56 protein-coding genes and 2 tRNA genes (1 of these 58 cut by a window edge) are annotated in these 55,969 nt (G+C 62.9%); 31 read left to right on the plus strand and 27 right to left on the minus strand.

Translation table 11 applies throughout. The features are described 5' to 3' along the window. Positions 1 to 244: 244 nt before the first annotated feature. The 8 genes from LGQ03_RS03570 to tgt form a co-directional block, all read right to left on the minus strand. Positions 245 to 1,837 carry an AMP-binding protein gene (locus LGQ03_RS03570; protein ID WP_226747277.1) on the minus strand — a complete coding sequence of 531 codons (1,593 nt, stop codon included), beginning with the start codon at positions 1,835 to 1,837 and terminating at the stop codon, positions 245 to 247. A 61-nt stretch (positions 1,838 to 1,898) separates the two neighbouring features. After that, a tRNA-Val gene (locus tag LGQ03_RS03575) sits at positions 1,899 to 1,974 on the minus strand. Then, a complete protein-coding gene (locus LGQ03_RS03580; RefSeq protein ID WP_226747278.1) occupies positions 1,965 to 2,570 on the minus strand; it encodes a histidine phosphatase family protein in 606 nt (201 codons plus the stop codon). Before LGQ03_RS03580 ends, LGQ03_RS03575 begins: the two co-directional genes overlap by 10 nt. A 70-nt stretch (positions 2,571 to 2,640) precedes the next feature. Then, positions 2,641 to 2,715 (minus strand) — tRNA-Val (locus tag LGQ03_RS03585). A gap of 12 nt (positions 2,716 to 2,727) precedes the next feature. Continuing rightward, positions 2,728 to 3,171, minus strand: a complete 444-nt coding sequence (locus LGQ03_RS03590) for an HU family DNA-binding protein (protein WP_226747279.1) — start codon at positions 3,169 to 3,171, stop codon at positions 2,728 to 2,730. Between the two features lie 156 nt (positions 3,172 to 3,327). Next, positions 3,328 to 5,736 (minus strand): endopeptidase La, encoded by a 2,409-nt coding sequence (gene lon / locus LGQ03_RS03595; protein WP_226747280.1) that lies wholly within the window; start codon positions 5,734 to 5,736, stop codon positions 3,328 to 3,330. A 266-nt stretch (positions 5,737 to 6,002) separates the two neighbouring features. Next, positions 6,003 to 6,563, minus strand: coding sequence for a hypothetical protein (locus LGQ03_RS03600; RefSeq protein ID WP_226747281.1), 561 nt, complete (start codon positions 6,561 to 6,563; stop codon positions 6,003 to 6,005). Between the two features lie 16 nt (positions 6,564 to 6,579). After that, positions 6,580 to 7,710, minus strand: coding sequence for a tRNA guanosine(34) transglycosylase Tgt (gene tgt, locus LGQ03_RS03605; protein ID WP_226747737.1), 1,131 nt, complete (start codon positions 7,708 to 7,710; stop codon positions 6,580 to 6,582). Between the two features lie 171 nt (positions 7,711 to 7,881). Here tgt and LGQ03_RS03610 point away from each other — a divergent pair, with 171 nt between their 5' ends. The 3 genes from LGQ03_RS03610 to LGQ03_RS03620 all read left to right on the plus strand — a co-directional run bounded on the left by LGQ03_RS03610 (position 7,882) and on the right by LGQ03_RS03620 (position 10,096). After that, complete coding sequence (locus LGQ03_RS03610; RefSeq protein ID WP_226747282.1) at positions 7,882 to 9,120, plus strand: glycerophosphodiester phosphodiesterase family protein; 1,239 nt, start codon at positions 7,882 to 7,884, stop codon at positions 9,118 to 9,120. 80 nt (positions 9,121 to 9,200) lie between these two features. Continuing rightward, on the plus strand, positions 9,201 to 9,560 hold the full coding sequence (locus LGQ03_RS03615) for an SUF system Fe-S cluster assembly protein (protein ID WP_056033526.1): 360 nt from the start codon (positions 9,201 to 9,203) through the stop codon (positions 9,558 to 9,560). A gap of 173 nt (positions 9,561 to 9,733) precedes the next feature. Further along, a complete protein-coding gene (locus LGQ03_RS03620) occupies positions 9,734 to 10,096 on the plus strand; it encodes a HesB/IscA family protein (RefSeq protein ID WP_056033529.1) in 363 nt (120 codons plus the stop codon). On the opposite strand, the gene LGQ03_RS03625 is transcribed toward LGQ03_RS03620, so the two are convergent. Then, positions 10,093 to 11,013 carry an isopenicillin N synthase family dioxygenase gene (locus LGQ03_RS03625; RefSeq protein WP_226747283.1) on the minus strand — a complete coding sequence of 307 codons (921 nt, stop codon included), beginning with the start codon at positions 11,011 to 11,013 and terminating at the stop codon, positions 10,093 to 10,095. The two genes, LGQ03_RS03620 and LGQ03_RS03625, sit on opposite strands and share 4 nt — an antisense overlap. A gap of 67 nt (positions 11,014 to 11,080) precedes the next feature. Here LGQ03_RS03625 and tpiA point away from each other — a divergent pair, with 67 nt between their 5' ends. After that, positions 11,081 to 11,824 (plus strand): triose-phosphate isomerase, encoded by a 744-nt coding sequence (gene tpiA / locus LGQ03_RS03630; protein ID WP_226747284.1) that lies wholly within the window; start codon positions 11,081 to 11,083, stop codon positions 11,822 to 11,824. Positions 11,825 to 11,826: 2 nt separating this feature from the next. Here the strand turns inward: tpiA and LGQ03_RS16700 are convergent, their stop codons facing one another. Next, positions 11,827 to 12,609 (minus strand): cobalamin B12-binding domain-containing protein, encoded by a 783-nt coding sequence (locus LGQ03_RS16700; RefSeq protein WP_226747285.1) that lies wholly within the window; start codon positions 12,607 to 12,609, stop codon positions 11,827 to 11,829. A 160-nt stretch (positions 12,610 to 12,769) separates the two neighbouring features. Between LGQ03_RS16700 and LGQ03_RS03640 the strand changes: the two genes are divergently transcribed. Beyond that, positions 12,770 to 13,945 carry a cytochrome P450 gene (locus tag LGQ03_RS03640; RefSeq protein WP_226747286.1) on the plus strand — a complete coding sequence of 392 codons (1,176 nt, stop codon included), beginning with the start codon at positions 12,770 to 12,772 and terminating at the stop codon, positions 13,943 to 13,945. A gap of 15 nt (positions 13,946 to 13,960) precedes the next feature. Here LGQ03_RS03640 and LGQ03_RS03645 read toward each other — a convergent pair whose 3' ends face one another. Continuing rightward, entirely contained in the window at positions 13,961 to 14,422 is a 462-nt protein-coding gene (locus LGQ03_RS03645; RefSeq protein WP_226747287.1) for an Lrp/AsnC family transcriptional regulator, read from the minus strand. Between the two features lie 136 nt (positions 14,423 to 14,558). Between LGQ03_RS03645 and cysG the strand changes: the two genes are divergently transcribed. From cysG to LGQ03_RS03675, 6 genes are all read left to right on the plus strand, one after another. After that, positions 14,559 to 15,956 carry a siroheme synthase CysG gene (gene cysG / locus LGQ03_RS03650; protein ID WP_226747288.1) on the plus strand — a complete coding sequence of 466 codons (1,398 nt, stop codon included), beginning with the start codon at positions 14,559 to 14,561 and terminating at the stop codon, positions 15,954 to 15,956. Then, positions 15,956 to 16,255, plus strand: a complete 300-nt coding sequence (locus LGQ03_RS03655; protein WP_226747289.1) for a DUF2849 domain-containing protein — start codon at positions 15,956 to 15,958, stop codon at positions 16,253 to 16,255. The genes cysG and LGQ03_RS03655 overlap by 1 nt, the downstream gene beginning before the upstream one ends. Positions 16,256 to 16,258: 3 nt before the next feature. After that, the gene (locus tag LGQ03_RS03660) at positions 16,259 to 17,932 is read left to right on the plus strand and encodes a nitrite/sulfite reductase (protein ID WP_226747290.1); all 1,674 of its coding nucleotides are present in this window, start codon (positions 16,259 to 16,261) and stop codon (positions 17,930 to 17,932) included. Continuing rightward, positions 17,922 to 18,656 (plus strand): phosphoadenylyl-sulfate reductase, encoded by a 735-nt coding sequence (locus tag LGQ03_RS03665; protein ID WP_226747291.1) that lies wholly within the window; start codon positions 17,922 to 17,924, stop codon positions 18,654 to 18,656. The genes LGQ03_RS03660 and LGQ03_RS03665 overlap by 11 nt, the downstream gene beginning before the upstream one ends. Positions 18,657 to 18,699: 43 nt before the next feature. Then, a complete protein-coding gene (locus LGQ03_RS03670) occupies positions 18,700 to 19,095 on the plus strand; it encodes a DUF934 domain-containing protein (RefSeq protein ID WP_226747292.1) in 396 nt (131 codons plus the stop codon). 62 nt (positions 19,096 to 19,157) lie between these two features. Beyond that, a complete protein-coding gene (locus LGQ03_RS03675; protein ID WP_226747293.1) occupies positions 19,158 to 20,006 on the plus strand; it encodes a ferredoxin--NADP reductase in 849 nt (282 codons plus the stop codon). A gap of 77 nt (positions 20,007 to 20,083) precedes the next feature. Here LGQ03_RS03675 and LGQ03_RS03680 read toward each other — a convergent pair whose 3' ends face one another. Further along, positions 20,084 to 21,013 carry a translation initiation factor 3 gene (locus tag LGQ03_RS03680; RefSeq protein WP_226747294.1) on the minus strand — a complete coding sequence of 310 codons (930 nt, stop codon included), beginning with the start codon at positions 21,011 to 21,013 and terminating at the stop codon, positions 20,084 to 20,086. A 117-nt stretch (positions 21,014 to 21,130) separates the two neighbouring features. Here LGQ03_RS03680 and infC point away from each other — a divergent pair, with 117 nt between their 5' ends. Next, a complete protein-coding gene (gene infC, locus LGQ03_RS03685; protein WP_226747295.1) occupies positions 21,131 to 21,733 on the plus strand; it encodes a translation initiation factor IF-3 in 603 nt (200 codons plus the stop codon). Between the two features lie 114 nt (positions 21,734 to 21,847). Here the strand turns inward: infC and LGQ03_RS03690 are convergent, their stop codons facing one another. The 8 genes from LGQ03_RS03690 to LGQ03_RS03725 all read right to left on the minus strand — a co-directional run bounded on the left by LGQ03_RS03690 (position 21,848) and on the right by LGQ03_RS03725 (position 32,120). Continuing rightward, positions 21,848 to 23,791, minus strand: coding sequence for an OmpA family protein (locus LGQ03_RS03690; RefSeq protein WP_226747296.1), 1,944 nt, complete (start codon positions 23,789 to 23,791; stop codon positions 21,848 to 21,850). Positions 23,792 to 23,899: 108 nt separating this feature from the next. Next, positions 23,900 to 24,688, minus strand: a complete 789-nt coding sequence (locus LGQ03_RS03695) for an FAD binding domain-containing protein (protein ID WP_226747297.1) — start codon at positions 24,686 to 24,688, stop codon at positions 23,900 to 23,902. 95 nt (positions 24,689 to 24,783) lie between these two features. Next, positions 24,784 to 27,165: a xanthine dehydrogenase family protein molybdopterin-binding subunit gene (locus LGQ03_RS03700; protein ID WP_226747298.1), complete on the minus strand. Its 2,382-nt coding sequence runs from the start codon at positions 27,163 to 27,165 to the stop codon at positions 24,784 to 24,786. 105 nt (positions 27,166 to 27,270) lie between these two features. Beyond that, entirely contained in the window at positions 27,271 to 27,753 is a 483-nt protein-coding gene (locus LGQ03_RS03705; RefSeq protein ID WP_056033572.1) for a (2Fe-2S)-binding protein, read from the minus strand. Between the two features lie 106 nt (positions 27,754 to 27,859). Further along, complete coding sequence (locus tag LGQ03_RS03710; protein ID WP_226747300.1) at positions 27,860 to 28,864, minus strand: molybdopterin-binding protein; 1,005 nt, start codon at positions 28,862 to 28,864, stop codon at positions 27,860 to 27,862. Further along, the gene (locus tag LGQ03_RS03715; RefSeq protein WP_226747301.1) at positions 28,861 to 29,826 is read right to left on the minus strand and encodes an XdhC family protein; all 966 of its coding nucleotides are present in this window, start codon (positions 29,824 to 29,826) and stop codon (positions 28,861 to 28,863) included. The genes LGQ03_RS03710 and LGQ03_RS03715 overlap by 4 nt, the downstream gene beginning before the upstream one ends. A gap of 7 nt (positions 29,827 to 29,833) precedes the next feature. Next, on the minus strand, positions 29,834 to 31,153 hold the full coding sequence (locus LGQ03_RS03720) for a vWA domain-containing protein (RefSeq protein ID WP_226747302.1): 1,320 nt from the start codon (positions 31,151 to 31,153) through the stop codon (positions 29,834 to 29,836). 64 nt (positions 31,154 to 31,217) lie between these two features. Next, complete coding sequence (locus LGQ03_RS03725; protein ID WP_226747303.1) at positions 31,218 to 32,120, minus strand: AAA family ATPase; 903 nt, start codon at positions 32,118 to 32,120, stop codon at positions 31,218 to 31,220. A 194-nt stretch (positions 32,121 to 32,314) separates the two neighbouring features. Between LGQ03_RS03725 and LGQ03_RS03730 the strand changes: the two genes are divergently transcribed. From LGQ03_RS03730 to LGQ03_RS03780, 11 genes are all read left to right on the plus strand, one after another. After that, the gene (locus LGQ03_RS03730; RefSeq protein WP_226747304.1) at positions 32,315 to 33,268 is read left to right on the plus strand and encodes a hypothetical protein; all 954 of its coding nucleotides are present in this window, start codon (positions 32,315 to 32,317) and stop codon (positions 33,266 to 33,268) included. A 50-nt stretch (positions 33,269 to 33,318) separates the two neighbouring features. Continuing rightward, a complete protein-coding gene (gene pyrC, locus LGQ03_RS03735; RefSeq protein ID WP_226747305.1) occupies positions 33,319 to 34,371 on the plus strand; it encodes a dihydroorotase in 1,053 nt (350 codons plus the stop codon). A gap of 104 nt (positions 34,372 to 34,475) precedes the next feature. Next, complete coding sequence (locus LGQ03_RS03740) at positions 34,476 to 35,153, plus strand: orotate phosphoribosyltransferase (RefSeq protein ID WP_226747306.1); 678 nt, start codon at positions 34,476 to 34,478, stop codon at positions 35,151 to 35,153. Positions 35,154 to 35,374: 221 nt separating this feature from the next. Beyond that, positions 35,375 to 36,877 (plus strand): replicative DNA helicase, encoded by a 1,503-nt coding sequence (locus LGQ03_RS03745; protein WP_226747307.1) that lies wholly within the window; start codon positions 35,375 to 35,377, stop codon positions 36,875 to 36,877. Continuing rightward, the gene (locus tag LGQ03_RS03750) at positions 36,861 to 37,322 is read left to right on the plus strand and encodes a GNAT family N-acetyltransferase (protein ID WP_226747308.1); all 462 of its coding nucleotides are present in this window, start codon (positions 36,861 to 36,863) and stop codon (positions 37,320 to 37,322) included. The genes LGQ03_RS03745 and LGQ03_RS03750 overlap by 17 nt, the downstream gene beginning before the upstream one ends. Positions 37,323 to 37,398: 76 nt before the next feature. Next, positions 37,399 to 38,682: a hypothetical protein gene (locus LGQ03_RS03755; protein WP_090160522.1), complete on the plus strand. Its 1,284-nt coding sequence runs from the start codon at positions 37,399 to 37,401 to the stop codon at positions 38,680 to 38,682. Further along, the gene (locus tag LGQ03_RS03760) at positions 38,679 to 39,446 is read left to right on the plus strand and encodes a COG3904 family protein (protein WP_090160520.1); all 768 of its coding nucleotides are present in this window, start codon (positions 38,679 to 38,681) and stop codon (positions 39,444 to 39,446) included. The genes LGQ03_RS03755 and LGQ03_RS03760 overlap by 4 nt, the downstream gene beginning before the upstream one ends. Before the next feature lie 153 nt (positions 39,447 to 39,599). After that, positions 39,600 to 40,655, plus strand: a complete 1,056-nt coding sequence (gene alr, locus LGQ03_RS03765; RefSeq protein WP_226747309.1) for an alanine racemase — start codon at positions 39,600 to 39,602, stop codon at positions 40,653 to 40,655. A 310-nt stretch (positions 40,656 to 40,965) separates the two neighbouring features. Then, complete coding sequence (locus LGQ03_RS03770; protein ID WP_226747310.1) at positions 40,966 to 41,757, plus strand: DNA repair protein; 792 nt, start codon at positions 40,966 to 40,968, stop codon at positions 41,755 to 41,757. A gap of 59 nt (positions 41,758 to 41,816) precedes the next feature. Beyond that, positions 41,817 to 43,181, plus strand: a complete 1,365-nt coding sequence (gene radA, locus LGQ03_RS03775; RefSeq protein ID WP_090160514.1) for a DNA repair protein RadA — start codon at positions 41,817 to 41,819, stop codon at positions 43,179 to 43,181. A gap of 27 nt (positions 43,182 to 43,208) precedes the next feature. Beyond that, positions 43,209 to 43,778 carry a CvpA family protein gene (locus LGQ03_RS03780; RefSeq protein ID WP_056033615.1) on the plus strand — a complete coding sequence of 190 codons (570 nt, stop codon included), beginning with the start codon at positions 43,209 to 43,211 and terminating at the stop codon, positions 43,776 to 43,778. Between the two features lie 2 nt (positions 43,779 to 43,780). On the opposite strand, the gene LGQ03_RS03785 is transcribed toward LGQ03_RS03780, so the two are convergent. Continuing rightward, complete coding sequence (locus LGQ03_RS03785; RefSeq protein WP_090160512.1) at positions 43,781 to 44,908, minus strand: AI-2E family transporter; 1,128 nt, start codon at positions 44,906 to 44,908, stop codon at positions 43,781 to 43,783. A 216-nt stretch (positions 44,909 to 45,124) separates the two neighbouring features. Here LGQ03_RS03785 and purF point away from each other — a divergent pair, with 216 nt between their 5' ends. The 7 genes from purF (at position 45,125) to LGQ03_RS03820 (ending at position 50,983) form a co-directional block, all read left to right on the plus strand. Beyond that, the gene (gene purF / locus LGQ03_RS03790; RefSeq protein WP_226747311.1) at positions 45,125 to 46,624 is read left to right on the plus strand and encodes an amidophosphoribosyltransferase; all 1,500 of its coding nucleotides are present in this window, start codon (positions 45,125 to 45,127) and stop codon (positions 46,622 to 46,624) included. A 168-nt stretch (positions 46,625 to 46,792) separates the two neighbouring features. Further along, entirely contained in the window at positions 46,793 to 47,041 is a 249-nt protein-coding gene (locus LGQ03_RS03795) for a hypothetical protein (protein WP_226747312.1), read from the plus strand. A gap of 219 nt (positions 47,042 to 47,260) precedes the next feature. Continuing rightward, positions 47,261 to 47,533: a hypothetical protein gene (locus LGQ03_RS03800; RefSeq protein ID WP_226747313.1), complete on the plus strand. Its 273-nt coding sequence runs from the start codon at positions 47,261 to 47,263 to the stop codon at positions 47,531 to 47,533. Positions 47,534 to 47,571: 38 nt separating this feature from the next. Then, the gene (locus LGQ03_RS03805) at positions 47,572 to 48,216 is read left to right on the plus strand and encodes an SDR family NAD(P)-dependent oxidoreductase (RefSeq protein WP_226747314.1); all 645 of its coding nucleotides are present in this window, start codon (positions 47,572 to 47,574) and stop codon (positions 48,214 to 48,216) included. Positions 48,217 to 48,295: 79 nt separating this feature from the next. Next, entirely contained in the window at positions 48,296 to 49,078 is a 783-nt protein-coding gene (gene surE, locus LGQ03_RS03810; protein ID WP_226747315.1) for a 5'/3'-nucleotidase SurE, read from the plus strand. A gap of 17 nt (positions 49,079 to 49,095) precedes the next feature. Continuing rightward, entirely contained in the window at positions 49,096 to 49,716 is a 621-nt protein-coding gene (locus LGQ03_RS03815) for a protein-L-isoaspartate(D-aspartate) O-methyltransferase (RefSeq protein ID WP_404807549.1), read from the plus strand. A gap of 52 nt (positions 49,717 to 49,768) precedes the next feature. Then, positions 49,769 to 50,983, plus strand: a complete 1,215-nt coding sequence (locus LGQ03_RS03820) for a peptidoglycan DD-metalloendopeptidase family protein (protein WP_226747317.1) — start codon at positions 49,769 to 49,771, stop codon at positions 50,981 to 50,983. A gap of 57 nt (positions 50,984 to 51,040) precedes the next feature. Here the strand turns inward: LGQ03_RS03820 and LGQ03_RS03825 are convergent, their stop codons facing one another. From LGQ03_RS03825 to LGQ03_RS03840, 4 genes are read right to left on the minus strand one after another with little or no spacing between them, the layout of a single operon-like run. Next, positions 51,041 to 51,883, minus strand: coding sequence for an ATP-binding protein (locus LGQ03_RS03825; RefSeq protein ID WP_226747318.1), 843 nt, complete (start codon positions 51,881 to 51,883; stop codon positions 51,041 to 51,043). Further along, a complete protein-coding gene (gene tatC, locus LGQ03_RS03830) occupies positions 51,880 to 52,749 on the minus strand; it encodes a twin-arginine translocase subunit TatC (protein WP_090160495.1) in 870 nt (289 codons plus the stop codon). Before tatC ends, LGQ03_RS03825 begins: the two co-directional genes overlap by 4 nt. Then, positions 52,746 to 53,219: a Sec-independent protein translocase protein TatB gene (tatB, locus tag LGQ03_RS03835; protein ID WP_226747319.1), complete on the minus strand. Its 474-nt coding sequence runs from the start codon at positions 53,217 to 53,219 to the stop codon at positions 52,746 to 52,748. The genes tatC and tatB overlap by 4 nt, the downstream gene beginning before the upstream one ends. 23 nt (positions 53,220 to 53,242) lie before the next feature. Beyond that, positions 53,243 to 53,470: a twin-arginine translocase TatA/TatE family subunit gene (locus tag LGQ03_RS03840; protein WP_056033637.1), complete on the minus strand. Its 228-nt coding sequence runs from the start codon at positions 53,468 to 53,470 to the stop codon at positions 53,243 to 53,245. A 178-nt stretch (positions 53,471 to 53,648) separates the two neighbouring features. On the opposite strand from LGQ03_RS03840, the gene LGQ03_RS03845 reads away from it, so the two are divergent. After that, on the plus strand, positions 53,649 to 54,305 hold the full coding sequence (locus LGQ03_RS03845) for a helix-turn-helix transcriptional regulator (protein WP_090160491.1): 657 nt from the start codon (positions 53,649 to 53,651) through the stop codon (positions 54,303 to 54,305). Here LGQ03_RS03845 and LGQ03_RS03850 read toward each other — a convergent pair. Both LGQ03_RS03850 and dusA read right to left on the minus strand, forming a co-directional pair. Further along, entirely contained in the window at positions 54,302 to 55,114 is an 813-nt protein-coding gene (locus LGQ03_RS03850; RefSeq protein WP_090160489.1) for a sulfite exporter TauE/SafE family protein, read from the minus strand. The genes LGQ03_RS03845 and LGQ03_RS03850 overlap by 4 nt on opposite strands. A gap of 12 nt (positions 55,115 to 55,126) precedes the next feature. After that, positions 55,127 to 55,969, minus strand: the 3' portion of a protein-coding gene (dusA, locus tag LGQ03_RS03855; protein ID WP_226747320.1) for a tRNA dihydrouridine(20/20a) synthase DusA. 156 nt of this gene lie beyond the right edge of the window; the window shows 843 of its 999 coding nt (coding positions 157–999); its start codon lies beyond the right edge, outside the window; its stop codon occupies positions 55,127 to 55,129.

A 55,969-nucleotide genomic window follows, 5' to 3' on the forward strand; every position in this document is an offset into this window, starting at 1 on the left:
GCGACCCCCGGCGTGACAGGCCGGTACTCTAACCAACTGAGCTACAACCGCGCATCTTGACCACCTTGCGTGTCGCAAAGCGTGCCGCGCTTCTATGCAAGCCCCCCACCCCCGTCAAGCGCGAGAATGCGCAAAATGCGGCACAACGCAAAAATGATTGCGATGCGCCCGCGTGCTAGGTTGGAGGGGGCCAGCCCCCGGTCTTGCAGACCTCCCCCGGGATATTTGAAAAACAGCGACCCCCTCAGCCCTGCGCCAGTCGCGCCCGCAGATCGGCGCGGATGATTTTGCCTGTGGTGGTCAGTGGCAGGCAGCCTGCAAAGATGATGCGCCGCGGTGCCTCATGGGCAGCCAGCCGATTGCGAACATGCGCGATCAGCGTGTCGGCAAGTGCATCTTCCCCCACCGCACCTGACACCAGTTGCACGAATGCCACGATCACCTCGCCCCGGATTGGATCGGGGGCACCGACGACGCCGGCCATCTGCACGGCAGGATGCGTCAGCAGACAATCCTCGATTTCCGCAGGACCGATCCGGTAACCGCCCGATGATATGATGTCATCGTCCCGTCCCTTGAACCGGATGCGCCCATCCGGGCACCATGTGCCACGATCACCAGTCAGCAACCAGTTGCCGCGCATCTTGGCCTCTGTCGCAGCCGGATTGTTCCAGTAGCGCAGGAACATGACCGGGTCGGGACTGCGGCAGGCGATATCGCCCTCTGCCCCGACTGGGCAGGGCTGGCCGTCGGGATCGATGACCTGCACATCATGACCGGGCACAGCAAACCCCATTACGCCGGGGACAGCCGGTGCCAGTGCCGCACAGGAACTGACGATCATGTTGCATTCGGTCTGGCCGTAAAATTCGTTGATCGTACACCCCAGCACCCGCTGGCCCCAGTCGATCAGCTCTGTGCCCAGCGTTTCGCCGCCACTGGCGACAGAGCGCAGGTTCAGCTGCGGCGGGTCCGGCATCAGCCGCATGATCTTGAGCGCGGTCGGCGGCAGAAACGCGTTGCGCACACCATGATCCCGCATCAAGGCAAAGGCCGCCTCTGCCGTGAACTTGGCAAAGCGGCAGGCCACGACGGGAATGCCGTGATGCAATGCGGGCAGGAGCACATCCAGCAATCCGCCAATCCATGCCCAATCGGCCGGCGTCCAGATCCGGTCACCGGGTTGCGGCAGGAAATCGTGGCTCATCTCGACGCCCGGCAGATGGCCCAGCAGAACGCGGTGGGCGTGCAGCGCCCCTTTGGGTGCGCCAGTGGTGCCAGAGGTGTAGATCAGCAGTGCAGGGTCGTCCGCTGCAGTCCGGGCAGGGGTAAAAACATCGGGCAATCCTGCCAAGGTGGCATCCAGATCCGCACCGATCACGATGACGCAGACCAGATCAGGCAGATCAGCGCGGATCGTGTCGATCTTGGCTGCACCCGCGGCGTCGGTCACCAGCACGCAGGCACCCGAATCGCGCAATCGGTGGCGCAGGGCGTCAGGCCCGAACAGGGTGAACAACGGGATGGAAATGGCCCCCAGCTTGAACGCTGCAAGGTGTGTCATCGCTGTTTCGACCGATTGCGGCAGCAGCACGCCGATCCGGCTGCCAGCGCTTGCGTAGCGTGACAGCAGCCTTGCCATCTGATTGCTGAGGCTGCGCAACCGGGCAAATGTCACGGTGCGCGGATTGTCACCGGAGGCGTCGATAATCGCGGCCGCATCCGGATGCAGATCCGCGACGCGGTCGCAACAATCAACGCCGATGTTGTAGTGGCGCGGAATATCCCAGCGAAACGCATCACGGGTCCGGGCATAGTCGGATTTCTGGCTCAACATCTGCCGATCTGGCCCCGCACCGATGCGCGCGTCAAGCTTCGTGTGATGGCGTCAGGTGCGATGGTGGGTGGTGAGGGGCTCGAACCCCCGACATTTTCGGTGTAAACGAAACGCTCTACCAACTGAGCTAACCACCCGCTGGTGACGGATTACCCAATGCCGAGGGCGAGCGCAACTCTTCCTGGCGACCCTGGCTGAGGTAAAATACGTTGCCCTGCCCCCCCGGCAGATCAGCCAGCGCCTCGGGCCCCAGTCCCAGCACCAGACGGCGCAGCACGCGGCTGATGATGCCGTGACACACGACGACCGCCGGACAGTCCAGATCATCCAGAAACGCCTGCGCGCGGGCGGTCAGTGCTGCCAGCCCCTCACCCGGGGCCCGCGCATAGAGCGTGACATCCCCGTCCGGTCCCTCGACCAGGTCACCCGTGACGAGGTTGCGTCGCAAACAGCCCTGCCAAGCGCCCACGTCGATTTCCATCAGGCGGTCGTCCGTGCGGATCGTGGTGGCAAGCGGTCCCAACGCGATCGCAGCCGTCTGCACAGCGCGGCCCAGCGGGCTGGTGTAAAAGGCAAATCCGGTCAGATTCGCACGCGCCAGCAGCGCTGCCTGTGCATGGGCCTGCGCCACGCCGCGCGGTGTCAGCGGTGAATTCAGGTGGCCCTGCATGCGACCTTCGGCGTTCCAGAAGGTTTCGCCATGCCGCAGTATGTAGAGGTCCGGATAGGTCATCCCGTTGGTCCCTTGTTCATGCGCCGACAATGCAAAAAGGCGCCACCCTGCGGTGACGCCTTTTGTATTCTGGTGGGTGATAAGAGATTTGAACTCCTGACATCTTCGATGTGAACGAAGCGCTCTACCACTGAGCTAATCACCCGCGAGTGGGGATTTAGCCGTCCTCGTCGTCGTCTGCAACCCCGGTTTTTGAAGTGTTTGGCCCCGCGCCCTGACCAGCGCCATCCTTCATCGTGCGCAGCTTGAGCGTCAGCATCTGCGCGCCCTCACCCAGATCCTTGGATTTGATGGATTTCAACTTGCCCATCGGTGGCAATATCAGCTCGCCTCCGGCCAGCAGGATATCGGCCAGTTCCGCCATGGCGGCCTCGATCGCGGGTTTGGCGTCCTTTTTCTTGACGCCGGACCGCGCCACGGCACGGTCGATGAATTCGGGTTTCTTGATTGGCTCGCCTGCGTCCAATGCGGTCGCGGTCCCGACCACTTTGGGCGTCGGGGCGGCCACTTGCGCCTTGGCCGGGATCGTGTCGACCTTTGGTGTCGCAGGCTTGAGTGTGACGGTCTTGCCCTCGGTGGCGGGGTTCGTTTTCGATGACATCGCAGGCTCCGATTCCGGTTTGAACCAACCTTAGCGAAACTTTGCGGCCTGACCATGACCGATCCACAGGAATCCACGACCTGTGACGACCGTGCCGCCAAAACGCAAACAGCCCCGCCGGTGTGGCGGGGCTGCGTTGGCTAGATTTCCAGAGGGTCAGTGAAAGCCGGTCGATGCCTCCAGGCCCCGACGGGCCAGCGTGGCAGCTGCGGCGGCATCCTCTGCCTCCTGGTCCCATTCGATCGGCTCGGGCTGGCGGACCAATGCATGTTCCAGAACCTCTGACACATGCGTCACGGGGATCAGGGTCAGACCTTCCTTCACGTTGTCGGGAATATCGGCCAGATCCTTTTCGTTTTCCGCCGGAATCAGCACGGTCTTGATCCCGCCGCGCAGGGCGGCCAGCAGTTTCTCCTTGAGCCCGCCAATCGGCATCGCGTTGCCGCGCAGAGATACCTCGCCAGTCATGGCGATATCCTTGCGTACCGGAATCTGCGTCAGGACCGATACGATCGACGTGACCATGGCCAGACCGGCGCTCGGGCCGTCCTTGGGTGTGGCCCCGTCCGGCACGTGCACGTGGATGTCCAGCGTGTCGAACTTAGGCGGCTTGACCCCGATCTGCGGTGCCACCGACCGGACATAGCTACTGGCGGCGTCGATGGATTCCTTCATCACGTCGCCCAGTTTTCCGGTCGTCTTCATCCGGCCCTTGCCCGGCAGGCGCAGCGCCTCGATGCTCAGCAGTTCGCCACCGACCGACGTATAGGCCAGCCCGGTGACAACACCGATCTGATCCTCTTGTTCGGCCAGACCGTAGCGATGTTTGCGCACACCCAAGTAGTCGCCCAGATTTTCGGCCGTCACATCAACGGCTTCGACCTCTTTCTTGACGATCTTCGTCACCGCCTTGCGGGCAACCTTGGCCAGTTCGCGTTCAAAGTTACGCACACCGGCCTCGCGGGTGTAATACCGCGCGATATCGGTCAGGGCGCTGTCGTCGACGGCAAACTCCTTGGACTTCAACCCGTGGTTTTTCATGACCTTGGGCAGCAGGTGCTGGCGCGCGATCTCGCGCTTTTCGTCCTCGGTGTAGCCGGACAGACCGATGATCTCCATCCGGTCCAGCAACGGCCCCGGCATGTTGTAAGAGTTCGCCGTCGTCAGGAACATCACGTTCGACAGGTCGTATTCGACCTCGAGGTAGTGATCGACAAAGCTTCCGTTCTGTTCCGGGTCCAGCACCTCGAGCATGGCAGACGCAGGGTCGCCACGGAAATCCTGACCCATCTTGTCGATTTCATCGAGCAGGATCAGCGGGTTTGTGGTTTTCGCCTTTTTCAGCGCCTGAATGATCTTGCCCGGCATCGACCCGATGTAGGTCCGACGGTGACCGCGGATTTCGGATTCGTCGCGCACGCCACCCAGCGAGATGCGAATGAACTCGCGGCCCGTCGCCTTGGCCACGGATTTACCAAGCGAGGTTTTACCCACGCCCGGAGGGCCGACAAGGCACATGATCGGGCCTTTCAGCTTTTTGCTGCGCTGCTGCACGGCGAGGTATTCGACGATGCGTTCCTTGACCTTTTCGAGGCCATAGTGGTCGTCATCCAGGACCTTTTGCGCGTGACCAAGGTCCTTTTTCGTGCGCGATTTGGTGCCCCATGGCACCGCCAGGATCCAGTCCAGGTAATTGCGCACGACAGTAGCCTCTGCCGACATGGGCGACATGTTCTTGAGCTTTTTCAGCTCCGCATCGACCTTTTCGCGCGCCTCCTTGGACAGCTTGGTGTCATTGATCCGCGCTTCCAGCTCGTCGACCTCGTTCTGGCCGTCCTCGCCGTCGCCCAGCTCCTTCTGGATCGCCTTCATCTGTTCGTTCAGATAGTATTCGCGCTGCGTGCGCTCCATCTGAGTTTTCACGCGGGTCTTGATCTTTTTCTCGACCTGCAGCACGGACATCTCGCCCTGCATCTGGCCGTAAACTTTTTCAAGACGCTCGGACACGGACAGGGTTTCCAGCAGTTTCTGCTTTTCATCCACCTCGATCCCCAGATGACCTGCGATCAGATCGGCCAGCTTGGCAGGCTCCGTCGCTTCGCTGACGGCGGCCATGGCTTCTTCGGGGATGTTCTTCTTGACCTTGGCATAGCGTTCGAACTCTGCCGCTGCAGTGCGGGTCAGCGCCTTGAGCTCGTCCTCCTGACCGGGGACTTCCTCCAGATAGCGGGCCGATGCCTCAAAGAACTGGTCATTCTCGTGGAATTCCGTGATTTCGACGCGCGCACGCCCTTCGACCAGCACCTTGACGGTGCCATCGGGCAATTTGAGCAATTGCAGCACATTCGCCAGAACGCCGGTCCGGTAGATGCCGTCGATCGCGGGATCATCTTCGCCCGGATTCATCTGGCTGGACAACAGGATCTGCTTGTCGTCACGCATCACCTCTTCGAGCGCGCGGACGGATTTTTCGCGGCCGACGAACAGCGGCACGATCATGTGCGGGAACACAACGATGTCGCGCAGCGGCAGGACGGGGTATGATGTCGCAAGTGGCTCTTGCATGGTATTTTTCCTTGTTTTGGCAAGACGGACCGGCCCCAATGCGGCGGCGCTCGTCCATCTCCTCGAACACAATATCTGGGGCATCAACCGATGCATTTCAACCAGACGATTGCCGCGCACTGGCGGCCATGATGAAACCTGCGCCGCACAATAACAACCCGCAGATATCAATTCAGCCCGCGCGGCACGCTCGACCCCGCAGCCCGTCCGGCCTGCCCTACAGCGCTAACACTGACAAGGCAGCCCGATGCGGGTCGCACCACCGGTCATTCGCGGGTCAGCACCGAGGCGACGGTCACGAACAGGACCATCTCGCCCGTGTTCACGTCAAACTGATCAAGACGCAGGATGCGGTCGTCGAAATAGGGGATCAACACCACCTGCCCTTCGAACCGCACGCCATCGGCATCCGCCTGATCGAAACCGAATTTGGCCACGAACTGCGGCAACTCTTCTGGTCCGCAGGGCGTGTCCGACAGCACATCGGCCAGCACCTCGGCTTCTGTGGTCTCCAGCAGATCATCCACCTGATCCACGTTGTAGACGGGGGTAGGTGACAGGACCATCGGCAGCCCCTCGCCCCCCATCGCCGCCGCGATCGCCTCGACACTCAGGATACCGTCCGTCCCGATTGTGACACGTTCGGCCTCGGCGCGGGGCTGGATTTCCGTCTGGTCGATGACCGCGTTGACCGCCGACAGATAGGTGTCACCGCGCCAATCACCTGCCAGCATGTCCAGCAGGGCCGCATTGTCGGTGACGCCGCACAGACTCTCTGCGCGCAAACCCGCGGGCAGCAGCAAGAGGATGGCAAGAATGAAACGCATGGCTTGGCTCCTGAAATTACAGCGGGTCGATATCGCCCTGTGCGCGTCCCGCATGAAAGCCGGCCTCCCATTCGGCAAAGGTGCCCGCTGCGATGGCCGTGCGCATCTCCTGCATGATGACTTGGAAGTAATGAAGGTTATGCCATGTCAAAAGCATGCCCGAAATCATTTCCTTGGCCCGGAACACGTGGTGCAGATAGGCGCGGGAATAGCCTGTGCAGGCCGGGCAGCTGCATCCCTCGTCCAGCGGGCGGGGGTCGTCCTGATGGCGGGCGTTCTTGATGTTCACGACGCCGTGGCGGGTGAACGCCTGCCCCGTGCGCCCGGACCGGCTGGGCAGCACGCAATCCATCATGTCGATCCCGCGTTTGACCGCACCCACGATGTCGTCGGGTTTGCCCACCCCCATCAGATAGCGCGGCTTGTCCACTGGCAGCATGTCGGTCGCATAATCGAGACAGCCGAACATCGCCTCTTGTCCTTCGCCCACGGCAAGTCCGCCGACGGCGTAACCCTCGAACCCGATGTCGATCAGGGCCTTTGCGCTTTCGGCGCGCAGGTCGCGTTCCAGACCACCCTGCTGGATGCCGAACAGCGCGTATCCCGGCCGGTCACCAAAGGCCGCGCGACTGCGCGCAGCCCAGCGCATCGACAGCCGCATGCTGTCCTCGATGCGCGTGCGGTCCGCTGGCAAGGCGGGACACTCATCAAAGGCCATCACGATGTCCGACCCCAGCAGGCGCTGGATTTCCATGCTGCGTTCCGGTGACAGATGATGGCGCGATCCATCCACGTGACTGCGAAAGGTCACACCGTCCTCGGTCAGTTTGCGTAGCTCTGCCAGTGACATGACCTGAAACCCGCCGCTGTCGGTCAGAATGGGTTTGTTCCAGTTCATGAACCCGTGCAGCCCGCCCAGCCGGTCGATGCGTTCCGCAGTGGGGCGCAGCATCAGGTGATAGGTATTGCCCAGCAGCACATCCGCACCGGTGGCCGCAACACTGTCCGGCAGCATCGCCTTGACCGTGGCCGCCGTCCCCACCGGCATGAAGGCCGGTGTGCGGATGTCGCCGCGCGGCGTATGGATCACACCCGTGCGGGCCGCCCCGTCCGTCGCATGCAAATCGAATGAAAAGCGGTCTGTCATTGTATTGGCCCCGGTCATGTCGCCCCTCCTTAATGCGAAGTGCGCGCGGATGGAATGCATGGGCGAAGACCTGCCACTCAGAGGATTTCATCTGGCCGTCACAAACCTGATGCGTCAGCGTTACAACTGCAGGTTTTAGACCGCCTGCGATAACCAATTAGGGAGAACCCGATGAAAACCCGCATGCTGACATGTGTTGCAGCCCTGGCCGCAACATCCGCCCTGGCCGAGACGCACAGCGCCTCTGGACCGCTGGATGGCTATGGCCCGCGCCCTGCATATCTGATCAGCCAGATGCAGGACGGCCCGCTGAAGGACGCGCTTGCCGCCTGCGAGGGTCAGCAGATCGCCCGCACCGATTTCTCGATCGGTCACCGCGGCGCGCCGCTGATGTTCCCCGAACATACCGTCGAAGCGAACCGCGCCGCCGCTGGCATGGGCGCAGGCATCCTGGAATGTGACGTGACATTTACCGCCGATCACGCACTGGTCTGCCGTCATGCGCAGAACGACCTGCACACGACGACGAACATTCTGGCTACCGATCTGGCCGAGAAATGCACCGCACCCTTTACCCCCGCCGACGGCGATACGCCCGCCAGCGCGGAATGCCGCACGTCGGATCTGACACTGGCCGAATTCCAGACCCTGCGCCCCAAGATGGACGCCGCCGTTTCCACCGCCACCACGGTCGAGGCCTATCTGGGCGGCACTGCAGACTGGCGCACGAACCTGTACGACGACAACGCACAGCTGATGACCCATGCCGAGAGCATTGCGCTGTTTGCGGACCTGGGTGCGAAATTCACCCCCGAACTGAAATCCGCCAGCGTGCCGATGCCCGACGGTGATTTCACGCAAGAGGAATATGCACAGAAACTGGTCGATGAATACGTCGCTGCCGGGGTCGATCCCGCAGATGTCTGGCTGCAATCGTTCAATCTGGACGATGTGAAATACTGGATCGCGAACACCCCGGATTTCGGCGCACAGGCCGTTTATCTCGACGACCGCTATGAGGCATCGGACGATGACGAAGGTCCGATCGACCCGCTGGACCCGGCGACTTTTCAGCCAACGATGCAGGAACTGGCCGATATGGGCGTGAACTATATCGCACCGCCGCTGTGGATGCTGATCACGCTGGACGATGCAGGCCAGATCGTTCCGTCGCCCTATGCGACTGCGGCCAAGGACGCCGGTCTGAACATCATCGCATGGAGCTACGAGCGCAGCGGTCCGCTGGCCACCGGTGGTGGATGGTATTTCCAGTCCGTTGCAGACGCGATCAGCAGTGACGGCGACTACTACGAAGTGCTGGACGTTCTGGCACAAGACGTCGGCATCGAAGGCATGTTCAGCGACTGGCCTGCGACGGTCACCTATTACGCCAACTGCATGGGCCTGTAATAACAGAGGCGCGGGTCACCCTTTACGGCCCGCGCCGCTAATCCTATATGATTGGTCAGGAATAGCCGGGAATCGAAGACATGACCGATCAGACACCGATGGAAGGCACGCCACTGATTGCGCCTTCCTCTACCGATCATCCACTGCACGAAAAGATCGTCGAGGCCTGCCGGTCCGTCTATGATCCCGAAATCCCGGTCAACATCTATGACCTGGGCTTGATCTATACGATCGCGATCGACGACGAAAACGCGGTGAACATCACGATGACACTGACGGCCCCGGGTTGCCCCGTGGCTGGCGAAATGCCTGGCTGGGTCGCCGATGCGGTCGAACCTCTCGAAGGTGTGAAGCACGTCGACGTCGAAATGACCTTCGAGCCGCAGTGGGGCATGGACATGATGTCGGACGAGGCGCGGCTGGAACTGGGGTTCATGTAACCCCGACTGCCGTCGTTTCAGACCCGATCGTCGGGGCGCGACCACGATGCACCACGCGCATGCGATCTTGTGCGATCGCACCGGGCTGCTCCCTCTTGCGCACTGCGAGACCGCCCCCCTTGAGACACGGTGCCATCCCGCCTACATTGAAAAGGCATCAGAAAGGACATCCCATGTTCGGCATTCCCGGCAAACAGGCCGTCACCATCACCGACAAGGCCGCGCGCCAGATCGCGAAACTGATGGCCAAGGACGGGTCGCAGGGCCTGCGTATCGGCGTCAAGAAGGGCGGATGCGCTGGCATGGAATACACGATGGACTACGTGTCAGAGGTCGATCCGATGGACGAGGTCGTGGAACAGGACGGCGCACGGGTGATGATTGCACCCATGGCGCAAATGTTCCTGTTCGGCACGGAAATCGACTATGAAACCACTCTGCTGGAAAGCGGTTTCAAGTTCCGCAACCCTAACGTCGTGGATGCCTGCGGCTGCGGCGAGTCGATCAAGTTCAACGAGGCGATCACGACCACTTAGGTCTTTTGCAGGTGAACGTAGGTTTCATTGAACCGTCTTTGCAGATGATCCAATGCCATCACAGGTGCGGCACCCGCTGGGGCCACATTGGCATCATGGTCAGGGTTGAAAAACAACGGCACTGAAATTCGTTCGTCCTGCGTGCCGATGACGCGGTGCGGGGTCGCTTTGACCCTTCCAGCGGTCCAGATTTCCAGCATCTCTCCGAAATTGATGACGAATTCACCCGGTGGTGCGCTTACGGGAATCCAGCCGCCACCGCGCTGGCGGACCTCCAGACCGGGCGATCCGTCAGTCGCCAACAAGGTCAGGCACCCGTAATCGGTATGCGTGGCGATCCCGAAATCCCTAGCCCCTGCCGACGCCGGGCGCCGCGGATAGAAATTCCCACGCAGCAGGGCCATCGGTGTGCCGAACTTGTCCGCAAAAAACGGGCCATCCTCGCCCACGGCATTTAGAATCGCGACCAGCAGACCGCGCGCCACAAGACAGGCATCGGTAAAATAACGCCGCAGCAGCGGCGCAAAATCGGCTGGCTGATCGGGCCACTGGTTGCGCGCATAGGCCGGAATGCCCGCCGTCCGGTAGGGATGACTGGCAGGCAGCGTGACGCCACAATCAAAAACCTGTTTGTAATCGGGATTGGCGTCGGGATTGACCTGTTCCGACCCGGACGCCCCCCAGCCCCGGTTCGATCCGGTGCGGGACATGTCGACGGTTTGCTTGGCCGCGGCTGGCAGGTGGAAAAATGCGCGGTAGGCCACAATGACATCTGACACGCGTGCGGGCGTCAACGCCGTGTTGTGAATGGTCAGGAACCCAACCCCGGTTGCTGCGGTCGCGGCCGCGTCACGCGCTGCAGCGTGGCCTGCGTGCTGCGGATCGGTCAATGCGGCGGCGTCAATACGTGGGATCATGGTCGGCCTTTCCGTTCTGTGTGCGACTTGCTACCAAAGCCGCGGGCATTGGCAAAGGGGACCTCTCATGCGACGCAAACTGGCGGCAGGCAACTGGAAGATGAACGGCTTGGTCGATGACCTGAGCGAAATCAAGGCGTTGACAGAGGCACACCCGGACCCGGACGTGGATATGCTGATCTGCGCCCCCGCCACACTGATCGCACAAATGGCCTGGGCGCGTGGGACCCATGCGCTCCAGATCGGTGGTCAGACCTGCCATGCCGAACGCAGCGGCGCACATACGGGCGACATCAGCGCACCGATGCTGCGTGATGCAGGTGCCAGCCACGTGCTGGTCGGCCATTCAGAACGCCGCACCGACCACGGCGAAACTGACGCCGATGTCGCAGGGCAAGCCGCAGCCGCTCATGCAGCAGGCCTAGTGGCGGTGATCTGCATCGGTGAAACGCTGGACCAACGCGAAAGCGGTCATGCGCTGACGGTCATCACAGACCAACTGCGCGGATCGCTGCCGCCCGGTGCGACAGCCGCCAACACGGTCATCGCCTACGAACCGGTCTGGGCGATCGGCACCGGCAAGGTGCCCACCACCGAACAGATCGGCGAAGTGCATGGCACCCTGCGCGCCACCCTGCGCGACCTGATGAAACAGGCCGAGGGCGTGCGTCTGCTTTATGGTGGGTCGGTCAAGGGATCGAATGCGGGCGAAATCTTTGCCGTCGCGGATGTGGATGGTGCCCTGGTCGGTGGTGCCAGCCTGAAGGCCGCCGATTTCTCTCCCATCGTGTCGGCGCTGGAAAACGCCTGAGGTCAGCCCGGCAAGCGCTGCCGCAACCGCAACACGGCGCTGGGCAGATCCGTCAGCCAGTCCTCGGGCGGGACACCCGGAATCTCGGGCGCTGATTCCACGATACCACCCGCCATCAGCACTGCCCCGTCGGGCAGTGCTGCACGCAGGTCATCCACCAGGCTGGCAAAGATCAGCGCGTCCCCCTGCCCGTAACCCACAAGCACCACGACATCGTGGCTGCCTTCGCGGGCACGTTTCAGGATACTCGCCTGCGTCCCACCAATGCAGATTTCGACGTCCCATCCGTCATCGCGCAGCAGGTTGGCGAAAATCTCGATTCCCAGCGTGTGGGTTTCACCCGGGGCCAGCGCCAGCATGGCGTGGGGCGCATCGCCCTTGCGCCCATCTGCGCGGTCCTGATGCGCGCTGAGTTCACGGACGATCTGATGCAGTCGCCCGGATCCCAGTGTCACCTCGGCAAAGCTGCGGCAATCATCGACCCAATCCTGCCCCAGCCTGCGCGCCGCAGATGCGATATAACCAATGTAGATCTTGGCCGGCGAATTGCCGTCATCAAGCAAACCCTTGATGTATTGCTTCAGCGGCTTGCTGTCCGGCTCTGTCAGCAGCTGGCACAGGCGGTCGATTTCCGCGCGGCCGGGATCGAACCCCTGTTCTGCCGCTTTTGGCATCCGAAATGCCAGACGTCGCATCGCTTCCTTGGCCACATCACGCACCGAATCGTCCGACGTGCGCCGGTACGCTGGATCGCCTTGGTTTTTCCGGCTGTCTTTCTCGGTCACGGCCTCCCCTCCCGGCAGACTCAAGCGCTGTCAGTAGCCTGACTTATCCTGCACCCCGTTGTATACATTTTTTTACGGAATGCTTTGGTATGCCGACCGGGGGGACAGAATGCCGCAACCCATGCTTGCACATGGTCGCGGCTGGTAGCATGCAGAGATCATGGAACATTTTGATCAAAGCCCGACCGATCCGGCCTTCGTGCAGGACCCATATCCGTTTTACGACAGCATGCGGGCAGCCGGTGATTTCGCCTACTGGACGGACTATGCCATGCCCTGTGCGGTCAGCCATGCCGCCGTATCAGCCGTGCTGCGTGACAAACGCATGGGCCGCGCGCCACTGACGCAACCAGCAGCCGACCCCGCGCGCGCCGCATTCGACGCCGTCGAGGCCCATTCCATGCTGGAACTTGAGGCCCCGGACCACACTCGCCTGCGCGGTCTGGTGCTGCGCGCCTTTACCTCGCGCACCATTGCCGCCCTCGAGGACGGAATCAGGTCGCTATGCCATGACCTGATCGATCGTTTTCCGAACGGGGCGTTCGATCTGCTGGACGCCTACGCCCGGCCCGTGCCGGTGATTACCATCGCCCGCCTGCTGGGTGTTCCGGAACAGGCGGCGGATGACCTGCTGCGCTGGTCAAACGCCATGGTTGCGATGTATCAGGCCCGCCTGACACCGCAGATCATGGCCGAGGCGGACAGCGCCACTCGCGCGTTTACCGCTTTTCTTCGGGATCATATCGCTGCCAAGCGCGCGACACCCGGCGATGACCTGCTGTCCACCCTGATCGCCGCCCGCGACGGCGACGCCCGCCTGTCGGAACCGGAACTGATTTCGACTGCGATCCTGTTGCTGAATGCAGGCCACGAGGCGACGGTTCACACCCTAGGCAACGGCGTGGCGACCATGCTGAAAACCGGACAGCGCCGCGCCGATGCCGCCGCGGTCGAGGAAATCATGCGCCATGACCCGCCGCTGCACATGTTCACGCGCTGGGTCTATGCCCCCTGCGAGGTGCTGGGACAGACATTTCAACGCGGCGACCGGATTGCATGCCTGCTGGGGGCCGCCAATCGCGACCCTGCGATCTGGTCAGAGCCGCACCGGTTCGACCCCGACCGTTCGGGTCCGGCACATGTGGCATTCGGCGGCGGCATCCATTTCTGCGTCGGCGCACCGCTGGCACGTCTGGAGTTGCGTGTCGCTCTCGATGTGCTGTGGGAAAGGCTGCCGCATCTGGAACAGGTGACAAGGCCTGTCTATGCGGATGCGTTTCATTTCCACGGGCTGGAACGTTTGATGGTGCGGGACGCCTCCGGCGGGAGTATTTGAGGCAAGATGATGCGACTAGAGCGGCAGCGCCACCGTGGATTTGATTTCCTCCATCGACAGCAACGCCGTGACGGTGTGGACCTTTACCTCTGAAATGAGCGCCTGATAAAAGATGTCATAGGCGCGGGCATTGGCGACGCGCACCTTGAGGATGTAGTCGATATCGCCTGCGAGGCGGTGCGCCTCTTGCACCTCTGGCCGGGCGGTCAGCGCATTCAGGAACCGCTCCTGCCAGACCGCATCATGTTCGCTGGTGCGGATCAGAACAAAGAAGCACGCCTCGAACCCCAGGGCCTCGGCGTCCAGCAGGACGGTCTGCGATTTGATGATCCCCGCCTCGCGCAGCTTGCGGATCCGGTTCCAGACCGGCGTCTTGGACGACCCGATTTCGGTGGCGATCTCGTCCAGCGACCGTGATGCATCGCGCTGCAATGCCGCAAGAATTTTCCGGTCTGTGTCATCGATACGGATCGTCATTCGCATATCCTGCCATTTGTAGAACATTGCACCAAAACAGTGCAGCCACTGGAACGTGCGTTCTTAACTAAGCGGGCCACTGTCAAAATACCAGAACAATGTTCTATATGTCAGGGCAGAACCGAAAGGATGCGCAATGGATCATTTTCCCGTTTTCATGGCCGTCGCTGGACGCCGCATCGTCCTGTCCGGTGGTGGCGAGGCCGCCCTGGCCAAGCTGCGCCTGATCCTCAAGACCCGCGCTCATGTGACGGTCTTTGCCGCTGACGCCCATCCCGACCTGCACCGATTGGCGCATGAGGGCAAGCTGACGCTGGTCCAGCGCGCGATGGAGCCCGGCGACGCGATGTGCGCCGTGCTGTTTTATGCCGCCAACGAGGATGATACCGAGGATGCCCGCGTGGCGGCCCTTGCGCATCGCGATGGGGCCCGCGTCAATATTGTCGACAATCTGGCCGACAGCCAGTTCATCACGCCTGCCATCGTGGACCGTGACCCAGTTGTCATCGCGATCGGCACCGAAGGGGCCGCACCCGTTCTGGCCCGCAAGATCAAGGCTGATCTTGAGGAACGCCTGCCGACATCGCTGGGCCTGCTGGCGCGGATCGGCAAGACGTTTCGGTCTGCGGTCGATGTTTTGCCCATGGGCCGCGTGCGCCGCGATTTCTGGTCCGCATTCTATTTCGATGCGGGGCCAAAGGCGCTGGAAGCTGGCGGCGAGGAGGCAATCCTGCCGACACTGAACACCCTGCTCGATGATGCGATCAACACACCCGCCAAGGTCGGCCATGTCGATCTGGTCGGGGCGGGACCGGGCGACCCGGACCTGCTGACGCTCAAGGCGCGCCGCGCGCTCGATACTGCTGATGTGGTGATCTACGACCGGCTGGTGACGCCCGAGATCCTGGAGCTGGCGCGGCGCGAGGCACTGATGATCGACGCCGGCAAGGAAGGTTTCGGCAGCGCCATGGCGCAGGACGACATCGATGCGCTGATCGTGCAGCACGCGCAGGACGGGCACCATGTCGTGCGCCTCAAATCCGGCGATCCCACGGTCTTTGGCCGGCTGGACGAGGAAATCGAGGCCTGCACCGCAGCGGGTGTCAGCTGGCGCATCATCCCCGGTATCACCGCCGCAAGTGCGGCCGTCGCAAGTCTGGGCCAGAGCCTGACCAAACGTGGCCGCAATTCATCCGTGCGGTATATGACCGGCCACGACACACGCGGCTTTGCCGATCATGACTGGAAAGCGCTGGCCCGCCCCGGCGAGGTCGCCGCGATCTACATGGGCAAACGGGCGGCACGGTTCATTCAGGGCCGCCTGCTGATGCATGGTGCCGATCCCGCAACCCCCGTGACCATCATCGAAAACGTCAGCCGCACCGATCAGCGTATTCTGGCCACCACATTGGCCCAGCTGGAACCGACCCTGACAGAGGCCCGTTTATCAGGTCCGACCCTGACGTTCCTCGGTCTTGCACCGCGCGACGCATTGGCCGCCAGCAACGATATCCCCGCAGAGGAATTTGCATAATGCCCAAGGCTTTCACACCAAAAGTCATCACCGCCAACGCGCTTCTCGAGGGTGACGCTGTCTGGCTGACCGACGACGACCGCTGGTCGCGCGACATCGCAGAGGCCGAACTGCTGACCGACGAGGCCCACGCCGAACTGCGCCTGCTGGAGGCCAGCGCGCGTCAGTCCGAAATCGCAGGGGCCTATCTGGCCGACGCACAAGAGGGCGAAGCGGGACCAGAGCCCGTGCATTTCCGAGAGGCGTTCCGCACGCGCGGACCATCGAACTATCCCCACGGCAAACAGACGAGGGCCTGATCCATGTACAAGTATAACGATTTCGACGCCGCATTCGTGCGCGAACGTGTCGCCCAATTCCGCGGTCAGGTCGAACGCCGCATCGACGGGTCCCTGACCGAGGACGAATTCAAGCCGCTGCGCCTGATGAACGGTCTGTATCTGCAACTGCACGCCTACATGCTGCGAGTGGCCGTGCCCTATGGCACGCTGAACAGCGCGCAGATGCGCCAGCTTGCCATGATCGCGGACCGTTGGGACAAGGGCTATGGCCATTTCACCACACGGCAAAACATCCAGTACAACTGGCCGGAACTGCGTGACGTGCCCGATATCCTTGACGCACTGGCGGACGTGGAAATGCACGCCATCCAGACCAGCGGCAACACGATCCGCAACGTGACGGCTGACCATTTCGCCGGTGCGGCCGCTGACGAAATCGCGGACCCCCGCCCCTATGCGGAACTGTTGCGGCAATGGTCCACGGACCATCCCGAATTTCAGTTCCTGCCGCGCAAGTTCAAGATCGCGGTGACCGGGGCCGAGGCCGACCGCGCGGTCATCCGCGCCCACGACATCGGACTGCAACTGGTCCGTAATGACGCCGGAAAAATCGGGTTCCGCGTGCTGGTGGGCGGTGGTCTGGGCCGGACGCCGATGATCGGCAAGGTGCTGACGGACTATCTGCCCGTGGCCGACCTGCTGCCCTACTGCGAGGCGATCGTCAGCGTCTACAACCTGCTGGGCCGCCGCGACAACAAGTACAAGGCACGCATCAAGATTACCGTGCACGAGAACGGCATCGACCAGATCCGGGCCTTGGTGGATGAACGGTTTGCACGCATCCGCGCAGAGTTTTCAGGCGTCGATCAGGCCTTGCTGGCGGAAATCCAGACCGCCTTTGCGCCGCCTGCGTTCAAGACCGCGGAAACCGATGGGTATGAGGCGGCACGTCTGGCCAACCCTGCGTTCCGGTCCTGGTCCGACACCAACCTGACCGCGCACAAGGCGGACGGATATGCCATCGTCAGCGTCTCGATCAAGAAACACGGTGCCACGCCGGGCGATGCGACATCCGACCAGATGCGCGCGCTGGCCGATATCGCCGAAACCTACGGTCATGACGAGTTGCGCATCAGCCATGAACAGAACGTGATCCTGCCGCATGTGCATCAATCCGATCTGCCTGCCGTCTATGCCGCATTGCGTGCGGCGGACCTTGCCACAGCGAACATCGGGCTGGCGTCCGACATCATCGCCTGCCCCGGCATGGACTACTGCGCGCTGGCAACCGCGCGGTCGATCCCCATTGCACAGCAAATCGCGACCCGGTTTGACGAACTTAAACTGGAACACGAGGTCGGCCCGCTGAAGATCAAGATTTCAGGGTGCATCAACGCCTGTGGTCACCACCATGTGGGTCACATCGGCATCCTTGGCCTCGACCGTGCAGGGGTGGAAAACTATCAGATCACGCTGGGCGGCGACGGGTCCGAGGACGCGGCGATCGGCGAACGCGCGGGCCCCGGTTTCAGCGCGGATGAGATCATCCCAGCCATCGAACGGCTGGTGCTGGGCTACCTCGATCTGCGTGAGGACGCGTCCGAGACATTTCTTCAGGCCTACCGCCGTCTGGGCGCGGGTCCGTTCAAGGCGGTCCTTTATCCTGACAAGGAAGGTGCACGCGATGCCGCTTGATAACCTGTCCGACAGGGTCACGTCCCTGAATGAGGCCTACAAACACCATTCGGCCCGCGCTGTTCTGGAACGCGCCCTGACCGACAGCCAGACAGGCAAACTCACGCTTGTCAGCTCTTTCGGGGCGGAATCCGTGGCGCTGCTGCATATGGTGTCGGTGCTGGATCGCAACCTGCCGGTGTTGTTCCTGGATACCGAGATGCTGTTTGCGGAAACGCTGACCTACCAGATGGAAGTCGCGGAACGCCTGCACCTGGGCGACGTGCGCGTCCTGCATCCCGACCGTGATGCGCTGCTGGCACGCGACAACGAAGGGCTGCTGCATCTGTCGGACCCTGACGGCTGCTGCGCCCTGCGCAAGACCGAACCGCTGATGCGCGCCTTGGGCGAATTCGACGGCTGGATCACCGGGCGCAAGCAATACCAGGGCGGTCAGCGCAAGGCATTGCCGTTCTTCGAGGCAGACGGCGACCTGCTCAAGGTCAACCCGCTGGCTCATTGGACCCGTGACGATGTGCAGGATTACATGGTCGAAAACCGCCTGCCCCGGCATCCGCTGGTGGCGCAGGGGTATCCGTCGATCGGCTGCGCCCCCTGCACGACCAAGGTCGCACCCGGCGAAGACCCGCGCGCGGGCCGCTGGCGCAACCGCGAAAAAACCGAATGCGGCATCCATTTTGTCGACGGCAAGATGGTCCGGATCCCGGCTGGTGCCGGACTTTGAACATCACAGACGCGCGGACCACAACGTCCCGCAGGAGTAACCGATGAGCGTGATTGTAACCGATAGCGGGTTTGCACCCGATGATTTCACAGGCACCTTTGTCCCCATGGGCGAAGACGGTGTGGCCGTGGACGTGCCCTCTGATGCCGACCCCGACGCCGTGCGCGCGCTGACTGGCGCGCAGGTCGTGCGGATCGCGTTTCCCAGCTTTGCCGATGGGCGCGGATTCACCCTCGCGGCGATTTTGCGCCGGGCAGGTTTTACCGGGCGTCTGCGGGCCCATGGTCACGTGCTGGCCGACCAATACGCCATGGCGCGCCGCAGTGGTTTTGACGAGGTCGAGATCGACGACACGCTGGCCGCCCGGCAACCGCAGGATCAATGGATCGCCCGTGCCGACTGGCGCGCCCATGCCTATCAGGCGCGCATGCGCGGCTGACTTTCACCCCTTTTCTTTTTGCACTAGACGGAGGGCGGCGCAGACGTGCCGCTGATGACCCAATGACAGAGCAACGCCCCGTGACAGATACCGCCGCAAGACCCGTGCCCACCCTGCCTGACGCCCAGACCGTCACGGCGGTGCAGCACTATACGGACAAACTGTTTTCATTCCGTGTGACCCGCCCCGCATCGCTGCGGTTCCGGTCCGGCGAATTCGTCATGATCGGTCTGATGGGCGATCCGCACCCCGAAACCGGCAAGCAAAAACCACTGCTGCGCGCCTATTCCATCGCATCGCCCGCATGGGACGACGAGCTGGAATTCTATTCGATCAAGGTCGAGAACGGCCCGCTGACATCGAAATTGCAGCACATCCAGCCCGGCGACCAGATCATTCTGCGCCCAAAACCCGTGGGCACGCTGGTGCATGATGCGCTGCTGCCCGGCAAACGCCTGTATATGTTCGCCACGGGTACGGGCTTTGCCCCCTTTGCGTCACTGCTGCGCGAACCCGAAACCTATGAACGGTTCGAAGAGGTCATCGTCACGCACACCTGCCGCGACGTGGCGGAACTGACCTATGGTGCGAATCTGATCGCCGATCTCAAGCAGGACGAGATGATGATCGAACTGCTGGGCCAAGAGGCGCTGGACAAGATCCGCTACTACCCAACCACTACCCGCGAAAAGAGCGACAAGATGGGCCGGATCACGACCCTGATCGAGAACGGCGACCTGTTCACCGATCTGGGTGTGCCGCCACTGAACGCGCAGGATGATCGCGCGATGGTCTGCGGCAGCCTGGCCTTCAACAAGGACATCGCGGCGCTGATGGAGGCCGCTGGCCTGCACGAGGGTGCCAATTCCGAACCGGGCGAATTCGTCATCGAAAAGGCATTCGTCGGCTGAACGCACCCGTCGAGACAGCATAAAAAAAGGGCCGCATCCCGTCAGGATGCGGCCCTTTTGTCGTCGTCTTGGCGCGGTCAGTTCACGCCCATCGCGGCACGGATCTGATCCAGCACGCTGGACAGCATGTCGGGATTGTCGCGCACCGTTTCGGCGGCGCGGGTCAAGACCGTTTTCTGCATCGCATCCAGCTCGCTTGCCTCGATACGCGCAATGACGGTATCCGCGTCGAAACCTTCGGGGGTCAGCAATTCGCTCAGCGGAACCTCGGCTGTGTCAGTGCCGGCATCGGCGGCGGCGGCGTCGCCTTCGGTCGTTGTCTCGGCGGTTGCGACCTCTGCCTCGGCAGCCACCTCCGCGTCAGGTGCAACGGCCTCATCCATTGCTGCATCAGCTTGATCTACGGCTGCGTCGACCTCCTCGGCTGCTGCATCTGCGGTGGCATCAACGGTGGCGGCGGCATCAGCAGCGGCTTCTTCCGTTGCGGCGGTCGCGTCGTCGACAGCTGCGGCTGCGTCAGCGGCTGCGTCTTCGGTGGCGGCGGTCGCATCATCGACAACTGCGGCGGCGTCAGCAGCAGCGTCTTCGGTTGCAGCGGCAGCATCCTCGGTTGCAGCGTCAACCTCGGCGGCGGCTGCATCTGCGGCCTCCTGCACGGCTGCGGCGGCATCGGTAGCAGCGGCATCAGCTTCGGCGGCCAACGCTTCGGCTTCGGCGGCGGCTGCTTCGGCGGCAGCAGCCGTTTCTTCGGTCGCGTCGCCTGCTGCGTCCGTCATGGCGTCAACCGCTGCATCTGCTGCGGCAGCAGCTTCATCGGTCGCATCTTCGACTGCGGCTGCCGTGTCTGCCGCAGCGTCTTCGACGGCCGCCTCTGCGTCTTCTGCGGTGACGGCGACGTCATCCGTCTGGCCCGACACAACAGCCTGAGGGTCCTGCCCATCTACAAAATACTGATACCCGAAAAAGCCGAGAACAGCGACGACAACGATAATGACAAGTGCTTGCATGGCATTTGGTCCTTCTGATCCAGTTTCACCTTTTGGTGATCCGGTTTCTACTTGGTGTCAGTCGCGAGAAAAGAAAAGGGGTAACCCGCAACCACCAATTGCCGCTTGAAGGTCGCGGTGCAGCGCATTACCTACATTTGCAACCCTCAAGACAACGATCGAAGGATAAAGATCATAGGACGCAGACCCCACAACGCGCCACCACAGCGCGACACTGGCCCCCGCATCAACGACCGCATTCGGGGCGGAGACATCAGACTCATCGGCGCCGAAGGCGAGAATGTCGGCGTCGTGTCGCCCGAACGGGCGCTGGCCATGGCCGAAGAGGCCGGTCTGGACCTGGTAGAGATTTCCCCCAACGCCAATCCGCCCGTCTGCAAGATCATGGATTTCGGAAAGTACAAGTACGAGACCCAAAAGAAGGAAGCCGAGGCGCGCAAGAAGCAGAAGATCATTGAGATCAAGGAAATCAAATTCCGTCCAAACACCGATGATCACGACTACGGCGTCAAGATGAAGAACGTCTACAAGTTCCTTGAAAACGGGGACAAGGTGAAAATCACCCTGCGTTTCCGTGGCCGCGAAATGGCCCACCAGGAACTGGGTCGCGCCCTGCTGGAACGTGTGGCCGAGGACACCAAGGAACACGGCAAGGTCGAAAACTTTCCCAAGATGGAAGGCCGCCAGATGGTCATGCTGATCGGGCCGCTGCCCAAGTAAGCGATCCATATGACAAAGTTCAGGGGTCAGCGCATCGGCGCTGACCCCTTTTTCATTGCGACAGGCCCATATTCAGCGGGCACGGGGGCGGGACTTTCTCCCGCCCGCTTGTTTTCAGCTGTCGCGCAGCAGCGGTGTGATGTTGCGAACAGCCGCACGGCGATTCGCGCGCTCGGCTTCCAGCGTCCGCACCTTGAGATAGGATTCGCCGTAGCCTTGCGTCACCAGGTTTTCCGGCGGCACGCCGAAATACTGCGTCAGCGCCAGCGCCACCGTTTCCGCGCGACGGTCCGACAGGCCCAGGTTATAGGCCGCATCGCCGACCGCATCGGTGTGGCCTTCGATCAGGAAAACCGCACTCGGATCATCCTCGATCACCGCCAGCATCGCCCGGCCCACTGCACCCAGCTCTTCGGCCTCGCTGGGCTGAATTGCAGCCGAACCGCTGGCAAAGGTAATCGTGTCCAACTCGATCTGCGGTGACAACTCGCGTACCTGCTGCACATCGCGGATCTGTTCCAGCGAATAGGACCGGCCCGTCTGTGTCAGCAGACCCGCCGACAAGGCCGCACGCAACGCCGCATCATCGGCATTGCCCAGCTGCGTTTCCTGCCCGGTCTGGACCTGCGGCAGGGACGTGACATCAATCGGGTCCACCTGTTCCAGATCGTTGATCAGTTGGACCTGCGTGCCATCCACACGCGTCAGCGTACGGCGCAGGACGGTGCCGTCGGCGGCACGGATCGTGGTCACGAAACTGCCGTCCTCTCGGGTGACGGTCGTCAGGGTCGATCCGTCGTCGAAGGTCTGGGTTGCGATTTGCGCGCCCGGTTGACGCAACAGCGTGTTGTCGTCGCGCAGCACCCGTAACTCGCCTTCACGTTCCACGATCACGCGGTCGCCAGAATTGGACACGACGGCATCGCCATTGTTGAGGATCGCACCGACCGTTGCGGCCCCCAGACCCAGCAGCAGTGCCTGCTCGAACCGGGACAGACCGTCATCTTCATCCTCTGCGGTGGCGGTATCGCTCAGCACCTGCGTGTCAAAATCCTCGTCTGCGGACCGCACATCCTCTGACTGGACTTCCTCTGTCACGACCTCTGCGCTGTCAGGTTCAGCCGTTGCAGCGGCGGATTGCTGGCGTGCCGCAGCGCGTTCCGCACGACGCGCGTCGCGGGCGGCCAGCTCTTCTGCCGTTGGCTCTGCCAGTGTCTCGGCATCTGCCGGACCGGTCGCAGGCACGTCTTCGACCGCCGTATCTTCTTGCTGCGCGTCCGGCGCGACAGCCGCATCAGGGGCGTCTGCCGCAGCGGGATCTGTGCTGTCGTCCGTTGCAGTGGCCTCGGCCTCCGGCGCTACCGGTGCCTCGGCTTCTTCTGGGATTTCAGCCTCAGCAGGCGTTGTCTCGGGTGCCACAGTCTCGTCGGGGGTCGTAGCGTCTTCAGCGGTCGGGGCGGCCTCCTCGGTCGGTGTTTCCTCATTCACCTGTGGCTCTGTCGCAGCGGGTGCCTCGTCCTCGGCGGGCGGCATGGCCTCGGGTGCTGGCTCCGCGACCGGCATGTCCTCAGGTGTAGGCTCTACGACCGGGGCGGCTTCGGTGGCAGACTCCTCGGGGTTTTGTGCCTCAGCATCGGGTGCGCTTGCCGGGGCTTCCGGTTCGGCGGCGACGGGTGCCTCATCCACCGGTGCAGTATCGGCAGGCGCAGCCTCGTCCTGCGTGGCAGGTGCGTCAGCCTCGGTCGCAACCTCCGCCGGATCTGGTGCCGCCTCTTCGCCTTGATCTTCGACAGCGACAAGCTCGCCTTCAGCCGTGGCGTCTTCGATCAACGCCTGGGCGGCCGCCAATTGCGCCGGACCACAGACAGCGGGATCATCCGTCACGACCAGATCAGCGGTCACGGCCTCTTCTCCGATGGCCGCCGCCAATGCCTGCGCATCCGCCATGGCGGCACCGTCAGGCAAATTGCAGGGAAAGACCGCCTCTTGCGCCGAAGCGGATGAGACGGACAGCCCGATCATCAGGGCTGTGGTGGAGGTCAGGGTCAATCGCGTCATGGTGTTCCTCGCAAACAAAAGGTGCCCCCGGCACATGCCGGGGACACCTGATCAACCCTTGGAAATCACCACCGTTCCCGCCGCGCAGGACCGGTGGCGGGGTTCCGCCTAGACGGCCCGCGCGACGGCGCGCTTTGCCATCACGCCGCACAGATGCGCGCGGTAATCCTTGGATCCGTGCAGATCGCCGATCATCCCGTCCGCATCGACAGACAGCCCGTCCAGCGCATCTGGCGTGAAATTGGCCGACAGCGCTTCCTCGGCAGCAGACCAGCGGAACACGCCGGATTCAGACGCGCCCGTGATCGCCACCCGCACACCATCCGCAAATCGTGCGACAAAGACCGCAACCAGCGGAAACCGGGACGCAGGCTGGATGAACTTTTCATAGGCAGCCGCCTGCGGGACGGGGAATTTCACTTCGGTGACGATCTCGTCTTCTTCCAGCGCCGTCGTAAACATCCCTTGGAAATAATCATCGGCCGCGATCTCCCGCCGGTCCGTGCAAACGGTCGCACCGCAGGCCAGAACCGCTGCCGGATAGCAGGCGGAGGGATCGTTGTTCGCCACACTACCACCGATGGTGCCACGGTTGCGCACGGCCGGATCACCGATCCGGCTTGCCAGATAGCTCAAGGCCGGAAAACTGTCGGCAACAGCCTCGGCCACCGCCCGGTGCACTGTCGCACCTTTGACGCAGATCCGGCCCGCGCTGTCGGTGCTCACCCCCTTGAGATCGGCGATCCCGTGCAGGCTGACCAGCGTCTCGGGCATCGCCAGACGCGCCTTCAACGTCGGGATCAGCGTCTGTCCTCCGCTCAGCGCCTGCCCTCCTGCGGCGATTGCCGCCTTTGCCTCATCCAGCGTGGTGGGGCGCGCAATATCGAATGCGTACATTATGTCTCTCCTCTTGGCGGATCTGCGGGATCACCGCATCATCTTGCCGAAAATACTCCGGGGTCCGGGGCAGCGCCCCGGTCCCTCACTTTCACCTATGCCGCGTCGCTCCGTGCGGCGTGCATCGCGGCCCAGACGCGGTTGGGCGTCAGCGGCATGTCGATATGGGCCACGTTCATGCCCCCCGACTGGATCGCATCGATGACCGCGTTCACGACCGAAGGTGGCGACCCGATGGCACCGGCCTCGCCGCAGCCCTTCACACCCAACGGGTTGTGCGTGCAGGGCGTCTGGCAGGAATGATCGACCGAATAAAACGGCAGATCGTCCGCGCGCGGCATGGCGTAGTCCATGTAGGACGCGGAAATCAGCTGGCCGTCGGCATCATAGGCGCAGTTTTCCAACAGCGCCTGACCGATACCCTGCGCAATCCCGCCGTGCACCTGCCCCGACACGATCATCGGGTTGATGACATTGCCGAAATCATCCGCCGCAGAGAACCGCTCGATCTTCACATGGCCGGTTTCGGGATCCAGCTCCACCTCGCAGGCATAAGCGCCAGCCGGATAGGTAAAGTTGGCCGGATCGTAGAACGCTGTCTCCTCCAGCCCCGGTTCGATATCCGTCAGCGGATAGTTGTGCGGCACATAGGCCGCCAGGGTCACATCGCCCCAGGCCACCGATTTGTCCGTGCCCGCGACGCTGAATGTCCCGTCCTTCAGTTCGATATCCCCTTCAGAGGCTTCCAGCAGGTGGGCCGCGATCTTCTTGGCCTTGTTGATCACCTTTTCGGCAGCACGCACCATGGCCGATCCGCAAACGGCCAGCGACCGCGACCCATAGGTGCCCATCCCGAACGGAATCTTCGAGGTGTCACCGTGGACGATGTCGATCTGGTCTTCGGGGATACCGATCATTTCGGAAATCACCTGCGGAAAGGATGTCTCGTGCCCCTGTCCGTGACTGTGGGCCCCGACCATGACGCTGATCGATCCCGTCGCGTTCACCCGCACGGTCGCCGCGTCATAAAGACCCGCCCGCGCGCCAAGTTGCCCCACAAGGTTCGACGGTGCGATGCCGCAGGCCTCAATGTAGGAATTGACGCCCAACCCGCGCAGCTTGCCACGGGCCTCGCTCTCCTTGCGCCGCGCGTCAAAGCCCGCGAAATCGGCAATCTCGGTCAGCTTGTCCATCGTCGCATTGTAATCGCCGGTATCGTATTCCACCGCGACAGGCGTCGCATAGGGGAACTGCGTGATATAGTTCTGCCGACGCAGTGCGACCGGATCGACACCCAGCTCACGCGCGGCCATGTCGATCACGCGTTCCAGCTGATAGGTCGCCTCGGGTCGGCCCGCACCACGATAGGCGTCGACAGGCACCGTATTGGTGAACACCGCCTTGACGTTCACATAGACCAGCGGCGTCTTGTAGTTGCCCGCCATCAGCGTGCCATGCAGCCAGGTCGGCACCGATGGCGCAAAGGTCGACAGATAGGCCCCCATGTTGGCGTAGGTTTCGGTCCGAATCGCGGTAAAGTTGTTGTCCGCATCCAGTGCCAGCTGGATCTTGGACACGTGGTCCCGGCCATGTGCGTCGGACATGAACGCCTCTGACCGCGTGGACGTCCATTTGACAGGACGGTTCAGCGCCTTGGCGGCAAATGTGCAGAACGCCTCTTCCTGATAGTGGAAAATCTTGGTGCCGAACCCGCCGCCCACGTCGGGGGCCACGACCCGCAGCTTGTGTTCCGGAATGCCCAGCACGAAGGCACCCATCAGCAGGCGGATCACGTGGGGGTTCTGGCTCGTGGTGTGCAGCGTGTGCATGTCATCGGCCCGGTCGTATTCTCCCACGGCCACCCGCGGTTCCATCGGGTTGGCGACCAGACGGTTGTTCACCAGTTCCAGGGTGGTGACATGCGCCGCCGCTTCGAATGCAGCATCGGTCGCGGCCTTGTTCTCCTCGACGAAACCCCAGTCGTAACACAAGTTGCTCGTCAGTTCGTCATGGACCTTGGTGGCCCCCTCGGCCACGGCGGCCTTCATATCGACCACGGCCGGCAGTTCGTCGTAATCCAGTACGATCGCCTCGGCGGCGTCGCGGGCCTGCGCACGGGTTTCCGCCACTACGGCGGCAACGGGTTCGCCCACATGTCTGATCTTGCCGTGCGCCAGCACCGGGTGACGCGGTTCCTGCATCGGCTGACCGTGACGGTCGGTGATCTGCCAGCCACAGGGGATCGACCCGACAGCCTCGAAATCCGCACCCGTAAAGATACGCACGACGCCCGGCATCGCCGCGGCCTCTGCGGTATCGACAGCGTTCAGCTTGGCATGGGCCACATCAGCGCGCAGGAAATGCACGTAGAGCTGGCCGTGAATGTTGATGTCATCTGTATATTTTCCGGTACCAGTCAGAAACCGGATATCTTCGCGCCGCTTGCTGCTGGCGCCAATTCCACTGTCTTTGGGCATTGCTCTCTCCCTGAACCGCGCATCGACGCCTCTCGGCCCGCTTGCGCATCATCTTGCCAAAAATACTCGAACCGGCGGCCCGCCTCCCTGCGCGCCGCCCGCAAATTACTCGGCCGCCATCGCGGGCATCTCTTGTCCGCTGGCCGCCATGATCGCCTTGACGATGTTGTGGTAGCCCGTGCAGCGGCAGATATTGCCCTCGAGGTACTGTCGCACCTCGTGCTCGGTGGGCTTGGGGTTTTCCTTCAGCAGGCTTGCGGCCGTCATCACCATACCGGGCGTGCAATAGCCGCACTGCAAACCGTGATGATCCTGAAACGCCTGCTGGATCGCGGACAGCGTGCCGTCCTCTGCCGCCGCACCCTCGATGGTGGCGACTTCTGCGCCATCGGCCTCTGCCGCGAACATGGTGCAGGATTTCACAAGCTCTCCGTTCACGTGCACGGTGCAGGCACCGCATTGCGACGTGTCGCAGCCCACATGCGTCCCGGTCAGACGCAGGTCGGACCGCAGGAAATCCACCAGCAGTGTGCGGCCCTCGACCTCTCCGGTCACCTCCCTGCCGTTCACCTTCATCGTCAGTTTCATGTGCAACTCTCCCTTTCGCATTGGGATCAGTTAAGCACCCAATTTCACGTCTGAGAAGGCCTTCTTGACGCTGCATTGCGGCATCGGCGGATGCTGCGTCGCGTCATCACCGCGCGGTGATCGGCCTGCGCGGCAAGGGACGCGATGGCATTTCCTTGAGCAGGCCACCCACACCCATCGCCGCGATTTCGGCCGGACCGACCGGCAGGCCGCAGATGACCCGTTCCAGCACCCAGTCCGCCCCGTTCAGTGCAGGCGACCGCGCACAGCCAGGCAGGCCGATGACAGGTTTTTCGCCCAGTTGCGCGATGAACAGCAGGTTGCCGGGATCGACGGGCATGCCGTAATGGATCAATCGCCCGCCCGCCTGCATCACACCAGTCGGCGCGGTGTCCGCCACATCAGACGTAGCAGACGCCGTCAGGATCAGCGCAAGATCGCCCGGTGCATCATGCAGCGCCGCAGCAATCTCAGATGCGTCATGCGACACCACGACGCGTTCCGACAGGGTTACCCCCAACCGTGCAAGGCGCGTGGCCAGCGCGCGCCGGCCCTTCGGGTTCGGTGTGGTGGCGTCGGTGGTCGTCTCGATCAGCGTGGCGCTGTTCAGGCGCGGCGGATGCAGGGTGACAGGCTGGCCCGATGCGGCCTGACAGGCCCGGTCGAGATCCGCGCGGGGCACCCCGAAAGAAATCACCTTGATCGTCGCGATCAAGGTATCCACCGCCACCCGCGTAAGGGGTGCCAGTGTTGCCACGGTGATCATCGGGCTGATGGCATTGACCGCGTTTATCGTTTCGGCCGCGATCCCCACGACACCGGCCCGCGTGGCCACGATGTTGACCCGACCCGTGCTGGCAGGCGTGACCCGCAGGTGCAGCGCCCCCTCGGGCACCAGCGCGGCACCCAGCTGTGCTGCGGCGCGGTTTTCATCCAGATCATCGGCTGCCAGCAGTGCGACCGTGACGGGATCGTGTCCCGCTGCCGCAAGATCTGCCAGATGCGGATCGGTCAAAACGGTCCCCTTGCGAATCCGCATCGTTTCACCGTCGAGCGAATGCGCGAGGATCGCGCCCAGCGCCTCTGCCGTCCGGACGGGGCCGAACCTCATGTGGCGCGGCGCAGGGTGGCGATCACCTGCGCCATCACGCTGACAGCGATTTCGGCAGGTGCGCGCCCGCCCAGGTCCAGACCGACGGGCGCGTGAATACGGTCGATCTGTGCGGCGGTAAAACCGGCCTCAGTCAGTCGCGCGACACGTTTGGCGTGGGTGCGGGTCGATCCCAGGCAACCCAGGTAGAATGCGTCCGACCCCAAAACCTGCATGATCGCGGGATCGTCCAGTTTCGGATCATGGGTCAGCGTCACGACGGCGGTGCGGCTGTCGGGGGCCAGGGCCGTCAGCGCCGCGTCAGGCCAGTCCTCGATGATCGTCTCGCCCGGAAACCTGTCAGCCGACCCAAAAACGCCGCGCGGATCGATCAGTACCGGATCGAACCCGCAGGCCCGCGCCATGGGCAAGAGCGCCTGCGCGATATGCACGGCCCCCACGACAATCATCCGCAGCGGCGGGTTGTGCACGGCGACAAAGGTGCGTGCGTCGTCCTCGACACCGGACCGGTCCAGCCGGAAACGGTCAGGATGGTCCGCAAGTTCCCCAACCCTGCGCGCGCCACCCTCCAGGTCGATGACATAGGCCACGGGTTCTCTGGCCGCGATCCGGGCGCACAGGGTTTCCAACACATCCAGCGGCATCGCCCGGCCCACAGGTTCGACCAGCACCCGGATGCGCCCGCCACAGGCAAGCCCCACCGCAAAGGCATCGTCGTCGCTGACCCCGTAGTCCAGCAGGCGCGGCTTGCCGTCTTGCAACGCCTCGATGGCCTCGAGGATCACCGCCCCCTCGACGCAGCCGCCAGAGACCGAGCCTTCCATGTTGCCATCACCGTCGATGACCAGCAGCGAACCGACCCTGCGCGGCGCACTGCCCCATGTCTCGATCACGGTGGCCACGGCGACAGCGCGGCCAGAGCGGTGCCAGTCCAGCGCGAGGGTCAACAGATGCGGTGTCATGGCAGGATCATCCTATGGTATTGGCCGCGCGGGTGAACGCAAACGGGTTCTGCGGTGCGTCGGTTGCATTGTCTGCGAGGGCCGCCATCAGTCGCTGTTTCTCGCCCGTATCATCGGGCCGCGCCAGGGCTTGCGCAAGCCCGGCGAGCGAGGCGATGTTATGCCCCGACCGAAAGCTGGACACATGCGGCAGCATCGCAGCGATCCCCTTGGCCTTGGGCGCGAAACCGTCCCACCGCAAAAGCGGGTTCAGCCAGATCAGCTGGCGCGCGGTCAATGACAGGCGCTGCATTTCGCGCCCCAGATCGGCTGTCGGGTCACGGTCCAGCCCGTCGGTGATCAACAACACGACCGCCCCCTGCCCCATGACGCGGCGCGACCAGTCGCGGTTGAAATCGTGCAGGCTTGCGGCGATGCGCGTCCCGCCTTCCCAATCCTGCGCCTCTGCCCCGGCGGCGGACAGCGCCGCGTCCACGTCGCGGGTGCGCAGATGACGGGTGATGTTCGTCAGCCGCGTGCCAAAGGTAAAGGCATGGACCTGCGCCCAGCCCTGCCCCTGCGCATTGGCGACACCGTGCACGAAATGCAGCACGGCGCGGGAATATTGCGACATGGATCCCGAGATGTCGCACAGCACCACCAGATTGGGATAGCGCAACCGCCTGCGTTTGGTCGCAAAATCCGTGATCTCGCCGCCGCGCCGCATCGCCATCCGCTGGGTGCCGCGCCAGTCGGGAATACGCCCCGGCAAGGCCTGCGTGCGTCGCGATTGCAGCGGTTTCACAGGCAGCGACATCTGCGCAAGAATGCGTTTGGCAGCAGCCATTTCGGCCAGACTCATCTGTTCGAAATCCAGACTGCGCAACCTTTCCTGGGTGCTGATGGTCTGGCTTGCGTCGATGTCCAGCAGGATTTCGTCGTCCTTGGCCTCGTCCTCTGGCTGGGGGACGTCACGTTCTTCACCGTCGAGCAGCGCCTCTGCCGCGCGTTTTTCGGCGGCCTGCGCTGTCCGTTCCTCGGCCACACCGCGCACCATGGGCTGCATGAAGGACATCATCTGTTCAAGGTAGCGCGGATCGCGCCAATACAGGCGAAAGATCTGGCCAAAGGTCGCCTGTTCCTCTCGTTTCGAGACGAAACAGGCATGCAGGGTCCAGTAGAAATCCATCCGGTCGGTGAACCCGGCGACCTGCACCGCGCGCACGGCGTCGATCACCCGCCCTGGCCCGATGGGCAGACCCGCCCTACGGAGCGCCCGCGCGAAATGCGCGATGTTCTGCGCCAGCTTCGGGTGTTCCGGCAGGTCGAGATCGGCCAGTTCTACCATCCGGCGGCGACTGGGGGTTTCACACCCCCAGACCCCCGTGGAGTATTTTCGGCAAGATGATGCATCAGACAGGAATCGAAGCGCGGGCCTCGTCCAGGATCTGTTTGGCCTTGGAGCCTTCGAGCTTTTGGATGTCGTCCTGGTATTTCAGGATCGCGCCCAATGTGTCGGCGATCACCGCCGGCGACAGGTCAATGACGTCCAGTGCAAGCAGGCATTTCGCCCAATCGATGGTTTCGGCAACCCCCGGTTTCTTGAACAGATCCTCGGTGCGCAGACGCTGGACAAAGGCCACGACCTCGCGCGACAGGGCCGCGGAGGCCTGCGGCGCGCGGGCGTGCAGGATGTCGATTTCCCGGTCGAAATCCGGGTAATCGACCCAATGATAGAGACAGCGACGTTTGAGAGCGTCATGCACTTCGCGGGTGCGGTTCGAGGTCAGGATCACGATGGGCGGCTCTGGCGCCTGGATTGTGCCCAGTTCCGGGATCGTGACCTGAAAATCCGAGAGCGCCTCGAGCAGGAAGGCCTCGAAAGGCGCATCCGTCCGGTCCAATTCGTCGATCAGCAGCACGGGGGCTCCGCCCGGTTGCGGCCGCATGGCCTGCAACAAAGGGCGTTCGATCAGGTAGTCTTCGGTAAATAGCTCTGATTTGAGCGCATTCCGGTCGGTGTTGCCCGTTGCCTCTGCCGCGCGGATGGCGATCATCTGTTCGGCAAAGTTCCACTCGTAGACCGCTGACGCCGCGTCCAGCCCTTCGTAGCATTGCAGCCGGATCAGTCGGCGCCCCAGCGCCGCGGCGATCGCCTTGGCGATTTCGGTCTTGCCTGTGCCGGCCTCACCTTCGAGGAACAGGGGGCGGCCCAGCTTGAGCGCCAGGAATGTCACCGTGGCAAGGCTGCGCCCGCAGATATAGTCCTGTTTCGCCAGCCCGGCCTGCACGGCATCGATACTGTCAAATTCCATTGTCGCCCTCCCCCTCGTGCCTCAAACCTGCACCACAGGGCGCAGAGGTCAAGCACGGCATGGACGCCCCGTGCCAAAGGCCGTAGATTTGCGCCAAGGGCGTCACCGCACAATGTCCCAAAAGCGGCGCGCCGACTGCCTAATTTCGCCCCAATGCGACGGCATCTGACATGTCTGAACCGCGGAGAACTGCCATGACCGACCACAGATTGACCTTCGAGACGGACCTCAAGGGGTTGGAAATCGACGATTGGCTCGTGGCACTCGAGGAACTGGTCGAAGATCACGGGTCCTACACACCGCTTGGGGATGATTTCGGCGCGGCCTTTCTGGATGCGGGTCCGAAACTGCTCGTGACGTTCGAGAATGCGACCGAAGTGATGAGTCTGCCCGATGCAGCCCCACGTGGTTTCGCCTTTGCCCGGCGCGAAGGCTGGTCGCACCTGGCCATTATCAGCCGCGGTGAAAGCTGGTTTCGCGATGAACGCGTTTACCGGCATTTCGACCGGCTGATCGACGACGGGTTTTTCGAGGATTTCGAGGACGTGCTGTTTTACGGTGCGCAAGCGGGCGGCTATGCGGCTGCCGCCTTTGCCGTGGCGGCACCCGGTGCGCGTGTGCTGGCATTGCGACCACAGGCAACGCTGGACCCAGCGGTCGCCGGCTGGGACATGCGGTTCGTGAAATACCGCGGCCAGAACTTTACCCGCCGCTATGGCTATGCCCCCGACATGATCGACGCGGCCCAGCGCGCCTATATCGCCTATTGCCCGCAGCAGCGCATGGACGCGATGCATGCTGCATTGTTCACGAAACCCAACGTGTCGATGCTGCGCGTATCGGGATTGGGCGGTCGCATGGATGTCATGTTCGAGGCGCTGCGCGTGCTGGATGACGTGATCCGGGCGGCCATGGACGGCACCCTGACCCATGCCCGCTTTGGTCAGTTGATGCGTGCGCGCAAGCAGTCCGGTGCCTACCTGCGTAACCTGCACAAGCGTCTGCTGGACACCGGGCATGACGCACTGGCCGTACAGCTGTGTTATGCCGTTCTGGCGCGCGGGCCGAACCCGTTCTTTGCCAAGCAGTTGCAGGAAATGGGCAAACCGCTGCCCAAATCCGCCAAGGCCGAGTTCGACGCGGTCTGATCGGTCGGTGCGATCTGGTCAGGGCCGGTGGTTGCGTATAAAGACGCGCCATGCCTGATAGAGATTTGACCGAACTGACGATCCGCCGCCCCGACGACTGGCACCTGCACCTGCGGGACGGTGCCATGCTGCGCGCGGTCCTGCCCGAAACCACACGGCATTTCGGCCGCGCCATCGTGATGCCGAACCTCGTGCCGCCTGTCGTGACGGCCCGTGATGCGACGGCCTATCGCACTCGCATCATGGGCGCGATGCCCGCAGATGCGCAGTTCACGCCGCTGATGACCCTCTACCTGACCGAGGACACGGATCCCGACGATGTGGCGCGCGCCCACGCCGAAGGGATTGCAACGGCCGTCAAACTCTATCCTGCCGGGGCCACGACGAATTCTGCATCGGGCGTGCGCGATTTCGACAAGGTGCGACCGGTGCTGGACCGGATGGCCGAAATCGGCATGCCGTTGTGCGTCCACGGCGAAGTCACCGACAGCGCCGTCGATATTTTCGACCGCGAGGCAGTGTTCATCGACAAGGTCCTCAAGCCGATCCGCAAGAAGAACCCCGACCTGCGGATCATCATGGAACACGTCACCACCGAGGATGCGGTGGATTATGTCCGCGACACGCCGAAAAACCTGGCCGCGACGATCACGACCCATCACCTGATCATCAATCGCAATCACATTCTGGCCGGTGGCATTCGCCCGCATTACTATTGCCTGCCGGTGGCCAAGCGCGAAAAGCACCGTGTCGCACTGGTGCAGGCTGCCGTGTCGGGCGACGTGCGGTTTTTCCTGGGCACTGACAGCGCCCCGCATACGGATGCACGCAAGTTGCAGGAATGCGGCTGCGCCGGGGTGTTCAGCGCGCCGAACACCATGTCCTGTCTGGCCGAGGTGTTCGATGCGGCCGGGAAATTGCCCAAGCTCGAGGCCTTTGCCTCGCTCAACGGGCCTGCGTTCTACCGCCTGCCGCCGAACGCGGATACGATCACGCTGCGCAAGGGCGATCCCGTCACCTATCCCGATCATATCGCCACCGATGATGGGCCGGTGACGGTGTTTGACCCCGGTTTCCCGCTGCACTGGCGCGTCGTGGACTGACCCGGGATAACGGGCCGATGGGGCAGCACAGGGGCCGTGCTGCCTCTTAACATCCGGTCCCAAAGGCCCTAAACCCGCGCGAACCCACAGCCAGGAGCCGCGTCATGATCCCGTCGTCCTTTCCCGAAAAATCCGAAATCGCCCGCCTGACGGCGTCCATGCTGCTGGAAATCGGCGCGATCGATTTCAATGCGACGACGCCGTTCACCCATGCTTCTGGCAAACAGGCCCCGACCTATGTCGACTGCCGCAAACTGATCTCTTTTCCGCGTATCCGTTCCACGCTGATGGATTTCCTGACCATCAGCATCATGCGCGACTGCGGGTTCGAGGCCTTTGACAACGTGGCGGGTGGTGAGACCGCAGGCATCCCTTTCTCGGCGCTGGTGGCCGAACGCATGGCGCTGCCGATGACCTATGTGCGCAAGAAACCCAAAGGTTACGGTCGCAATGCGCGGATCGAAGGCGTGATGTCCGAAGGCCAGCGCGTGCTGCTGGTCGAGGATCTGACCACCGATGGCGGATCGAAACTGTCATTCGTGGATGCGATCCGCGACACGGGCGCGACCTGCAACGCCACGGCTGTCATTTTCTATTACGGCATCTATCCTGGCGTCGAGGAATCACTGGCCGCCCACGGGGTCAAGCTGGTGTCGCTTTGCACCTGGTGGGACGTGCTGGACGTGGCACGCGCCAACCAGAGCTTTGACGCGGCGACGCTGGACACGGTCGAGGCCTACCTGCGCGATCCGAACGGATGGCAACCCGGTATCATGGTCTGATCAATTTCGTGGTCTGATCACCGTCCTGGTTTGATCACCATATCCTGATGCCGGACCGGGGGCGCTGCCCCCGGACCCCCGGGATATTTCAGACCAGAAGAAGAACTGGATTCTGCGCGAATCCAGCCGATCGCGTTATCCACAGAAACATACAATTTGAGGCAAGCCGACGGCTGGGTTACACCCGTCGACACAGCAGACCGGGGAACAGGGGACAGGGCATGAACGAGGCAACAACTTTCAATGCGACGGGCGTGCAAGAGGCCAGCATCGACCAGATGCCCCATTCGATCGAGGCCGAACAGCAGTTGCTGGGCGCGATCCTGACCAACAACGATATCTTTGACCGGATTGCATCCATCGTCGGCCCGCAGCACTTCTACGATCCGGTACATGCGCGGATTTTCGAATGCGCGGCGGCCCGGCTGGCCAAGAACGCGCTGGCCAGCCCCGTTACCCTGAAAAGCTACATGGAAGAGGATGAGGGCCTGAAGGAATTGGGTGGCGGTGCCTATCTTGTCCGGCTGGCGGCCTCTGCCGTGTCTGCCTTTGCGGTGCGCGACTATGCCCAGATGATCTACGACCTCGCAATCCGGCGGCAATTGATCCAGGTCGGTCAGGAGATCGCATCAAAGGCCTGCAAGGTCGATGTGGCGTCCGAACCCAAGGACCAGATCGTCGAAGCGGAACAGGCTCTTTATGCGCTGGCGGAAAGCGGGACGGCCGACAGTGGTTTCCAGTCGTTTCTGCGGGCGGTCACGGATGCGGTCAACGTCGCCAACGCCGCCTACCAGCGCGACGGTGGCCTGGCCGGCGTGTCTACGGGTCTGAATGATCTGGACAAGAAATTGGGTGGGCTGCACAAATCCGACCTGCTGATCCTTGCCGGGCGTCCGTCGATGGGCAAGACGTCGCTGGCCACCAACATCGCCTACAACATCGCCAAGGCCTACAAGAAAGGTACCCTGCCCGATGGATCCGAGGGTGCGGTCAACGGTGGCGTGGTGGGGTTCTACAGTCTCGAGATGTCCGCAGAACAGCTGGCCGCCCGCATCCTGTCGGAGGCGGCGGAAGTGCCGTCCGAACAGATCCGCCGGGGCGACATGTCAGAGGTCGAATTCCGCCGTTTCGTGGATGCCGCCAAGAAACTGGAATCCTGCCCGCTGTTCATCGATGACACCCCGGCGCTGCCGATTTCCCAGCTGGCCGCGCGGGCGCGCCGTCTGAAACGGACCCACGGGCTGGACGTGCTGGTCGTCGACTACCTGCAACTGGTGCGCGGCACCGGCAAGGGCGAAAACCGCGTGAACGAAATCTCGGAAATCACGATGGGCCTGAAGGCCATCGCCAAGGAGCTGAACATCCCCGTGATCGCCCTGTCCCAGCTGTCGCGTCAGGTCGAATCCCGCGAGGACAAGCGCCCGCAGCTGTCGGACCTGCGCGAATCCGGCTCGATCGAGCAGGACGCCGACGTCGTGATGTTCGTGTTCCGCGAGGAATACTACAAGGAACGCGAAAAACCCGGCGACCACGAGATGGACAAGATCGCCCTGTGGCAAGAGGAAATGGAACGCCTGCGCGGCAAGGCGGAGGTCGTCATCGGCAAACAGCGTCACGGCCCCATCGGCACGGTGGAACTGTCGTTCGAGGGCCGGTTCACCCGCTTTGGCAACCTGGTCAAGCCTTGGCAGGACAATGGCGGCGGCGGTGACGTCGGATTTTGATATCCGTGCCGTCACGCCGGCAGACATCCCCGATCTGGTCGTCATGTCGGACGCGCTTGGCGCATTTCATGGTGATGACAGTAACGCCTGCCCGGATGCCCTGACGCGCGACCTCTTTGGCACACCGCCCTGGCTGCGGGGGCTGATTGCGCGACGCGGATCACAGCCCGCAGGCTATGCCCTGATGGTCCCGACTGCACAGGCGCAACACGGGCTGCGCGGATTGAACCTGCACCACATTTTTGTCGTACCCGACCTGCGCGGGCGTGGGCTGGGGCGTGCGATCATCACCGCTGTCGAGGAACATGCACGCGGACTGGATTGCGCATATGTCAGCATCGGCACTGATCCCGACAATACCGGCGCGCAGGCGGCCTACGAGGCGATGGGCTATGCCCGGCGAAACCCCGGTCCAGCCTTCCGCAAGGTCTTGAACCCGGCCTAGGCGAAACCGCACGCGCCCGTTATTTGCATCCCGCTCAGCACCGCCTATCTTGGGCTGAACCAGCAGGAGCACCCCCATGTCCGACGACGATCCCCGCCTGTCCCGTGCGCAGGCGCGCGGCATCCGCAACGCCCGCGACCTGCAATCCCATGTCGACTGGCTGGACAGCATCACCGGAACGGCGCTGGGTGTGCTGGCTGTGGCGTCGGGCATCTATACCTACCTCGGCGTGTCATCGCTGCTGGATGACAACGGTGCACTGTCGGTCTTTGCCGCCCTTGCCTATTCGGTGGCCGTGTCGGTCGGAATCTTTGTGTTCTGGTCCTACATGATGCGCCTTTTGCCCGCCGTGCGCACAGGGGCCGCGCGGATCGGGCTGATGCTGTCGATGGCGCTAGGGTCGCTCGCCATCGTTGCGATGTCGTCCTGGCTGAACGCGGCAGCGCTGGCCGGGGCCGCCGCCGTCGAACAGCATTTGGCCGAAACCGTGCAGGACTATCAGGCAGCGCTCGAACGTGCGGACGAGATCACGCAATCCGCGCAATCGCTGGCGCGTGACGTGGCCCGCGTGCGGCAGTCCTTTGACGATCTGTCCGAACAAGAAGCAACGGGTCAGCTTTCAGGATTTGCCGGTCAGGGGGCCGTATTCCGTCTCTTGCGCCAGAAATCGGACGAGCTGACGGCGCTCGAGGCACAGATCACCGCACAGCAACCCCTGGTCGAACAGGCCTTTGTCGAAGGCAATGCGATCCTGTCACGGATGCGCGCGCTGACCGTGGAACAAGGTCCGGTCGAGGCACGATCGGTGCCATTCAGCGAAGAGGCCGTACGCCTCGCCAATGTCATCACGCAGTTGCGGCAATTGTCGGTGGCGCCTCTGGTCAGCCGCGCCGCCACCGACCTTGCGGATTCGGTCGTCCTGCCGCAACTGGACGGCAGCAACGACACCACGCGGGCCGGACAGCAGGCAACGATCGACGCCGTGCTGGCCGTGCTGCGCCAACGCGCCGAGGGGCTTCAATCGGCGGCACAGGCCGTGCTGTCGATGACGCCGCCTGCCGACATCAGCTATACGCCGATCTCTTCCGCAGACGCCGTGATCAAGTACGCCGGCAGCTTTGTGCCCAGTTGGGCGGGGGCCATCGCCATCGACCTGCTTCCGGCCGTGCTGGTGCTGATCCTCGCCGTCACACAGGCCGCGATCCGTGTCGGCCGCGAAGGGACCGCCACCGAGGACAGCATGACCCTGGCCGAACTGCGCGCGGCCGTGACGGCGATCCGTGACATGGACACATCGCTTGATCGCGCGCCGCGGCCCGTCCCGCCACCACCACCGCCCGCCCAAGAGCCGGACACATGACGGCCAGACCGCATCAGACAGGCCGCTGGCTGAAATGGATCCTCGGGCTGCAGGTCGTCTTTGCGGGCGTGATGCTCAGCTCTGACCTGGCACGCATCCTGCCGCAGATCGCAAGCCCCTCGACCGCGCCCGGCCTGACTGAACCACTGGGCCCCGGCGACCAGACCCGGCGCTATGATCCCAGCCAGGTCAGTCCGCGCGCACCACGTCCGGGATCGCGTCCGATCCCCGCAACGACGGACATGCCCTCGCGGCTGGAATTCGTCGACACGGTCTGGAACGGGGCACCTGTCATTACCCTTACGGGCAGCATTGCACCGGGTGACGCCGACCGCTTTGCGACTTTTCTTGCGACCGTCGATCCCGCGCCGGAACAGGCGTTTCTCAACAGTCCGGGCGGGTCGGTCAGCGATGCGCTGACCCTCGGTCGTGCCCTGCGCGCCGCAGGGATCGGCACGCGCATGACAGCGACGGACATCTGCCTGTCCGCCTGCCCCTACATCCTGTCGTCCGGCACCACGCGACAGGTCGAGGACGGCGCATTGGTTGGCGTGCATCAGCATTATTTTGGGGAAAACACCGCCCTGCCCGCCTTTCTCGCCGTCGAGGACATTCAGCGCGGCCAAGGCGAGGTCATGAGCTTTCTCGACGACATGGGGGTCGATCCGCTGGTCATGCAGCACGCGCTAGTCACCCCCCCTGACGAAATCTACCTGCTGACCGCCGGGGAGCTGACCGAATACAGGATCGTCACGGCTGACTAAGCTGACGCGCGACCGCCGGCAGCACCGGACGACCTGCATCATCTTGCCCAAAATACTCCCGCCGGAGGCGCCGCATTTTCGCAGAAAATGCGTCACCCCCTCTGGCTACTCCTCCCGATTGCCCAGCCCGCAAAACAGTGGCACAAGGCAGGTATGAGCACTGGACATCTGACGATCGACCTCGGCGCCGTGGGCGCAAACTGGCGCAGCCTGAACGCGCTGACCTCCTGCGAAACCGCTGCCGTAGTCAAGGCGGACGGTTACGGTTTGGGGGCGGGCCGCGTTGCGGCAGCGCTGGCAAAGCAGGGCGCGCGGATCTTCTACGTCGCGGTCGCCGAAGAAGGTGCCGCCTTGCGCACAGCCTTGGGCGACCGGGCCCAGATCCGGGTTCTGACCGGGCACATGAAAGGCGACACACAGCTGCTGGTGGACCACCACCTGACACCGATCCTGAACAGCCTGTCACAGATCGACCGTCATTTCCGGGATCTGCCGGACCATCCCTTTGGTCTCCAGCTTGATACCGGCATGAACCGGCTCGGGCTGGAATGGGATGACTGGGCACAGGTGGCCGAACCCGCCCTGCGGCGCAAACCCGTCGTGGTGATGTCTCACCTTGCCTGCGCGGATGAACCCGATCACCCCATGAATCCCTATCAGCTGGATGTGTTTCACCAGATGACCGATGGCATCACCACACCGCGCAGCCTTGCTGCGACCGGCGGGATGCTGCTGGGGTCCGAATATCACTTTGATGAATGCCGTCCCGGAATCGGTCTGTATGGTGGCCTGCCCTTTGCAGCGGCGCGGCCTGTGGCCCGGCTCGATCTGCCGATCGTGCAGATCCGCGACCTGACCGAAGGCGAGGTCGTGGGCTATGGGAACAGCTGGCAGGCCGAACGTCCCACGCGCCTCGCCACCTTGTCGGCCGGATACGCCGACGGGTTGCTGCGCGCGGGATCGGGGCGGGCAACGCTTTGGGCGGGGTCACAGCCCTGCCCGCTGGTCGGTCGTATTTCGATGGATCTGATCACGGTGGATATCACCGATCTGCGGGATGATCCTGTTTCACTGTCCATCCTGTCGCCGGATCAGACCGTTGACGACCTGGCCCGCGCGGCCGGCACCATCGGCTATGAAATCCTGACCAGCCTGGGTGCGCGCTACAGCCGCCGCTACGCCGGAGAAGCAACCCGATTCGGGTCCTAATGCGATGAATCTGGCAATATTTTGACGCTCTCCGGCAACACCGGCGGTCAAAGTGTCGAAATCAGATAGAGGATAGCGAAACTATCCACAATTCTGGATCGACTGGCGGAAAAACGCCTAACAATCTGAAAATCCTGACGGTTTTTCCAACTGTCAATTGACGATAGCCTACCCAATCCGGAGGTCCGTCAATCATTGTTTCGCAGGTGGATACAATTGAGACAGGCCGTTCCGCAAAGCATGTAGGACGCCCTCGAAATTCGCCCTATGGTTAATCCGAGTATGAGACTTTCCGATCGGACCCACCGCGATGTCGCTTTCCATTCGTTACGTGATCCAGATCTTACATGCCGTGTCGTTGTTTGTCGTGGCCGTCGTGGCGGTGGCAGCGTTGGTGTTCACATCGCTCAGTGCGCTTGGCGTGACTGGTTGGCTGACATTCGAGGCATCAGTGGGCGGTGTACCCTATCCACATGCGGGGATGTGGCTTCAGATCGGTCTGACGGTCTTGCTGTCCGCGATGGCGTTTTTCCTGCCGACCAACGCCCGGATGATGGCGCTGGAACGCAGTCACCGCGATTTCCAGATCAGCATGGACGATATCAAGGTCGCCTATAACGCGGTGCATCATGCCGACCGTCAGGGCATCTTCAGCCTCAGCTCCGAATTTGATGCGGTGCGCGAACGGCTGGCCTATCTGCGCGATCATCCCGACCTCGTGCGTCTGGAACCCGGCGTCCTCGAGGTGGCGGCACAGATGGGCCAGACGTCCCGGCATCTGGCCGAAGTCTATTCAGAAGATCGAGTCGCGCGCGCCAAGGCGTTCCTCGCCGCCCGCCAGAAAGAGGCCGAGGATCAGCAAGAACAGATCCTGGAGGCGTTGCACATCTGCGAACAGATCCGCAGTTGGTCCGCGCAGGTCGAGATGGAGGAATCTCGCGTCGCGAACCAGCTCGCGCATCTGGACGAAGCATTGCAAAGCGTTCTGCCGCTGCTGGGATACGCGCTGGAACATGACACATCGCTGGATCAGGACACCGAACAGGACGCACCACCTAGCAACATCGTTAATCTACCCGCACAGAAACCAGCCGCCGAATAGGCTGACCTCCGCGAAAATGCGCCGTTGCCAGTCCGCCTGCTTTGGGGCAAAAGGTGAACATGGCAAAGGATCTGACATTTACCTGTTCCGACTGCGGTGCGGCATCGGCCAAATGGTCGGGGCGTTGCGACGCCTGTGGCGCATGGAACAGCATCGTCGAGGATGCGGGCCTGTCCAGCGGTCCCAAAAAACAGGGACTGGGCAAACATCGCGGCAAATCGATCCCGCTGACCGACCTTGCCACCCAAGAGGCGGAACCGCCCCGCACGCAGTCGGGTGTCACCGAACTTGACCGTGTTCTGGGGGGCGGCCTGACCAAGGGGTCGGCCCTGCTTGTCGGCGGGGATCCCGGCATCGGCAAATCGACATTGCTGCTGCAGGCCGCGGCACGGTTTGCGCGCAACGGCCTGCGAGTCGTCTACATTTCGGGCGAGGAATCGAATGCACAGGTACAGATGCGCGCCCGCAGGCTGGGCTTGGAAAAATCGCCCGTGCGTCTCGCCGCCGAAACCAACCTGCGCGACATCCTGACGACATTGGATCAGGACACGCCTGATCTGTGCGTAATCGATTCGATCCAGACCATGTGGTCCGACACCGTCGAAAGCGCGCCGGGCAGCGTCAGTCAGGTCCGGTCCTGCGCGCACGAATTGACGACCTTTGCGAAAAAGCGGGGCATGTCCGTCGTCATGGTCGGCCACGTCACCAAGGAAGGTGCGATCGCAGGCCCCCGCGTCGTCGAACACATGGTCGATACCGTGCTCTATTTCGAAGGCGAGCGTGGGCACCAGTTCCGCATCCTGCGCAGTGTGAAAAACCGCTTTGGCCCGGCCGATGAAATCGGCGTGTTCGAAATGACCGGCAAGGGTCTGGCAGAGGTGAAAAACCCCTCTGCCCTGTTCCTGTCCGAACGCGGCGAACCGGCCCCCGGTTCTGTCGTCTTTGCCGGGGTCGAAGGCACACGCCCGGTCCTGTGCGAAATTCAGGCGCTGGTCGCACCCTCGCCGCACAGCCAGCCGCGCCGTTCCGTCGTGGGTTGGGACGGCGGGCGGCTTGCCATGATCATGGCGGTTCTGGAATCGCGCTGCGACGTGCCGTTCACCGGGCTGGATGTCTATCTGAACGTCGCGGGCGGCCTGCGGATCAATGAACCCGCCGCCGATCTGGCGGTGGCCGCAGCACTGGTTTCCGCCCGAGAGGATGCCGCCCTGCCCAAGGAGGCGGTCATTTTCGGTGAAATCAGCCTGTCGGGTGCGTTGCGTCCGGTCATTCAGACGGAAAATAGATTGAAAGAGGCGCAGAAACTTGGTTTTACCTCGGCGATCATGCCGCGCGCGCCCAAGGGCACGCAAGGCGCCGGGATGGACCTGCGGGAAATGCAGGATCTGGCCGGTTTCGTAGAACAGGTTTTTGGCGCGCGCTAGCGGCCACGGGCCAGCCGGGGGACGCACATGGACGGTTTCACCATCATTGACGGCATCGTGGCCGCCACAATCGTTATTTCGGCGCTGCTGGCCTATTCGCGCGGTCTGGTCCGCGAGGCGATGGCCATCGCAGGCTGGATCGGGGCGACGATTCTGGCGTTCCTGTTTGCCGGTCAGGCCGAACCGCTGGTGCGCCAGATCCCGGTGCTGGGTGATTTCATCGGTGACAGCTGCGAATTGTCGATCATCGCGGCCTTTGCCGTCGTGTTCGCCGTGGCGCTGGTGGTCGTTTCGATATTCACACCCCTGTTTTCCAGCGTGATCCAGCGGTCGGCGCTGAATGGTCTGGACCAGGGACTGGGGTTCCTGTTCGGCGTTGCCCGCGGTGTCCTGCTGGTGACGGTGGCGTTCTTTGTCTATCAGACGGTACTGTCCGCACAGGATATCGCCATGGTCGAGGACAGCCGTTCAGCACGCATCTTTACCCAGTTCGGCGGCACGCTCGAAGATCGCGACCCCGAGGCAGCACTGGGCTGGATCACGTCGCAGTATGCTGCGCTGATCGGCGAATGCGGTGCCACGACCGACGTTCAGTAACCTCAATCATCCTTGTGCGCGCCGTGATCCTCAAAGGCGATCGGCGCGCGCCGCAGGTCCCGCAATTCCGAACTGTCCGCCCCTGACAGGAAATTGCTGACGATGGCCAGGCTGTCGATATTGTCTGCCACCACCTTGAACACCACCAGGAACGGCACGGCGACCAGCGCGCCGGGAATACCCCATAGCCACGCCCAGAGGACGACCGTCAGGAAAACCGCGACGGTATTCATCTTGAGCTGACGGCCCAACAGCGACGGGGTCACGAAATTGCCCTCGATCGTCGTGAAGGTGAGATAGACCAGAGGGGCCAGCAGGGCATATCCGAATTCGTCAAAGGTGATGATCGAAATCGCCCCGACCATCAAAACCCCGGCCATCGCCCCCAGATACGGCAGATAGTTCAACAAGAACGCCACGATGCCCCAGAGCCAGCCATAAGGCAGCCCCAGCAGCGTCAGAGCGACGCCGATGCACAGCCCCAGCGACGCGTTGATGACCGTAATCGTCAGCAGGTAATGCGACACCTTGCGTTCGATGTCATAGACCATGGTCAATGCGCGTTTCTTGCCACTCATGGTCTCAAAGCTCTGGACCAGCTTGATGTAGAACATGTCACCCGATGCGAGCAGAAATGTCGCCAGCACCAGCGCCACAGCCAATGTGGCACCCAATGTGCCGGCCATGTCGAATGCACTGTCCAGCATGGTCGGCTGTTGCACCACGACCTCTTGGGCTGCTTCACCGCCCGCTGCGGCCATCTTGGCCACGTCTTCGCCAGCCTGCCGCACACTTTCAAGCTGGCGGAACACGCCAGCCAGTTTGAACTGCAATTCGCGCGCCAGATCATCGAAATCCGACATCCAGGTGCTGACTGTTCCCGCGCCAAACAAAATGATAAGCCCGATCAACGTCGTGGTGATCGCGATCAGGCCGACGCCCGATGCCCAGTGCGGGACCCCGATGCGCGACAACCCGCGCGAAACCGGCGACAATGTCAGGGCAATCAGAAACCCGAGCATGACAGGCAGGATCAGGTCACGCGCAAAATAACAGGTCACGAAAATCGCGATCAACATCAACAGGGTCAGGCTGCGCCGTATGGATTCAAGGTGCGTCGCTGATTTCATTTGGGATGGGGCTTTCGTTTTGGCTGCAACTGGGGCAAAGCGCCGCAGCTTAGGTTTTCAACACCGCAGGTCACGCAATGTTCCCGATCACGTGATCGCGGTGGCCATTTTCGGTCTGACCTGCGCCGCCATGCAAATGTCGTGTGACAGTCTCGTGACTCTGCCGCGGGCATTGGTTAAACGCATCGCAACCGCCCCCGGAACCGGAGCTGCCACGTGCGCAATGCGAGCCATCCTGCCCCCGCGAAATCATTGCCTTCTCATCCGTTCGATCCCGATGATGACAAGCTCAAGGAGGAATGCGGCGTCTTTGGCGTCGTCGGCGTTTCGCAGGCTTCCAACTTTATCGCACTCGGCCTGCACGCCCTGCAACACCGTGGCCAAGAGGCCGGTGGTGTCGTGACCTACGACAGCACCACGGGGTTCAATCAGGCCCGCCGCATGGGTCTGGTGCGGGACAATTTCACCAGCGCGGAAACGCTGGCGCTGCTGCCGGGCAATATCGGCATCGGTCACGTGCGCTATTCCACCGCCGGGTCCAAGGGGCAGACGGCGATTCGTGACGTGCAGCCGTTCTTTGGCGAATTTTCCATGGGCGGCGCCGCCATCGCGCACAACGGCAACATCACGAATGCCGTGGCCCTGCGGCGCGAGTTGATCGAGCGTGGCTCGATCTTTCAATCGTCCAGCGATTCCGAATGCATCATCCACCTGATGGCGCGGTCGATGGGCCGCACGATCCCCGACCGCATGGAAGAGGCACTGCGCAAAGTCGAAGGCGCGTTTTCCGTGGTCGCCATGACCCGATCCAAGCTGATCGGCTGTCGTGACCCGCTGGGCGTGCGTCCGTTGGTGCTGGGTCAGCTGGGCGATGGCTGGGTGCTGGCGTCCGAAACCTGTGCACTGGACATCGTGGGTGCCGATTTCATCCGTGAAATCGAACCGGGCGAAATGCTGGTCATCAGCGCGGAAGACGGCGTGCAAAGCCATTTCCCGTTCCGCCGCCGGAAATCACGCTTCTGTATCTTTGAACACGTCTATTTCAGCAGGCCGGATTCGTCGCTGGGGGGCCGTTCGGTCTATGAAACCCGAGAGGCCATCGGCCGCGAACTGGCCAAGGAAGCACCGGTCGATGCCGATCTGGTCTGCCCTGTTCCCGACAGCGGCACGCCCGCTGCAATTGGTTATTCGCTGGAATCTGGCATTCCCTTTGCGATGGGGATCGTGCGCAACCAATACATGGGCCGCACGTTCATCGAACCGTCCGAACAGATCCGCAACATGGGCGTGCGCCTGAAACTGAACGTGAACCGCGCCCTTATTCAGGGCAAGCGGGTGATCCTGGTCGACGACAGTGTCGTGCGCGGCACCACCAGCCAAAAGATCAAGGAAATGATCCTCGAGGCTGGCGCCGCTTCTGTGCATTTCCGTATCGCCAGCCCGCCGACGGTCTGGCCCTGCTTTTACGGCGTGGACACGCCCGAACGTGAAAAACTGCTCGCCGCCCGCATGACAGAGGCCGAGATGACAGCCCATCTGGGCGTCGACAGCCTCAAGTTCATCTCGCTGGACGGGCTATACCGTGCCGTGGGCGAGCCCGGTGGCCGCGATCCGAAATCCCCGCAATATTGCGACGCCTGTTTTTCCGGCGACTATCCCATTGTGCCCTCGGACAAGATCGAGGCCGGTTTCAAGACCAAGGAACCGGCGGAATAGACCGCAAAACACCTGCCGCCCGGTTCATGAACGTGCCGGGCGCCAACGCCCCCGTCTGACGCCGATTGCGGCGTAGGCGGGCTCGTATCGTCGCACCCGACGGCGAAATATACTCTAACTGCGTGGTGGTCCTGACGGTTTACAATATCCTGCGCATCCTTTGACGGCGTGATAGCCGACCCCGCGCCTGAAACCATCCCTGTCACGCAGGACGATTCCGCCAATACCATCCGCCTGCGCTGGTGGAACAAATCATCGAAAGTGGACCGCATCCGCATTCGGGGTGATGTCATTCAGGAAACCTGCATCGCATTGGACAAGGCCAGTATCGGTCTGCCTTACCCAACGCAGGTGCACCTGTTTCACGACAAGACAGAGGCCAGCGACGGCATGAGGTCGCGGCAACGCGAGGTCTGACCCACCAACGGCGACGATCCCGAACCGCGCCGCATCGCGGACGCCTTGCGGGATCGTGATCGCAAGGGTTTAAAACGGGGCGGGGCTGCGCTGAAAACCGCCGATCCGGTCACCTGATTTGAGCACATCCCAGCACGGATGCCGCGCTGCGGCATTTACCGCTGTTCCCTCATTCAGAACTCCTTCAGTTGGCGCGCGAGCCCAGATGGAGCCGAGAACATGACCGACGCAAGCACGACCAACCCCATCCCCGACGACGTGGCACAGATCGCTGTCGCAGAAGAAAAACTGGACATGACGACCTTGGCACTCATCGGGCTGCGGCTGTCGCAAAACGGCAATGCGGCGCTAATCCGAACCGCACGCGGTGCGATCAGCCAGGTAACGATCGGTGATCGCGTGGATAACATGACCGTCGTGGCCGTATCTGAGCAGGGGCTCAGCCTTCTGGACCGCCGCGGTGTCACACGCAGGTTGACGATGCCAGGCTGACACTGGACAGCGCCGCCTTGCTGCGGCAAAGGGTGCGCATGACAGATAAGATCGCCCTCATCACCGGTGCCTCTCGTGGCCTTGGCGCGGCACTTGCCACCGCTCTCGCACCCACGCACCATATCGTTGCCGTTGCACGCACCGTTGGCGCGCTCGAGGAACTGGACGACGCGGTCAAGGCCGCGGGCGGTCAGGCCACGCTAGCGCCGATGGACATTTGCGTCGACGCAGCCATGCAGCAGCTGTGCCGCGGTATTTTCGACCGTTGGGGCAAGCTGGATCTGTGGATCCACACGGCAATCCACGCGGCACCCCTGGCACCTGCCGGACACATCGGGCCCAAGGACCTTGCGAAATCGCTCGAGGTCAACGTGACGGCCACGGCCCGGCTGATCGGTTATGTCTCGCCGCTTCTGGGTGCGCAGGGGCGCGCGGTGTTCTGCAACGACCACCCCGCGGGTCAGAAATTTTACGGCACATATGGTGCCACCAAGGCCGCACAGCTGGCGCTGGTCAACAGTTGGGCCGCCGAGACGGTTAAGACCGGACCGCAGGTCCGCCTGATCGACCCCGCCCCGATGCCCACAGCATTGCGCGCCCGGTTCTATCCCGGCGAAGACCGCAGTGCATTGGCCAGCCCGGCATCAGAGGCCGCCCGGCTGCTGCCCGAAATACTGGCTTGATCCTAACCCCGCGCGGGGCAAGCGCTTGCCCCGCCTTTTTCCATGACCTAACGTGCGGCAACACGCGCAAAGGGCTGTCATGCGGATACTCATCACCAACGACGACGGCATCAACGCCCCGGGTCTGGCCGTCCTGCACGACATCGCGTCCGCAATCGCTGGTCCCACGGGCGAGGTCTGGACCGTGGCCCCCGCGCAGGAACAATCCGGCGTCGGGCATTGCATCAATTATACCCATCCCACGATGGTCACACAGCTGGATCCGCGGCGTTTCGCGGTTCAGGGATCGCCGGCCGATTGCGTGCTGGCCGCATTGTTCGACATCCTGCCCGGGGAACCCGATCTGATCCTGTCGGGCGTGAACCGCGGCAACAACGCCGCTGAAAACGTGCTCTATTCCGGCACGATCGGCGCCGCGATGGAGGCTGCGTTACAGGGTCACCGGGCCATCGCATTGTCGCAGTACTATGGTCCACGCAACATGGACCCCGAACATGCCTTTGCAGCCGCCGCCACGCATGGCGTTGCTACCATCAACAGGCTGCTGGCCGCCGACGTTTGGGACGATGCCGACTACTGCCTGTTCTGGAACGTGAATTTCCCCCCCGTCCCAGCCGCAGATGTGGCGGGATTTCAGGTCACGACCCAAGGGTTCCGCCGCGGCGGTCATCATCACGTGGTCCGGGCCGAAACCCCGGGTCACCGTCATTTTCTGTGGGTCAAGGGAGGCGATCAGCAACGCGCGACCGGGGCCGGCACCGATGCACAGGCCAATGTCGATGGCTATATCTCGGCCACGCCGATGCGCGCGGACCTCACGGCGCACGATGTGATCGACCAGATGCGGGACAGGCTGGCTTGACCGATCCGCAAACCCAGATGCAGTTCCTCTTTGCCCTCAGGTCCAAGGGGGTGACGAACGAACGCGTGCTGACAGCGATGGAACGCATCGACCGGTCGCGATTTGTCAACAAGGGCCTCTTTGCCGAACGTGCCTACGAGGACATGCCGCTGCCCATTGCCTGCGGCCAGACCATCAGCCAACCGTCGGTCGTCGGGATCATGACGCAGGCCCTCGATGTTCAGCCCCGGCACAAGGTCCTCGAGGTCGGAACCGGGTCAGGCTATCAGGCGGCGATCCTCAGCCAGCTCGCGCGCCGGGTTTATACGGTGGACCGTTTCCGTCGCCTCGTGACCGAGGCCCAGACGATCTTTGACGCGCTCGATCTGCACAACATCACCGCATTGGTCGGCGACGGCAGCCACGGATTGCCGGAGCAGGCCCCGTTCGACCGTATCCTTCTGACCGCAGCAGCCGAGGACCCGCCCGGCCCGCTTTTGGCGCAATTGCGCGAGGGCGGGATCATGGTGCTGCCCGTAGGCCAGTCAGATACCGTTCAGACCCTGATCCGCGTGACACGCACACCACAGGGCCTTGATTACGCGGAATTGCGCGATGTGCGCTTTGTTCCCTTGATTGAAGGCCTCGGAGAGGACTAAAACGATGGCCAACCCGCGCAAGACGGACCCCGCAGTGGACAGGAGCCCATCCATGACCCAGACCCGCCGTAACGCAGCCCTGCGCCTGACCTTCAGTTGCGCGGGGATCGCCTTGATGGCGGCCTGCGACGCCGGCCTGCCGGACATCGACTTGCGGGATCGCACCGGCGCATTCGATACATCGCCGGCGGTGGGCAATCTGCCGGATCGACCCGATCCCGACCAGCGCGGCGTCATCACCTATGCCGACTATCAGGTCGCCGTCGCGCGACGTGGCGATACTGTCGCCTCGATCGCATCCCGCGTCGGTGTCGATCCCGCGACACTGGCCAGTTTCAACGGGATCGAACAGGGCGTCACGCTGCGCGATGGCGAGGTGCTGGCCTTGCCGACCCGCGTTCCGGGCGCACAAACGACGGTACCGCTGGATGTGACCGCGGTGGCAACCACGGCGCTGGACCGTGCGGATGCCACATCCGGCGGGCTGGCCGTACCGGCCGCGTCACCGGCCCAGACGACCGCAACCCAACCGATCCGCCATCGCGTCGAACGCGGTGAAACGGCGTTTTCGATCAGCCGCCTGTACAATGTCCCCGTCGGCACATTGGCAGAATGGAACGGGTTGGATTCCAGCCTGACCGTGCGCGAAGGTCAGTTCATTCTGGTGCCGCAGGGCGGCGGTGCGGCCGATCCTGCGGGTGGCCCGATCACCGCCCCCGGTATCGGCAGCACATCGCCCGTGCCGCCCTCGGCTGCGGCCCCCCTGCCCGCCAGCACGCCATCCGTCGCGGCACCTGTGACATTGCCCGATGCACCTGATCTGACGACAGCAGCCCCGACAGTGTCGGAAACAGCATCCGCACCGCCGCCGCCTCCGCCGCCAGCCCCCGCCCCGGCGGCCACACCCGCAGCAAGCGAGGCACGTTTTGTCCGGCCCTTGGCTGGCGCGATCATCCGCGACTACAGCCCCGGGCGCAACGAAGGCATCGACATCGCGGCGACTGCGGGCACCACGGTTAAGGCCGCCGATAGCGGCACCGTGGCCGCCGTCACACAAGACACGTCAGGCACATCCATCGTGGTTGTCAAACATGCAGACAACCTGCTCACCGTCTACACCAACCTCGAGAACCTGAGCGTCGCCAAAGGCGACAGCGTCGCACGTGGCGGCAATCTGGGTCAGGTTGGCGCAGGTGACCCGACATTCGTGCATTTCGAGGTGCGGCGCGGGCTGAACTCGGTCGATCCGAACGAATTCCTGCCCTGAGCCTTTCTTCTGGCCCGAAATATCCCGGGGGTCCGGGGGCAGCGCCCCCGGGCGATCCTAATGGATCGCCACGCCGCGTCGTCCTGCCAAATCCGTAAAGTACTGCCAGGCCACGCGACCGGACCGGCTTCCACGGGTGGCCTGCCATTCGATTGCTTCGGCGCGCAGTGTGGCGTCATCAATGGCGATCCCGTAGGAATCGCAATAGCCACGGATCATGGTCAGGAACTGATCCTGATCGCAGGCGTGGAACCCCAGCCACAGGCCGAAACGGTCCGACAGGGATACCTTTTCCTCGACCGCCTCGCCCGGTGTGATCGCCGTGGCGCGTTCGTTCTCGATCATCTCGCGCGGCATCAGGTGCCGCCGGTTCGATGTGGCGTAAAGCACGACATTGTCGGGCCGCCCTTCGATGCCGCCGTCCAGCACGGCCTTGAGCGATTTGTAATGCGCATCATCATGGCTGAACGACAGGTCATCGCAAAACAGGATGAACTGCGCGTCCGCGCCGCGCAGCAGGTGCAGGCAGCGGCTGATCGACGGCAGGTCCTCGCGTTGGATTTCGATGATCTTCAGCTGCGGATGGCTGGCATTCAGTTTGCCATGCACCGCCTTGACCAGACTGGATTTTCCCATCCCGCGCGCGCCCCACAACAGCGCATTGTTGGCCGGCAAGCCTTCGGCAAAACGGCGGGTGTTTTCCAGCAATGTATCCCGCGACCTGTCGATCCCGACCAGCAGGTCGACATCCACGCGGGACACGCGATCAACGGGCACCAGACGGTCAGGATCGGCCTGCCAGACGAACGCGTTCGCCGCGCTGAAATCCGGGGCGACCGCAGGGCCCGGACGCAGCCGTTCCAGCGCCGCCGCGATCCGTTCAAGGGCTGCATCACTCATTTCGCGTCATCATCGATGGGGTTTCCGTCAAGATCCTCATTTTCGCCCACGATGCCTTCGGCGCGCAGCTTGGCCAGACGCTGCCGTTCGACACGCGCGACAAGCTGGATCGACACCTCGTAAAGGCCATAAACCACGACAAACAGGATCACCTGACTGACGACATCCGGCGGTGTCGCCAGCGCCGCCACCAGCAGGATGCCAACCACGGCATATTTACGCGTGTTGCGCAGACCCACCGCGCTGACCAGACCGGCCTTGCCCATCAGGGTCAGCAGGACGGGCAGCTGAAAACACAGGCCAAAGGCCACGATGAATTTGATCGTCAGGTTCAGATAGGCCTTGGCCGATCCCTGAAACAGCAGACCCGCCGCCTGCGTCGTCGCCCCCTCTGGTCCGTCGGTCAGTGTGTTGCCCTGCTGAAACCCGAGAAAGAAATCGAACGCCAGCGGCGTGATGACGAAATAGGCGAATGACGCACCGAGGAAAAACATGAACGGCGAGGCCACCAGAAACGGCAGGAACGCGCCTTTTTCGGTCTTGTACAGCCCCGGTGCCACGAACCGCCACAACTGGTAGCTGATGACCGGGAACGCCAGCACCAGACCGCCCAGCAATGAAATCTGGATCGCGACAAAGAAGCCTTCTTCGAGGGCGATAAAGATCAGGCCGCAGTCCTGGCCGTCCAGTTCAAGCGCGCGGCACAGCGGACGTGTCAGGAAATCAAAGATCGGGTTCCAGACGGTGAAACAGATGATCATCCCGATGATGAACGCAACCAGCGACCGGATCAGCCGGTCGCGCAATTCGGTAAGGTGCTCGATCAGCGGTGCGGCACTGTCGTTGAGTTCGTCGGCAGCGCTCATGCCTTGGCCTCATCCTTGGGTTTGGGGGGCGTGTCCGTGGTATCGGCCGCCTCGGCTGACATGAAATCGGCGTTGTCCGCGTCCATTTCGGCCTGAGCGGCCTCGCGCGCCTGACGGTCCTCGGCCGCCTGTGCCGCAGCGGCGCTGATCTTGTCCTTGGCCGCCTGCCGTTCGGCAGACAGCTTGGCCGTAGCGGATGCCGGCTTGTCCTTCAGACCGGCGGCCTCGCGGGCCTTGTCCAGTCCGAAGGCCTGCGGATTGGCCGCCGCCTTGATCGATTTGGAGATATCCTTGACCCCCGCATCGTCGGCCGCAGCCTCCATCGCGCGGCTGAATTCGGACGCCATAGCCCGCGCCTTGCCGGTAAACTGTCCCAGCGTGCGGAACATGTTAGGCAGGTCCTTTGGCCCGATCACGATCAGGGCCACGATCCCCAAAAGGATCATTTCGCTCGCGCCAAGGCCGAACATGGGCAGCGCCCCCTATCTGTGGCTTAGACTTTGTCTTTGTCGGCTTTGTCGACGCTTGCGTCAGGTGTGACGTCGCGCGCATCGCCAAAGCTGTCGTCCAGTTCTTTCTTGCCGTCGTCGACACCGCGTTTGAACGCGGTGATGCCCTTGCCGACCTCGCCCATCAGCGACGAAATCTTGCCGCGCCCGAACAGGACCAGTACGACGACGGCGATCAGCAGAAGGCCCGGAAGGCCGATGTTGTTCAACATTTCAAATTCCCCTTTGCGCGCGGCGGGTGGCTTCCCACGGCGGTAATGACCCAACAGACATAAAACGCGGTGCGCCCGTTTGAAAGGGCTTTCACGGAATTGCAAACGGGCAATCCACCTTTTTTTGCTGGACTTTTCACAACTTGCGACAGAAACCTGTCAGGAGGGAGGATCGCCTGTGAAACGTGCCGACAGGCTGATGCGGATCGTGCAATTGCTGCGCCGTGGCGGGCTTCACCGGGCCGAGGCGCTGGCGCAGGCCACAGGCGTGCATGTCCGCACGATCTATCGCGACATGGACACGCTGGCCGCCTCCGGCGTGCCGGTCTCGGGGGAACGCGGCGTGGGCTACCGGATCACCGCAGCGGTCACACTGCCCGCGCTGAACCTGACCATGGACGAGGTCGAGGCACTGACGATCGGTCTTGCGGTCGTGGCACAGGGCCATGACGGGGAACTGTCGCGCGCTGCACAGGGTCTGTCGGCAAAACTGGACGCGCTCTTGCCAGAAGAATCGGGCGATCCCGCGCATCACGCACTGGCGATCTATCCGTTTGCCGATGCCGCACGCGGGTTTCAGCACCTGGCGGCGTTGCGGCAGGCGGTGCGGGCCCGCCAGCGCGTGCAGGTGACAATAGGCGATCAGACCGCGACCTTGCGGCCGCTGCGTCTGGACTATTGGGGCAGGCTCTGGACGTTGACGGCGTGGAACGAAACCGGCCGCAGGTTCGACGACCTGCGACTGGATCAAATGACCGGCCTGCGCCTGCTGCCCGGTCTATTCGTCGACGAGCCGGGCAAGACGCTGGCCGACTACCGCGCAAATGCGTTCTAGAACAGCACCTTGCGCAGCATGTTCAGCGCCACCAGGATCAGGAACACGCCAAACCCCCGCTTGAGCGGTTTTGCGTCGATCCGGTGGGCCAGCGCGGCCCCCATCGGGGCGGTGATCAGGGTCATGGCGATGACCAGCAGGAACGCCACCGCATTGACCGACCCGATGGTGAACGGCGGCGCGTCCTGCATCGGCGTCAGCAGGAAACCCACGACCGCTGGCACTGCGATGATCACGCCAAATCCAGCCGCCGTCGCAACAGCCCGGTGGATGGGCACCCCGAAGAGCGACATGACCGGCACGCCGAACGACCCGCCACCAATCCCCATCAGCACCGACAAGAAGCCCAGCATCGGTGACAGGATCGCGCGCAGCACGCCCTTGGGCATCGCATCGCCCAGCCGCCAGTGATTGCGCCCCGTCGCCATGTAAAGGCCGACAATCACGGCCAGAACGCCGAAAATCGCCTGAAGCGCGCTGGTGCGCAGCTGTGCCACCAGCAAGGTGCCAAGGATTGCACCGATCACGATGCCCGGTGCCCATGTTTTCAGGATATCCCAGTCAACCGCACCCTTCTTGTTGTGCGACATGACCGACCGGATCGAAGTCACGATGATCGTCGCGAGGGATGTGCCAAGGCACAGGCGCATCACCTCTGGCCCGTCGAACCCCAGCCCGACGAAGGCGTAATAGAACGCAGGCACCAACACGATGCCACCACCGACGCCCAGCAAACCGGCCAGAATCCCACCAAAGGCGCCGATGACCAGCAACAGCGCCCCCATCTGCAACAGCAACACAACATCCATGACTGGTTCCCCCTATTCAGCGGCAACCTGCGTCACGAAGGCGAGCGCGTCCAGCATCGTTTGCGATGATGCGCCGTCGCGCGATGCATTTTCCGACAGGTGACGTCGCCACATCCGCGCACCCGGCCGACCCTGAAACAGCCCCAGCATGTGCCGGGTGATCTGGTGCAGGCGGCCGCCCTGCGCGATATGCGCATCGACATAAGGGACCATCTGCATGACCGCCTCATGCGCCGTGATGGCGTGGTCGCTGCCAAAAATGCGGCGGTCGGCGTCCAGCAGGATCGCGCTGGGGTCGTGATAGGCCGCCCGCCCGATCATCACGCCATCCAATCCCTTGGCCAGAAAATCCTCTGCAAGATCAAGGCTGTCTATCCCGCCGTTCACGCTGAGATGCAGGTCCGGAAAGCGGTCCCGCATCGCCAGCACCAGGTCGTAATCCAGCGGAGGTATATCGCGGTTTTCCTTGGGGCTGAGACCTTGCAACCACGCCTTGCGCGCATGGATCGTGAACCGCGTCACACCCGCCCCCGCGACCCGTTCCAGAAAATCGGGCAGAACCTGCGCGGGGTCCTGATCGTCCACGCCGATCCGGCATTTCACGGTGACCGGAAGATGCGTGGCGTCCTGCATCGCCGTGACACAGGCCGCGACCAGATCGGGTTCTGTCATCAGGATGGCACCGAAACGCCCTGACTGCACACGGTCCGACGGGCAACCGCAATTCAGGTTGACCTCGTCATAGCCTGCTGCGGTCGCGATACGTGTCGCCTCTGCCAAGAGCGCAGGCTCTGACCCACCCAGCTGCACGGCCACGGGATGTTCCTGTGCATTGAACCGCAAGAGCCTTTCGGA

Origin of the sequence: Loktanella gaetbuli (assembly GCF_020531945.1) — a bacterium.
Taxonomy (GTDB): Bacteria; Pseudomonadota; Alphaproteobacteria; order Rhodobacterales; family Rhodobacteraceae; genus Loktanella; species Loktanella gaetbuli.

Bases quoted from the DNA above. Each gene is read 5' to 3' on its own strand.
- LGQ03_RS03570 (WP_226747277.1), bottom strand. From the start codon at position 1,837: ATGTTGAGCCAGAAATCCGACTATGCCCGGACCCGTGATGCGTTTCGC.
- LGQ03_RS03580 (WP_226747278.1), bottom strand. From the start codon at position 2,570: ATGACCTATCCGGACCTCTACATACTGCGGCATGGCGAAACCTTCTGG.
- LGQ03_RS03590 (WP_226747279.1), bottom strand. From the start codon at position 3,171: ATGTCATCGAAAACGAACCCCGCCACCGAGGGCAAGACCGTCACACTC.
- lon (WP_226747280.1), bottom strand. From the start codon at position 5,736: ATGCAAGAGCCACTTGCGACATCATACCCCGTCCTGCCGCTGCGCGAC.
- LGQ03_RS03600 (WP_226747281.1), bottom strand. From the start codon at position 6,563: ATGCGTTTCATTCTTGCCATCCTCTTGCTGCTGCCCGCGGGTTTGCGC.
- tgt (WP_226747737.1), bottom strand. From the start codon at position 7,710: ATGACAGACCGCTTTTCATTCGATTTGCATGCGACGGACGGGGCGGCC.
- LGQ03_RS03610 (WP_226747282.1), top strand. From the start codon at position 7,882: ATGAAAACCCGCATGCTGACATGTGTTGCAGCCCTGGCCGCAACATCC.
- LGQ03_RS03615 (WP_056033526.1), top strand. From the start codon at position 9,201: ATGACCGATCAGACACCGATGGAAGGCACGCCACTGATTGCGCCTTCC.
- LGQ03_RS03620 (WP_056033529.1), top strand. From the start codon at position 9,734: ATGTTCGGCATTCCCGGCAAACAGGCCGTCACCATCACCGACAAGGCC.
- LGQ03_RS03625 (WP_226747283.1), bottom strand. From the start codon at position 11,013: ATGATCCCACGTATTGACGCCGCCGCATTGACCGATCCGCAGCACGCA.
- tpiA (WP_226747284.1), top strand. From the start codon at position 11,081: ATGCGACGCAAACTGGCGGCAGGCAACTGGAAGATGAACGGCTTGGTC.
- LGQ03_RS03640 (WP_226747286.1), top strand. From the start codon at position 12,770: ATGGAACATTTTGATCAAAGCCCGACCGATCCGGCCTTCGTGCAGGAC.
- LGQ03_RS03645 (WP_226747287.1), bottom strand. From the start codon at position 14,422: ATGACGATCCGTATCGATGACACAGACCGGAAAATTCTTGCGGCATTG.
- cysG (WP_226747288.1), top strand. From the start codon at position 14,559: ATGGATCATTTTCCCGTTTTCATGGCCGTCGCTGGACGCCGCATCGTC.
- LGQ03_RS03655 (WP_226747289.1), top strand. From the start codon at position 15,956: ATGCCCAAGGCTTTCACACCAAAAGTCATCACCGCCAACGCGCTTCTC.
- LGQ03_RS03660 (WP_226747290.1), top strand. From the start codon at position 16,259: ATGTACAAGTATAACGATTTCGACGCCGCATTCGTGCGCGAACGTGTC.
- LGQ03_RS03665 (WP_226747291.1), top strand. From the start codon at position 17,922: ATGCCGCTTGATAACCTGTCCGACAGGGTCACGTCCCTGAATGAGGCC.
- LGQ03_RS03670 (WP_226747292.1), top strand. From the start codon at position 18,700: ATGAGCGTGATTGTAACCGATAGCGGGTTTGCACCCGATGATTTCACA.
- LGQ03_RS03675 (WP_226747293.1), top strand. From the start codon at position 19,158: ATGACAGAGCAACGCCCCGTGACAGATACCGCCGCAAGACCCGTGCCC.
- LGQ03_RS03680 (WP_226747294.1), bottom strand. From the start codon at position 21,013: ATGCAAGCACTTGTCATTATCGTTGTCGTCGCTGTTCTCGGCTTTTTC.
- LGQ03_RS03690 (WP_226747296.1), bottom strand. From the start codon at position 23,791: ATGACGCGATTGACCCTGACCTCCACCACAGCCCTGATGATCGGGCTG.
- LGQ03_RS03695 (WP_226747297.1), bottom strand. From the start codon at position 24,688: ATGTACGCATTCGATATTGCGCGCCCCACCACGCTGGATGAGGCAAAG.
- LGQ03_RS03700 (WP_226747298.1), bottom strand. From the start codon at position 27,165: ATGCCCAAAGACAGTGGAATTGGCGCCAGCAGCAAGCGGCGCGAAGAT.
- LGQ03_RS03705 (WP_056033572.1), bottom strand. From the start codon at position 27,753: ATGAAACTGACGATGAAGGTGAACGGCAGGGAGGTGACCGGAGAGGTC.
- LGQ03_RS03710 (WP_226747300.1), bottom strand. From the start codon at position 28,864: ATGAGGTTCGGCCCCGTCCGGACGGCAGAGGCGCTGGGCGCGATCCTC.
- LGQ03_RS03715 (WP_226747301.1), bottom strand. From the start codon at position 29,826: ATGACACCGCATCTGTTGACCCTCGCGCTGGACTGGCACCGCTCTGGC.
- LGQ03_RS03720 (WP_226747302.1), bottom strand. From the start codon at position 31,153: ATGGTAGAACTGGCCGATCTCGACCTGCCGGAACACCCGAAGCTGGCG.
- LGQ03_RS03725 (WP_226747303.1), bottom strand. From the start codon at position 32,120: ATGGAATTTGACAGTATCGATGCCGTGCAGGCCGGGCTGGCGAAACAG.
- LGQ03_RS03730 (WP_226747304.1), top strand. From the start codon at position 32,315: ATGACCGACCACAGATTGACCTTCGAGACGGACCTCAAGGGGTTGGAA.
- pyrC (WP_226747305.1), top strand. From the start codon at position 33,319: ATGCCTGATAGAGATTTGACCGAACTGACGATCCGCCGCCCCGACGAC.
- LGQ03_RS03740 (WP_226747306.1), top strand. From the start codon at position 34,476: ATGATCCCGTCGTCCTTTCCCGAAAAATCCGAAATCGCCCGCCTGACG.
- LGQ03_RS03745 (WP_226747307.1), top strand. From the start codon at position 35,375: ATGAACGAGGCAACAACTTTCAATGCGACGGGCGTGCAAGAGGCCAGC.
- LGQ03_RS03755 (WP_090160522.1), top strand. From the start codon at position 37,399: ATGTCCGACGACGATCCCCGCCTGTCCCGTGCGCAGGCGCGCGGCATC.
- LGQ03_RS03760 (WP_090160520.1), top strand. From the start codon at position 38,679: ATGACGGCCAGACCGCATCAGACAGGCCGCTGGCTGAAATGGATCCTC.
- alr (WP_226747309.1), top strand. From the start codon at position 39,600: ATGAGCACTGGACATCTGACGATCGACCTCGGCGCCGTGGGCGCAAAC.
- LGQ03_RS03770 (WP_226747310.1), top strand. From the start codon at position 40,966: ATGTCGCTTTCCATTCGTTACGTGATCCAGATCTTACATGCCGTGTCG.
- radA (WP_090160514.1), top strand. From the start codon at position 41,817: ATGGCAAAGGATCTGACATTTACCTGTTCCGACTGCGGTGCGGCATCG.
- LGQ03_RS03780 (WP_056033615.1), top strand. From the start codon at position 43,209: ATGGACGGTTTCACCATCATTGACGGCATCGTGGCCGCCACAATCGTT.
- LGQ03_RS03785 (WP_090160512.1), bottom strand. From the start codon at position 44,908: ATGAAATCAGCGACGCACCTTGAATCCATACGGCGCAGCCTGACCCTG.
- LGQ03_RS03800 (WP_226747313.1), top strand. From the start codon at position 47,261: ATGACCGACGCAAGCACGACCAACCCCATCCCCGACGACGTGGCACAG.
- LGQ03_RS03805 (WP_226747314.1), top strand. From the start codon at position 47,572: ATGACAGATAAGATCGCCCTCATCACCGGTGCCTCTCGTGGCCTTGGC.
- surE (WP_226747315.1), top strand. From the start codon at position 48,296: ATGCGGATACTCATCACCAACGACGACGGCATCAACGCCCCGGGTCTG.
- LGQ03_RS03815 (WP_404807549.1), top strand. From the start codon at position 49,096: ATGCAGTTCCTCTTTGCCCTCAGGTCCAAGGGGGTGACGAACGAACGC.
- LGQ03_RS03820 (WP_226747317.1), top strand. From the start codon at position 49,769: ATGACCCAGACCCGCCGTAACGCAGCCCTGCGCCTGACCTTCAGTTGC.
- LGQ03_RS03825 (WP_226747318.1), bottom strand. From the start codon at position 51,883: ATGAGTGATGCAGCCCTTGAACGGATCGCGGCGGCGCTGGAACGGCTG.
- tatC (WP_090160495.1), bottom strand. From the start codon at position 52,749: ATGAGCGCTGCCGACGAACTCAACGACAGTGCCGCACCGCTGATCGAG.
- tatB (WP_226747319.1), bottom strand. From the start codon at position 53,219: ATGTTCGGCCTTGGCGCGAGCGAAATGATCCTTTTGGGGATCGTGGCC.
- LGQ03_RS03840 (WP_056033637.1), bottom strand. From the start codon at position 53,470: ATGTTGAACAACATCGGCCTTCCGGGCCTTCTGCTGATCGCCGTCGTC.
- LGQ03_RS03850 (WP_090160489.1), bottom strand. From the start codon at position 55,114: ATGGATGTTGTGTTGCTGTTGCAGATGGGGGCGCTGTTGCTGGTCATC.